The following is a 57,671-nucleotide window of genomic DNA, read 5'->3' as shown; positions in this document are numbered from 1 at the left end:
TAACTGTTAGAATTATAATACAGTTTGTTTGCTTTGTCAAGCACATTTTAGGAAAATGTTAGGATTTTCTACATATCTGAAAATGTTTTATGTGAAATGACTGAAAATTAGAATGGATTTGACGAGCCTTTATCAGCCTTCAAAGCGGACAACATCTGGCTACGAATGTCCTCAATTCCATTAGGTGTATTTGGCAAAAAGAGTGTTTGATTGCCTTGAGTAGCAAAAGTATTGAGCGTATCCAAGTACTGGTTGGTCAAAAGAATGGCCATGATTTGTTCTTCTGTCATGCCAACATTTGCACTCTTGATTTCTTGGATAGACTCTGCCAATCCATCCACAATTGCCTTACGTTGTTGGGCAATACCGACACCGTGCAAGCGATCCTTTTCTGCTTCCGCTTCAGCGGCAGTAACGATTTTAATCTTATCGGCTTCTGCTAATTCTTGGGCAGCAACACGTTTTCGTTGTGCAGCATTGATTTCATTCATAGACTGCTTGACTTCTGCATCTGGCTCCACCTTTGTAATCAAGGTTTTGACGATGATGTAGCCGTAAGTTGACATTTCTTCTGCTACTTGTTTTTGTACTTCGAGGGCGATTTCGTCCTTCTTTTCAAAGAGTTCGTCCAAGGTTAATTTTGGAACAGAAGAGCGAAGCGCGTCTTCAATGTAAGACTTGATTTGAGCTTCTGGATGCATGAGTTTGTAGTAAGCATCCGTCACATTTTCTTCATTTACTCGGTATTGGGTTGCAACGTTCATAGTCACAAATACATTGTCCTGTGTTTTTGTTTCGACAACAATTTCACTTTGAAGGACACGAAGTTGGATACGAGCTGCAATGACATCTACTCCAAATGGAATTTTAAAATTAATCCCTGATGTAGACGTACGTTGGTACTTCCCAAATCGTTCCACAATAGCTACAGTCTGTTGTTTGACAACATAGAGTCCTGATAAAATCAAGAAAATAATCAGCAATAAAATAATAATAGCAAAAACGAATCCAAACATGAGAATCTCCTTTCTTTTTCACACAACTCTGGATTATACCAACATTTTATAGAGAGAATCATTCTCGTGGAGATTGATGTAATTGGGGTCGAAGGCTTCTAGGCGTTGGCTAAAAGCGGGGTAATCTTCCTTGTCACCCAAGGTAATCCCGATGAGAACAGGTCCTGTGCCCTTATTGGCACGTTTGATGTACTCAAAGCGAGTAATGTCATCACTTGGACCAAGAATATCATTTACGAACTCCCGTAGAGCCCCTGGCCGTTGCGGGAAATTCACCACAAAATAGTGTTTGACTCCTGCATAAATGAGTGACCGTTCTTCCATCTCTGGCATACGGTTGATATCATTATTGCCACCGGAGATGACACAGCAAATAGTCTTGCCAGCAATTTGTTCCTTGATGGTGTCAAGAGCTGCAATGGCGGCTGCACCTGCCGGCTCTGCTACAATTCCTTGTTTGGAGTACAAGTCAATGATGGTTTCTGAAATCCATCCTTCATCTACTCCAATCAATTGATCGACATTTTGACGAGCCGCTTCGTAGGTTGATGAGCCCACTTTTTGTACTGCAATACCGTCTGCAAACTTATCAATTTTTTTTAACTTCACTGGATGGCCCTTGTCAAAAGCTGCTTTCATCGATCGAGCACCGTTTGCTTCGACACCGACAATCTTCACTTCTGGCGCTTGCGCTTTCAGATAAGTCGACATTCCTGCAATCAAGCCGCCGCCACCAACCGGAATCAGAACTTGGTCAAAAGCTACTTCCAACCGATCAGCCTGTTTCAAGACCTCATAAGCAACCGTCCCTTGACCTGCCTGGACATTGACATCATCAAAGGGATCGATAAAAGTTTTGCCTTCGGCTTGAGTGTAGTCCATGGCCGCTTGAGCCGACTCATCGAAGGTATCACCAACCAGTTTGATGGTTACATATTTTCCACCAAAGAATTTGACCTGACCGATTTTCTGCTGCGGTGTGGTAATGGGCATGAAGATGGTAGCAGGAATCTGCATCTCATTACAAGTGTAGGCTACACCTTGAGCATGGTTTCCAGCAGAGGCACAAACAACGCCTCGCTCTTTTTCCTCCTGGCTCAACTGATGAATCGCATAGTAGGCACCACGGATTTTGAAAGAACGCACCCGCTGTTCATTTTCGCGCTTCACATAAATATTGGCTGCGTACTTTTCTGACAAATAGGGATCAAACACCAAGGAGGTTTCTACAACCACATCCTTGAGAACTTGATAGGCTTGCTCGATACTTTTTGCTGAAATCATATCTTCCTTCTCTCTATTTTAATATCTAATTATAATCATTTTTCCAAAAAAGTCTATACTTTTTAAAAATATTTTTTTACACAAAACAAGGAGGCATCCGCCTCCCGTCCCGTCTTCTCTTAGTTGTAGATTTTGAAAGCATCGTCGTCATTTTTACCAACAAACGGCATTGCCTTACGGAGTTCTGCTCCAACTTTTTCAATTTCCAAGTCAGCTGCTTCTTTACGGTAAGCTTCCATACGAGGACGACCTGCTTTGTAGTCGTTGACAAAGTCGTTAGCAAATTTACCAGTTTGGATATCCGCAAGAACGGCTTTCATATTTTCCTTAACTTGTTCTGTAATGACACGTGGACCTGATACGTAGTCCCCAAATTCAGCAGTATTTGAGATGGATTGACGCATTTTCTTGAAGCCACCTTCGTAAATCAAGTCAACGATGAGTTTCATTTCGTGAAGAACTTCAAAGTAAGCTAATTCTGGTGCATATCCTGCTTCTGTCAATACTTCAAAACCTGCTTCAATAAGCGCTGTTAAGCCACCACAGAGAACGGCTTGTTCGCCGAAGAGGTCTTCTTCTGTTTCTTCTTTAAATGTTGTCTCAAGAAGACCAACACGAGCAGAACCAACACCTTTACACCAGTCCATGGCGATGTCTTTGGCATTCCCAGTCGCATCTTGATAGACCGCATAGAGGGCTGGCACGCCGAAGCCTTCTTCAAATGTACGACGTACCAAGTGACCAGGACCTTTTGGTGCACACATGAAAACATCTACATCCGCAGGTGCTTTGATAAATTCAAAGTGAATATTGAAACCATGTGCAAAACCAAGTGCTTTGCCAGCGCTTAAGTTTGGAGCAATTTCTTGCGTATACAAGTCTGCTTGGATTTCGTCTGGTGCCAAAATCATGATGACATCTGCTTGTTTTGCAGCTTCTGCTACTTCAAAAGTTTCAAAACCATCTTCTTTTGCTTTGTCAAATGACTTACCGGCACGTACACCGATGATGACATCGTGACCTGTGTCACGCAAGTTTTGTGCGTGAGCATGACCTTGTGAACCATAACCGATAACGGCGATACGTTTGCCATCAAGTGCTGCTACTTTAACATCTGCCTCGTATTGCATTTCTACTGCCATAATTGTTCTCTTTTCTATTATTTATTACTTTTATGTTAATCTCGACTGAAACCTGTTGCTCCAGTACGCGCGATATTTTTAATGCCGTAAGGTTGGATGACACGTAAGAGTGCCTCGATTTTATCACTATCACCTGTCATCTGGATCGTGATAGAGTGCGGTGCTACATCCACTACGCTCGCGCGGAAAGGTTGAATGATAGCCAAAATCTCTGCTCGCTTATGAGCTGGGCTGGAAATCTTGGCCAAGAGCACTTCACGTTCTAAGTGTGGAATATCGGTAATGTCGCGAACGCGGACTACATCAATTTGGCGGTTGAGCTGTTTGATGATTTGTTCCACTTCATCCATGGTCTGCACATCCACGATGACCGTTACGCGGGAAATTCCCTCAACTTCTGTCGGACCGACTGAGATGGACTCGATATTAATCTGACGACGGGAAAGAACTCCGGTAAATCGATTGAGAACTCCTGATGAGTTTCTCAGCTTAGCTGTTAACATTCTACGCATTGAACTTCACCCCCAACATCTCATGATTGGCCTTACCAGCCGGTACCATCGGTAGGACATGCTCTGCATTTGAAATATGAAGTTCAATTAGCATTGGTTTGTTTTCCTTAATCACCTGCAAATCTTCAGCTAAAGTCGCTGGATTGCTAAATTGGTAATGGGCAATCTTGTAGGCTTCTGCCAGGAGTTGGAAATTAGGCTCATCATCAAAAGTTGACTGACTACGTCGCTCGTCATAGAAAGATTCTTGCCATTGACGTACCATGCCAAGAGAATGATTGTTAATTAAGACGACCTTGATCGGAACACCATAACCATTGAGAATAGCTAATTCCTGATTGGTCATCTGGAAGCCACCGTCACCTACAAACAAGACTACTTCGCGCTCAGGATTAGCTAGTTTGGCACCAATTGCTGCCGGAATCCCAAATCCCATCGTTCCCATACCACCTGATGTGACTAATTGGCGAGCATGCTTGAATGGATAAAACTGAGCCGACCACATCTGGTGCTGTCCAACGTCCGTTACCACAATGGCATCTCCATTGGTCAACTGGCCAATCATCTGGATGGCTTCTTGTGGCTTGATGAAGTTTTCATCTGCATCGTAGCCAAATGGTGCACGCACTTTATTGTCCAAGACCTGTGCTGTCCAGTCCGCATAGTCTGTTGCTACTGTGTCTGCTTTTAAAAGAGCTTCCAGCGTTTTCTTGGCATCACCCACAACCGGAATGGCTGTCGCCACTACTTTCCCAATTTCAGCTGGGTCAATATCCACATGGGCAACGGTTGCTTGCTTGGCAAAGGTATCAATATTCCCTGTCAAGCGGTCAGCGCGCCAATATTAATAATATAATCTGCATCTGTCAAAGCCATATTAGAGGCATAGGAACCGTGCATCCCTCCCATACCAAGAGAAAGGCTGTGCTCAATCGGCATAGCTCCCAATCCGAGTAAGGTAGACACGACTGGAATTTGGTAGCACTCTGCAAAGGCAACCAGTTCCTGATTGGCATCTGCATAATTGACACCACCACCAGCTAGAATGACAGGTTTTTTCGCTTGAGAAAGCTGACTCAAAATCTTCTTGACCTGTAATCCATTGGGTTCGACCGTTGGTTGGTAGCTTGGAAGATGGAGAGTCGGATCGTTATAGGCATCCACCAAAGCTTCTTGGACATCCTTAGGCAAGTCAATCACGACCGGGCCCGGACGCCCCGTAGTTGCGATATGAACAGCTTCAGTGACTACTCGTGGAATATCTGCTGTATCGCGAATTTGGTAATTATACTTGGTTACCGGCATGGTTACACCGATAATATCTGCCTCCTGAAAGGCATCCTTACCGATACCACGACGAGCAACTTGTCCTGTAAAGACCAGCAAGGGAACGCTGTCCCCGAGTGCATCTGCAATGCCTGTGATAGCATTTGTAGCACCTGGACCACTTGTCACAAGAGCAACTCCCAACTTCCCAGTTGACTTGGCGTAACCTTCTGCTTCGTGAACAGAACCTTGTTCGTGACGAGAAAGAATATGTCGGATACCCTTAAATCTAAAAATCTCATCATATATCGGTAGAACAGCCCCACCGGGATAGCCAAAAATGGTATCGACACCCAACTTTTTCAAGGTATCTAGCACCAAATAAGAACCCGATCGTGCTTGCTCTAATTGTATCTTTTCCAACAAGAACCCTCCCTTCAGCTACAGTTCTCCAGCACATATTATATATAAGAAAAATGTACATGGCTTTTTTATGTAATTCTTATCATATCACAATAAAAAAAATTGTCAATAAAACTTTCAGAAAATTCAGTTTTGTTTTAACCAAATACTTCTTTTCTTGTCTTAAAGCTTTCTTAAGCCATTTTTTCAAGCTATATTTTTTAGGTTGGTTTCAGAATTCTTCCGTAAAGTAGACTTATTTCTAATTTAGAAGAGGTGAGCACATGTATTATCTTATTATTCCAGCTTTTGAGCCTGATGAAAAATTATTGCATCTATTAGAGGAAGGTTCCGTTCGTCTAGACTGCCATACAGTGATTATTGACGATGGTAGCTCAAAGGACAAAGAAGGCATTTTTCAAAAAGCACGTCAATACGCAACCGTCTTGACTCATGCTAAAAACATGGGGAAGGGCCAAGCACTTAGAACCGGATTCCGCTACGTCCAATCACTAGGAATTTCAACAGTTGTGGTGACTGCAGACGCTGATGGTCAGCATTCTGTAACCGACATTGACCGCGTAGCGCGTGCTGCCATGCATCTACCCAAGCACTTGATTTTGGGCTCTCGCCAGTTTACTAAGGACATTCCCTTGCGCAGTCTCTTTGGCAATAAACTGACCCAATTGCTATTCAAGTTTCAAACTGGCGTAGCCGTCAGTGATACTCAAACAGGCTTACGTGGCTTTCACAATTTTCTTCTTCCTTTTATGCTTGGGATTGAAGGAAATCGCTATGAGTACGAAATGAATATGCTGACGCAAGTTAGCCGTGAATACCAGATTACAGAAATTCCTATCCAAACCATCTACATCGATGATAATGCTAGTTCACATTTTCGCCCTATCAAAGACGGACTGACTATTTACAAAAATCTACTGAAATTTTCTCTAGCTTCTCTGGGTGGATTCATCACAGACTATCTCGTTTACATTTTAGCACTGACGCTGCTGGCAACTTTTCCGACAGGCAGTCGTATCCTCTGGTCAAACACCATCGCTCGACTGTGTAGCGCCAGTCTCAATTACTCGCTCAATAAAAAAATGGTTTTCCAGCATAAAGGCAATGGAACTCAGACTGGATTCGGTTATCTTTTGCTCGCCTTAACCCTGTTCATTGCAGATACTTTCTTGATTTATCTTTTCCACCAAACTCTGGGAATCAATGTCTATGCAGTGAAAATCTTCGTCGGTATTACCCTATTTTTTGCATCTTGGTTTGTCCAAAAAAATATTATCTTTCGCGAAAGGAAACAATTACGCCATGAAATTTTTTAAGAAACAATTTGTCTATGCCCTTCTATTTGGCAGTTTGCTAACCGGAGGATTTGCCTATTCCTTACTGAAAACCTTTGTCGTTGCGGATGCCATTTCTACCGTAAAAACAACAACTAGTTCCAACTCAACAACCGCTTCAACAGCCAACACCAACGCCACAAAAACGGATACCAGCTATTCGGACGACAATATTTCCATCAAGCTCACAACGACCACAAGCAACGATACGACCGTCTACGTCGCAGATATCACTGTCAGTTCTCCCGAATACCTCAAAACTGCCTTGGCCCAAAATACCTACGGCACCAACGTAACAACCACAACATCCGAAACTGCAGCTGCCAACAATGCCATCTTAGCTGTCAACGGCGATTACTACGGAGCTAACTCTACAGGCTATGTCATCAAAAACGGCGTTATTTATCGCAATACCGTTCGTGATGATGCTGAAAACGGCGACCTAGCAATCTATGCCGACGGAACATTTGGTATCGTTTATGAAAATAAAACTACAGCCCAAGAATTACTGGATTCTGGCGTAGTAAACCTGCTCGCCTTTGGTCCAACCTTGGCCAAAGACGGCGAAATTGCGGTAGACACCAACTCCGAAGTCGGTCAAGCCATGACATCGAATCCTCGAACAGCCATCGGTATCATCGATGAAAATCACTACATCATCGTCGTATCAGACGGCCGTACCTCAGAAAGTGCCGGGCTCACTCTATATGAACTTGCCCAAGTCATGAAATCTTACGGCGCTAAAACAGCCTATAACCTAGATGGCGGAGGCTCGTCCACCCTCTACTTCAACGGCCAAGTCATCAACAAACCAACCACAAATGGAAACACCATCAAAGAAAGGGCGGTGAGTGACATTGTCTACATCGGTTACTAACTCAACTACAAAACTATCCCGTCTAGCAAAAACCTTCTTAAGCTATCTGGGCCTGACAGTCTTTTTCTTCATCTTTAGCCGAGTTTACGAAGGCCTCAGCTACGGCGAAGTTTCAAACTTTATGCATTATCTCTTCCTCGTACCAGCAATCGGAGGCGGACTAATCGTCCTCCTTCAACTACTCTTTCCACATCTCTCCCGCCTCAGTTACAACATCTGGAACTCAGCAGTTGCTACTATTAGCGCTGGATTTCTCCTACGCGGCATCATCAATCTGTCTGGACGTTCCACTAGCTTAGACCAATTTTACTGGTATATCGGCGGAGGTTTCCTGCTCCTCTTTCTATTCAGTTTATTGATTCCTACTATTAAAAATAATTCCTAACAATTTTCATGTTGATTCATCGTAAAAGAACAAGTCACAACTGGCTTGTCTTTTATTTGTCTAAATCTTCAGAAATTACAAATTATTTAATCATTTCATCTGTACAATAGAATTTTTATGCTATAATATACAGTAAGAATTTCCAATAATAGGACAGAAGGGAAATCACTATGACGGATAAAGAAACCTTAAAATCACTACGCCACCGTTCCAGCATTTACGACAGCATGGTCAAATCACCAAACCGTGCTATGCTTCGTGCAACGGGTATGACAGATGAAAGCTTTGAAAAGCCAATTGTCGGAGTTATCTCAACTTGGGCAGAAAATACACCTTGTAACATTCACCTTCACGACTTTGGAAAACTAACCAAAGAAGGTGTCAAATCAGCCGGCGCTTGGCCAGTTCAGTACGGCACTATTACTGTAGCAGATGGGATTGCCATGGGGACTCCAGGCATGCGCTTCTCGCTCACATCACGCGACATCATCGCGGACTCTATTGAAGCAGCCATGGGTGGTCACAACGTTGATGCCTTCGTTGCAATCGGTGGCTGTGATAAAAATATGCCCGGTTCCATGATTGCCATCGCCAACATGGACATTCCTGCTATCTTCGCCTATGGTGGAACGATTGCTCCAGGAAATCTTAACGGCAAAAACATTGACCTTGTTTCTGTCTTTGAAGGAATCGGCAAATGGAATAATGGAGATTTGACCGAAGAAGAAGTTCGCCAAATCGAGTGTAATGCCTGTCCTGGTCCTGGTGGCTGTGGCGGTATGTACACTGCAAACACCATGGCAACTGCTATCGAAGTACTGGGGATGAGCCTTCCAGGTTCCTCTTCTCACCCAGCTGAATCAGCTGAAAAGAAAGCCGATATCGAAGAAGCTGGCCGTGCCGTTGTAAAAATGTTAGAATTAGGATTAAAACCGTCTGACATCCTGACCCGCGAAGCATTTGAAGACGCCATCACTGTGACCATGGCGCTCGGTGGTTCAACCAACGCCACTCTCCACCTCCTCGCTATTGCCCACGCTGCCAATGTAGACCTGACTCTTGAGGATTTTAACGACTTCCAAGAACGCGTGCCTCACTTGGCTGACTTGAAACCATCTGGCCAATACGTCTTCCAAGACCTTTACGAAGTCGGTGGCGTTCCTGCCGTCATGAAATACTTGCTGAAAAATGGCTTCTTGCACGGAGACCGTATCACATGTACAGGTAAAACAGTTGCAGAAAACTTAGAAGACTTTGCAGACTTGACACCGGGACAAAAAGTCATCATGCCACTTGAAAATCCAAAACGTGCAGATGGACCGCTCATCATCCTCAAAGGAAATTTGGCGCCAGAAGGAGCCGTTGCCAAGGTATCCGGTGTGAAAGTCCGCAATATTACTGGGCCAGCTAAAGTCTTCGACTCAGAAGAAGACGCTATCGAAGCCGTCCTCTCAGATGAGATTGTTGACGGAGATGTGATCGTTGTTCGCTTTGTCGGACCAAAAGGTGGACCTGGTATGCCAGAAATGCTTTCTCTGTCATCTATGATTGTCGGTAAAGGTCAAGGTGACAAGGTTGCCCTTCTTACAGACGGACGCTTCTCAGGTGGTACTTACGGTTTGGTTGTAGGACACATTGCCCCTGAAGCACAGGATGGCGGACCGATTGCCTACCTCCACACAGGCGATCTGGTAACCGTTGACCAAGATACCAAAGAAATCACTATGCATGTATCTGACGAGGAAATCGCTCGTCGTAAAGAAACCACTACTCTACCCCCACTCTACAGCCGTGGAGTACTCGGAAAATACGCCCACACCGTATCTTCTGCCTCAAAAGGAGCCGTTACAGACTTCTGGAATATGGACCGTAGCGGAAAATAAGATAAAAAAAGAGATTGCAGAAGCAATCTCTTTTTTTATCTTGGACTAACTCCCAAAGTAATTCTTCCTAAACGGCTGATACGTGTCATTTTCCAAACTGGTGACCAAACCACTTCAATATTAGCCGAACGAATCCCGTCAATCTTTGTCAATTTCTCTACTAACTCAACCGGCATGGTTTCAGAACAAGAACAACCTGTATCCGTGAAGGTCATGACCAATCTGCAGTGTTCCATTTTGTCTACTGTGATCTCATAGACCAAGCCCAAGTTATAAATATCCAACTCGATTTCCGGATCAAATACTGTTTCCAACACTTCGATTAGTTCTTTTGATAAGGCTCGCGCACGGTCATTTAACTGAATATCTTCTCTCATTTCATCACTCCTTGAAAATTTGTGTCACTATTTTCTCATATTTGATAGACTTTTTCAAGGAAAATCCAAAATTTTCTAACAATTTAACCATAAAAAATAGAAGCGATTCTCCCGCTTCTATTTTGCTGCCTTTCCTTTTTGACGCTTATGCGCATGAATAACAGCCAAGGCACGTTTCCGTGTTTTGATGTTTGGACTTTTTAACTTACGATATGCACTTGATAAATCTAATCTTTCTGCCATGATTGACCTCCAAAATATTAACTAAGTAACAGTTTACCTCAAAGTGATTAACCAGTCAAGTATTTTGTGAAAAATCATCCATTTTTTAATAAGATACAAAAAAGAGCCATAGCTCTTTTAGATTAAGATTGATTTTTTAAGTAAACAGCATATGCAACCAAGCAAAATACCAAACAGAACAACATGAAGCAAAGCACAGCGACGAAATTGGTCATAAGGCTACCAACTAGCAAAATCAGACTGCCAACAATCGCCAGGACAGGCGAGAAAAGTCCCGTCAATTTCCGCTTCACTTCTCCTTTACGGTAGAGACCAAGAACGGTTGAGTACAAGAAGATGAAACTAGTATTATTAAAGACAATGGTAATTTCGCTGATATCACTTCCCGGCAACAAATTGTATCTCATCACCAGATAATGCACCCCCAGCCAAAGCATGGTGACAAGGCCGACAGAAAGACTAGCCGCTACTGAAATTTGGTATTTCGGATGGATACGTGCAAAGCCTTCTGAACGAATCCAACCACGACTAGCAAAAGCTTGTGGTAAGCGCATTGTCCCCAGCATCATCCCGTTGGAAACTCCCAAGACAGAGATGATGACAATAACCATCAATGCACGGCCAATGGCTGAGCCAAACAAATAACTGACAGCATAGCCCACAGCTGCATTTCCCGTAGACATGATAAATTCTGGACCTAAAATCCGATTTAATCCGTAGAAAAATAAGAGATAGAGCACCAGGATAATCAACGGCCCTGCAATCAGAGCACGTGGTAAATTTTTCTTTGGAGATTTCACTTCAGGAGCGATACTCGCGACTACTGTCCAGCCATCGTAAGCAAAATAAAGTGGCACCAATCCTGACAACCAGCCCCAACCAACATTCCGAGGTGCTACCAAATCAACATCGCCCGGCAAACTTGGCCCCTTCCCAGCCCAAAACAAGCCAAGCAAGGCGATTAATACCAAGGGAATAATTTTCACCATCGTAGACAAGGATTGGAAATACCCCGCTACTACCCTACCAAAGATATTAATCACAGTCAGTACAAAGAGGTAGAACAAGGCCAATAAAATTTGCGCTTCTAGACTCGCTCCCTGCCCCAAGGTATAATTAGCTCCCACCCAAGTAACCACCGCTATCACTGTCGGTAGATACACATAGGCTGTAAACATGCCAAGGGAGGCTGCCAGCCCCGGGTGAATGTAGCGTTCATAGTACGAAAAAATTCCTCCACTAGCTGCTGAGCGCAAGGCCAACTCTGATATAGACAGACTGCCAAATACAATCGACACCGCACCAAGCGCAATGACTAGCATTCCTAACCAAACATTTCCTCCAGCAAAGTTTAGAATATCATCTACTTTAAAATAAATCCCTGAACCAATCACGATTCCCACAATCATCGCAATCGCCGTAACTAAGCCATATGTCGGCTTGGCTTGCATATTCGTTTCCATATGTTCTCCTTGATTATTAGACATTTCATTATAGCCCAAAATCTTCTAACTGACAATTCTCTGTATAGGTATTTTGAAAAAATGTAGCACTACAAATAACCCCCCTCCCATAAATGGAAGAATGTTCATTTTACTGCTAAACTCCTTTTACCACAAAGTAGTGTCCGCTTGGGTTAGCAAAGTTAAAGTTAGGGAATGGTTCTTGATTGACTGGGCTAGCAGTATCCGTTACAGCCGCCACCTTGACTCTCAAAGCCTCAATATCATCCGTTTCAAACAAAACGCTCGGCTTCATATCAATGACTTCTGGCGATACTTGACGAATGAGTTCATTGGCATATACCGTAAATGTCAGCGTACTATCCCGATGAGGTTTCATGTCAAATGTCTCATAACCCATCATTTCAGACTCATTGAAAATGACAAAACCAATACTAGACCAAAATTCCTTTTCAGCAGCCACTCGATCTACATACAACATGATGCCTGTTTCTTTTGTAAACATGCTTGCTCCTTAGAATGTTACATTTTCAGAGACAAAACCAGCAATATCAGTGTTGATTTGCCATGTCATCCCAAATTTATCAACTACAATTCCATAGGCAGGACTCCATGGAGTTTCAGCTAATTCCAAGTCGATACGTTGAGCAGATTCTGCTAATTTGCCATAGATAGCTTTCGCCTCTTCTACATTATCCAATTGAATACAAGCAGTCATATTTGTCCCTTGAATATAGGCATGTTCAGAACCGTTATCAGATAGCTGCAAACGAATACCGTCAATATTCAAATGTGCATTCAAAACAAGATTTTGCTTTTCTTCAGGTGTGTTTGGAATTGCTTGTCCAACAGTAGTACAAGATACGACTTCCGCATCAAAGACATCCTTATAAAAATCGACAGCCTCAAGACCGTTATTGTTTGTTACCAAGTAAAGTTCTAATGCTTTAACCATTTTTTCTCCATCTTTCGTTTGATTTACCTATAATACTCTAAGTAGTGATAATTAGCAAATAAATCGTTCCAAGTATGTCTATTATCTGTCAGGTAGAACTATCCCTCCCAAGCAAGCGGGGAAAGTTCCAAAGAAGAAATAGAAGTAATCTCGATAGAAAGATAGTGATCTTCCGTCTGGAAGCTGATTCCATTTTGGTGTAAATCTTGGACATAGCCTGTATATTTCTTATATTGACCCTCATCCAGGACTTCGACATCAACTAACAATTGCCCTAAATACAACTGTCGAATGAGCATCCATTTCATTTGGGTAGGCATGTCTTCCACTTGTTCCACTCCCTCAGTAGTCATACTAAGTGCTGGTTCTGATGTAAAAAATTCCATCCACTTTTTACTACTCTTATCTAAAAAACTCCTAAAAACTTGATATGGTAAATAACTTCTCATAAACATTATTCTTATCTCCTTCAACTTATCCAACACTATTATAATTTTTCAACTGGCATGAAATGACCGACAACCTTGCCCACAATATGAAAATCATCATCTGCATAGGCAAACATATCCGCATATTCTGGATTGATAGACTCAATTCGATAGCAATCTGATTCACGGTAAACTTTTTTGATGTAGGTTGACCCATTTAAACTAATGGCATAGATCGCTCCGTCATAATCAAATCCACTCTCCTTAAACATAGCTACTTCTCCATTTTTGAATCTGGGTTGCATGGATTCACCATCTACAAAGCAGGCAAAGTCATAGTAATATTCTTGCTCAGCGTAAACAGTTGTTTGAGAGTAGTCGTCAAAGTAACTCGCTCCGTGACCCGCTGACAAAGGAATATTTTCCAAAACAGATATTGCAAATAAAGGAATAATCTTCGCAGATCGCTGCTGCTCCTGCATCTCAAGCAACTCCTCCACGTAAAGTTCGGCTTTAAGACGATTCTCCGCATCCAACTGCAAATAATTGGTCACAATTGTATAGCTAGACTCAAAGTAAGTCACATCAACTTCCAATATCTCTGATAACTTCTTTAAATTAGCTTGATTTGGCTTAGCTCTACCCAATTCCCAGCTTGTGTAAGAAGCGCGATTTAGTCCCAAATACTCTGCAACAGCTTGCTGAGTATAGCCCTTTTCTTTTCTTCTCTGTTTCAATCGTTCACTCGAAAACATCTTATCACCTTTTGTGTTTTATAAAACACATTATATAGCAAATTTCATTTTTTGTCTATAGATATCTCCATATTTTAATTTAAAATTCATCCTAAAAATAGCTACAAAAAATAAGTAGCTAAAAACTACTTACTTTTTTAATTTCTTTTACGGAATACCATTCATCCAACACTTGCTAAACCGAGTAATCCTAAGGCAATAAGAGCCATCGAATTTTGTTCACCTGTTGATGGTAAAACGCGTTTTGTTTCTTGTGTTGGCTCAGATGTTTTTGGTGTGCTTGGAGTGGTTGGTTCCGGCGCTTCAGGTACTTTTACATTGACCACATCTCCTTTAGTTAACACTAAGTCTTTCGCATCAGCAAAGTCTGCTTTAGAAACTGAGATGCTTTCCTCAAGCAATTGATATCCTTCTGGTGCGGCAGTTTCCTTGATTGTGTAATCTTTAGCCTCAACACCAGCGAAGGTTACTTGACCATTCTCATCTGAAGTTACTGTCATAATGACTTCGTCGCCATCGTAGAGATCGAAGGTTGCGCCGGCAAGAGCTTGACCTGACTCGCCAACTTTACGGAATTGAATGCTGTAAAGTGTCAATTCGGGCTTCTCTTCGCTTGGTGCGGTTGTAGGAATTTTTGTTTTTGGTGTATTTCCCCAATAAATAACAGATCCATCTTTCCCCACAGTAACTTCTCTCACTTGACTATCCAGTTGATATGCATCAAGAGTGGAAATTTCACGAACTCGGTAAGTTCCTTCATCTAAGATACCAGTATTGATATAGCCTTGGTCTCCTTGACTGTTGGTTGCTGTGGTATAAGTCGTGCTGATTCCCGTTGGTGAGGTGATTTCAAAGGTAACACCATCCAAACCTTTTTTCATTACACTATCTTGCTTATAAATAATAATCGAATAAACAGGTTTAATCGAAATAGTCGCACCAGATGTGTACTCTGGTGTACGTTTCACCTCATCAAAAGTCGCTGTACGACCATCAACAGTCACTAAGCGCTCTCCATCTTCTGTAGCATAAACCTGGTTGACAATTGTTGTACCTGCCACGTTTTTTTGCAATTGTCGAGTAGTCAATCATGTATTGGTCAGTACCGATATTTCCTAGGTTCAACTCAAATTGAGTATAATCCTCATTGAATGTAAGGTATTTCTCCAGCTCACTACCTGTAATAACCTGCTCAGTACCATCATTGTAGTATCCTCTAGTGTCCGTACGCAATCTCGCCTTAATCAGGCGGAATGTTTCTGGAATAAATTGAAATCCTTCCAAGCTAATCACGTCCGTCAAAACAAAATTTGACAAATCTTTTTGTCCAAGATTGATACGAACATTAAAGTCTTTATGCATGTACTGACCAGAACGTCCCAGTTTTGCAGAAATCCAATTTTCTCTTGTAATCAAACCACCTGCTTTGGTGAAATTCTCTCCCGCACCTGTATAGGTCCCACCATTTGACTTTTCAGGAACACTAATGGTCATAGTCTTTGAGCCACTACTGTAGCCTGGCAAGGGAATAGTGAGGTTGGTAACAACCTCCGTTATCCTAAAGTCAACGTTGAAACTATCCGATACATCTCGTACAGTGTCTGAGTTCAGTTTTGCTCGGTACTCTTCCAAATTTTTCAACTTAACCGTAATCGTTCCACCGTTATTGGCTCCATTGGAAACAACTGAAACGTCCGCAATCGGCACGCCAGTAACCTCATCTGTCGCTACCATGTCCTTCGTCTTAATCTTCAAAGGCGCTGTTATTAAATGATAGGTAAGATAATCTCCATCTACAAGTTTGCCATTATAAGACGACAAATCAAACCCTATATTTAAGGTATAATTTGAATCGTTTCTGAGGGTTAAAGGGCTATTTGTATAAATTTGCCCATTACCATCAACGATCTTGGTGGTAAACTTCGCTTCTGTCAGTTCTGCTGCCAAAGCGTTGGAAGTAATCCCCAAGCCAATCGTCAAAACAGACAAAAAAAGAAATAAAACTGATACTAGTTTTTTCATCTCTTCTCTTTCCTTTTTTAAAATCCAACTCTCATATATATCCAAATATATTATAATATAACCAGTGATAATCTCCTATATTATTTTACGTTTTCCATATTTTTTAATACTTATATCCACTCCTATATCAGTCCGATTGAAAATAGGCAACTTTTATCTGAAATACAGAAAAACACTCCATGGAAAATCCATGAAGTGCTTTGAAACGTTGATATAACAGTATATTAACGTTTTGAGAACTGACTAGCTTTACGAGCTTTCTTAAGACCTGGTTTTGGGTAGCAAAAGTAAAACCTCAATAAAAGCTTATTAAATCAAGCTTTCAAAAGTCAGTTTCATTAAAAATAAGCACTTATAACCTAATCCTACAAACAATGGATTACCATTAGATTACCAAAAATTCGTTTTCGGAGCTTATGTAATTGAGGAAATGAACAGGAAAATCATTGTATAATTAACTTTTTTTATATTAACTTGCTAGTGACTTATATCACTCAAGATTCATACTCATAAAAAGCATAGAGTATTCGAATTTTAAAACTATTTCTCATTCACTGAAATAACAGTTAAGAGGAATATTATATGTCTCACTTAAATAATACTCAGTTGATAATAACAATTGCTTCATCTCAGTACTTAGTTTCGAAATCGACACACCTGGCTGTACAATGGTTATTCTCATATCAGTACTAAAGCCATCTTTTATCATAGATTTGATTGTCCGACAATCATTAATATTTCCTTTTTCAAACCGAGAACTCTGTCTTTTAGAAATCCGTATTGACTCTCTTTTTATCATTCTATCAAGGAAATCTAATAAATTATCTTTCCAAATAATTGATTTCTCTGCTTGACCACACACTTCGTATAAATCTGATACACGAGCACCTGGTTCATCACCATGTGAATATTTACAATGATAAAGATTTATAAGTATTGTACGTTCTACTTCATTAGTACTTATTGTAACAATGTCTGCAATTTCTCCAGAACCATCATCATCAAAAATTATCAATTCATTAGTATCTATCAACTTATTTATAGTTACATATTGAATGGATGTTTTATTCTTAGCAATACCTTGGGACTCTTTTCGTATATTTGTTCCATATTTTTTCAATTCTATCGGAACAAGCATCTCATTTGACAACGATGCCTTACTCCTCGGTTTATCTACAATTTGTAGATTACCCTCTAACATTACCCGAACCCCATCCTTCTGTATGAAAGAAATAGTTGGACTATGATCTTTTAAATATTGTGAAAATAAAATCTTATTATTTGATCTCTTTATAAATAAGTCATCTCCAGAAATTTGCAAAAAACCAAACCCCTTTTTATCTATGTGTTGTTGGAAAATAAATTTTCTTTCACTAATCCAAAGTTCAAAAATCAATAAGCCTTTTTCAAGACGAGGGTTCCTAAAGTCTGATTCAAAAAAATGATACAGCTTATCTTCTTTTTCAATATAGAATGCCCTTGCAGTTGAATTACTAGTTTCAATTATACTGTCAGGTGTTATTTTATAAGGAACCCCATCCGGAAATTCTGTAACAACTTCTGAAGTAAGTGAGTTTTCTAATATCATACTTGTATCAATATTAGTATCTAAAATTTTTGCCCCAATTTTTTGGCACCAATCTACCCAAAAATTAAGACTTTCAACCCATCTCATCCAAACTTTTCCTTTATAAGAACAACCTACACTTATTTTATTTCCATCTCTGTATCCATGTCCAAAAAGATTTGATTTGATTGAACCCAATGAAGTTGCTTCACTTATTCCCTTTCTTACATCAACCCCAGCAAACATCCGAAAACTGACATTTCCTCCAGGTATTTGTTTTAAACCGAGTGTTCCAATCATTAGTCGATTAATACCGTCAAGCACTCTGTAAATCTCATCTCCCTTGATTTGCATAGAATTAGGAAAAATTTGCTCTACCAAATCATTTCCTTTTCTACTATCTGACTCATTAATATGAATCAAACCTCTATACTCATCAAAAAAGATTACAAAAAAATTATATAAATATTCGACAAGATCTTTTTGATAAGACCAGTTAACTGTATTCTCTATTTCTTCAATAAATATTAAAATTCCCTTCTCTTCATTTATCAAGTGAGTAGTATGTTCTGCACTCAGAACATTTTTCCAGGCGTTGATATTTACCTCTTTCATATCCGTTTTATATATTCGAGAACTAATTTTCATCTTTATTTGAGATAAGTCAATATTACTTGCTCTTGTTTTTTCAAATTGGGAAATAAATTCTTCTATCTGAACTTCTTTTTCTATTGCTCTATCTGACTTAATTTGAAGCAGTTTAGTCCAATCCGCATCACGTCTATACAATTCATCGATATCTTCTTTTAAGTCTTCTGATGCTATATTAGTAATCAGTTTAGCACTGCCTAACCTTTCTTTACCAGACCTTGCAAACCTTCCCATAAACTGTAAAGTAATTGGTAATGACTTATATTTGTCGTGAATTGCAGCAACTTTAAGTGAAGGAATATCAATACCTTCACCAAACATGTCCACGCATACAACAATTTGTGATTTTCCTGATTTTAGTAGATCTAACGAATCTCTGTTTTGCGACTTTTTTCTATCAGAATGTATAATCACTGGATTATATATTTTGTAATTCGAATATATTTTATCGAATAACTCATCAGCTCTTTTTTTAGAGTTAGCTCTCGCCAAAAGAATGTGATTTAATCCCTTATCCAAATCACTTTGCAAAAGTTTAACTGCAACATCTGCGATTTTTTCATCCGATTTTGTAATATTATACTCATGGATAGGATGAAAATCAATTGGTTTAAAATAATTGTTTTGCAGAGCAAGAGATAAACTATATTTAAAAATTATTTTTCCATCAATTTTCTTACCATCATTTCGAAATGGGGTCGCTGTAAATTGTAAAATCTTTTTACCTGAGAACTTATCTCTTACTTTTCTCCAATCATTTGCAGCAAGATGGTGAGCTTCATCAAATACAACTAATTCAACGTTCGAATAGATTTTTTCAAACAGATCATTCGGTAACGCTTTAATCAGCGCTGGTGTAGTTATAATGATATTTATATTATCAATTTCATTAAATAAAATATCCTTTTCACTATCTTTCAATGTTGATTTATATAGCAAGCATGTAGGAAAAATTGCCTCTTCAGATACAACAGAAATTTCTGGAAGAATTCCCAGATGTTTAACCTGATCAAAAAGTTGTTCTCTAAGTAAATTACTTGGAACAACAATCAAAGTTGTAGCAATACGCTCTGAGACTATTGTCGAAAAAATTGTTTCAGATTTTCCTGTTCCTGTCGGTAAAACTATTGTAGCCGGTTCATTAGAGACAACCCAATGAGAACGTATAGCAGAAAGTGCACCATATTGAGGAGGGCGCAATCCATTACCTAAAGAACCGTTAGCAACTTTCTCAGAATACGCTTTGCCCCAGCTTTTTACAATCTCTGATTTGGTAATTTTTTGATTATTAAGGTCTATTGAATAGGCTAACTTATTTGAACCAATATTCTTAATTTCTTGTTTGAATTTTTCCATCACAAAGCCTCTGTATCCTACTGTATCCTATCTCTTAGAGGATAGGATAATTTTTCGTTAAAGTATAGTATTGATTTCTGTCATTTTTATTGGCTCCATACCAGTCAACCATACCCAATTCTTGTAATTTTTTCATCGTTTTTACAATAAACTTACGACTTCTTCCTGTCAGTTCAATGGCTTTTGCAGTTGTCATCTTCTCTCCTGAATTGTACATGTAATGGATCAACAATTGCTCATCGGCATTGAGGTCGCCAAAATCAGTAAACTGTTTCTCTAAACTATCTCGAGTTCGTAGGTGTCGACTGACAATATTATTTTCAAGCGTCAGAACAACCTTGTTCCCAGGTTCATAGTATTTTGGCTCATGAAGAAAGGCTGATTCCATCTCTGAGTAAATCCGTTTAACACCTTCATTCATCTCACGGACCCCTCCAAACTCCGTCAGGGTTCTGGCAATCCGAGGATTTCTTGAAAAACGTTCATGCTTGATATTGTCAACGGTGACGATATTTGGCAGTTTACCTGGGCTATGAATCTCCAGTCGATCATCAAACATGAGCACACGAATATGGTCGCCATAGACAGAGTAATCACGGTGAGTAACAGCATTGACAAGGCCTTCAAACCAGGCAAATTCTGGATATTCAGGCAAAATTTGAAATTGCCCATTGTCATCCAGATATTGGAACTCACGCAGCTGGGTACGAATAAAATCACGAGCCTTGATAATCAGGGTTGGTAGAGCATCATCAAAGGTCACTTCCTTAATGACATTAAAGCTACTACCTGTCCCCATGTCCGTGCCATCAAACCGTTGGAAGCGAACACGAGCTTGAGGGAAGAAAGCTGATGGGTATTTACCAAAAAGCAAGATAGCAGCCTTGGTCAATTTACCATTGACCAGAAAACGCCGAGCTTTGAGAATTTCTTCCGTAGAGCGGTCTGAAATATCAAATCGATTCTTGAAATCCTGTACCAGACTATCATCAATGTCTCCTAAGGTTGCGTCAGCCACAACTTCATCCTCAAAGAAACGCTGTCCCTTATCATAGCTGAGTTGAGTTCGTTGTTCATAACTGAGCTTAACGGTCTCATCACCCTGACGCAGGTAAACCTCATCATTAGGCGCAGCAATCACGCGATTTGAGGACAATTCAACTGAGATGTCCAAAATCACATCTGCTTCACCCTTGTGATTAACCACAGGAATTTCTTCAAATGACAAATCCAGAGGTGTCTCACGCATTTCACGGTCAATCTTTTTAAAGTCATCAATGGAATAGGCCTTGCCATCCCTGAAACCAGTGATGAGGTTGCTCTGCTTGTCGTCCTCAATACCGATGACCAGCTGACCACCATCTGCTTTAGCAAAGGCAATCAGGTGTTTAAGCAGTTCAGACGGTTTCTTTCGGGCGGATTTCCTGTCTAAATGTTGGCTTTCTGGAGAGAATTGGTAGTGGGATAGGGTTTGAATTAAATCCCTTTTGTTTTCCAAGTTTAAGCCTCCTTCTCAATATCAAACAGCACATTTTTGGAACAACTGTCGTCTCCAAATAAATGATAAGTCAGCTTTTTATACCACTGATATAATGCCTTTGATATTTTTTAAAATGTCAACTGTAAAGTTTTCTCTTCTTATGTCTAGAAGAAATAATAATGGTTAAATTTCTCCACCAATCCCCTTAAATACCTCTACCAAATCCACAATTTTTTCAAATACCGTCTGCTTTTTAGTACGATATTGGGGATTGAGGGGACTCATCTTAGGAAGTGCTTCATTGAGAGCATTCCCATTTTCACTAGCGTACTCTCGTTTGAGCGACATCTGAATATATCGGCTTGCACTCTCAGCATTCAGCCCCTCTGTCTCAATCAAATTAGCTACTGCTTCTTTTTGTTTTTGACGGGCAAATGTATAAAATTGTTCTAAAATATCTGACTTCTCGGAAAAACTGTCCAAGTCGCTGGCATTGATAAAATCCACAATTAAGCTTTCTTTAGCTCTCTGACCCAGACTAGCACGGATAGTCCGAGTAATTTCTTCAATGAGTTGATCCTTATCAGATACCTTTTGGTTGGTTTCAAAAATCAATTCCAGAATATAGTCCAGATTGATTTCCTGTGATTTCAACAACTCCACTTCAAAGACAACCGCATCCCAGTCGATTTCGGAATCGTTATTCTGCTGATTACGCCGCTCATTGTCATACCAAGACTTGATATCATTGTAAGCGGAGCGATAATCTTGAATCTCACGAACACTTGGGATGTCCAGTTGAGAGAGTACTGCAACTGCTTCGTCATCCAAATGAAAACGTCCTTTGAAATCTGCCAAAGCCTCTATATCTGTAACATCTAACTCTTGCAAAGCCTGCAAACTCATGAAATCATCATAGTTCTGCAAGATATTATCCAAACGCAAGAACTGACCAAACAAGGTCACAAATTCTTTCTTATCACTTTCTTTGATAATAGTCGTTGGATTTGGAAATCTCTCCTGCAATTCTTTTACGACTTCCAAATATCCTTTTTGCTCTTGACCAGCCTCAATGTAGCCATTCATGTAGTCCTCGTAAGAGCGCTCTAACAGAATATCAGCCGTTTCCGTCTTCCCAAACAACTTAATAGCATCTGTCGTTGCCTTTTCCAAATCACGAAAAGTTACAATATTTCCAAATGTCTTAGTCGCATTGTAAATCCGATTCGTTCGAGAAAAAGCCTGAATCAACCCATGATAGCGTAAGTTTTTATCCACAAAAAGTGTATTCAAGGTCGGAGCATCAAAGCCAGTCAAAAACATACCGACGACAATAAGCAAATCCACCTCGCCAGACTTAACTCGCTTAGCTAAATCACGGTAATAGTTTTGAAACTCATTGCCATTGATACTAAAATTAGTCTGAAAAAGGCGATTATAATCGGAAATCGCTCCACTCAAAAATTCCTTACTACTAATATCTGCCAAGTCAGCAGGGCTGAATGTCTCGTCATCAATCTCCCCAATCGCAGCCTGCTCCTCATTTGCTGCATAAGAGAAGATGGTTGCAATCTTCAATGGTTTATCTTTTCCAGCTTGTTGGTCTTGCAACTCTTGGTAGTAAGCCTTGGCCGCCTCGACACTTGACACGGCAAACATAGCGTTAAATCCTTTACCGTTTTGTCTATGTGTCTTTTGATTAAAATGTTCTAAAATATAAGCCGAAATCTCTGTAATCCGTGTTGGATGAAGTAGGGCTTTTTTATTTTCAGCAGCAGATAATTTCCCTAAATCTTGCTCAGTTTCCAACGACTTAAACTGTGGACGAACATCATTGTAATCCACCTTAAATTTCAACACCTTTTGGTCGCGGATAGCATCGGTAATGACGTATGCATGAAGTTCCCGACCAAATACAGAAGCCGTCGTCTCACTGCCTAAAGCATTTTCAACTTTAATCGGCGTCCCCGTAAAACCAAACTGACAATACTTCTTAAACTTTTGTTTTAAGCGCTTTTGAGCCTCGCCAAACTGTGAACGGTGGCATTCGTCAAAGATAAAAACCACTTGCTTGTTGTAAATCTCATGCTCTGCTTCACTAGACATAAAGTTATTGAGCTTTTGAATTGTCGTAACCACAATCTTATTGTCATCTTTTTCTATATTGCGTTTAAGTCCAGCTGTGCTATTTGACCCATTAACTGAGTCAGGTGAAAAACGCTGGTATTCTTTCATAGTCTGGTAGTCCAAGTCTTTCCTATCAACCACAAAGAAAACCTTGTCCACTTTATCCATCTCAGTCGCCAGTCTCGCCGCCTTAAAACTGGTCAAGGTCTTACCAGACCCCGTCGTATGCCAGATATAACCGCCAGTCTCAGGACCACTCTTGAGTTTGCTGTCAATGGCCGAGCGAATCTTCCAAATAATCCGCTCCGTCGCCGCAATCTGATAGGGACGCATGATAAGGAGGGTATCACTGGTATCAAAAACAGAATAATTGATGAGAACGTTTAAAAGTGTCTGCTGACTGAAAAAGGTCGCTGTAAAATCCTTCAAATCCTTGATTGGTTCATTATTTTTTAGTGCCCAATTCATGGTAAAGTCAAAAGAATTTTTCTCCCGCTTAGTGGTATTGGCAAAATAGCGAGTATCCGTCCCATTTGAAATGACAAAAATCTGGAGATACTTGAAGAGTGAATTTTCTTCATTAAAACTCTCCTTGCTGTAACGGTGAACCTGATTAAAAGCCTCACGAATAGCCACCCCACGCTTTTTAAGCTCAATTTGTACTAAGGGTAGCCCATTGACCAAAATGGTCACATCATAACGATTACTTGAAGTCCCAACTTGAGACATTTGGTTAATAACCTGAAGCTTATTTCGACTGATATTTTTCTTATCCCAGAGATAAATATTTTGGATATGCCCATCGTCAAAGATAAAGTCGTAGATGTGGTTATCGTGGAGCTTTCGGGTGCGGTCAATCAAACCATCACTAGGCTTATTGAGGTACTCCTCTAAAAAACGTAGCCATTCTGCCTCAGAAAAAACAACGCCGTTAAGGGCTTCCATCTGGGTCTTTAGGTTATCTAAGAGAGCTTCTGGGGTCGTCAGATTGTTGAGGTACTCGTATCCCTGCTGTCGCAAATCACTAACCAGCTCTCGCTCCAAGTCTGCTTCCGTCTGATAGGTGCTGGGCTGGGTAATTTTAGTATATTTGTCTAAAACGATGAAATTGTTGGTTTCGATAATGGGTGTGGTTTGAAAGGTACTTGTCATAGGTGCTCCTTATTGAATTGGTAGGTATTTTCAAAACTTTCAAACAGATAAATTAGCATCTGTTTCTCTCTAGGATTGAGACTAGAAACTTCTTCTCCCGAATACTGCGAGTGACTTGAAATATCTAAGATTCTTTTTGCATAGCTCAATTTTGTTTCATCGTCTGCTTCACGCGGTAACAAATCTTTCCAATCCATGTACCCTAAAAACGTCGCAGTTTTTTCAAAAAGATTTCTCAAAAAATTAAAATGATATTTTTGAATTCTGTTTTCATTTATTGCTGTTCTCAGTTCATTTCTCAAAAATATGTGATAAGAAAATGGTGAATCATTTCTTTGTGCGTGCAGTTCATAGGTACCATCTTCCAATTTTTCTAGTCTAAACTTATTAGCATTTCCAAATTCATTGTGTAAGACATTATAGAATAATGGGTTATGAGTCGTGATTATAAATTGCAATCCTAATTTTTCTTTGTTGCTCTCCTTTATTAAAGAAGCTAAATTAGAAGCAACTTCTATCAGATGATTATCATCAAGAGATGAAACGGGATCATCAATAAATACATACTCCAACTGATTAAAATCGGATGTGCTTCTTTCATCTAATTCTGGAATTTTCAGTTCACTAATCACTAGTTCTAATAGCGTGTAAAATATAGACCAAATAAAATTGCTTTCTTCTCCTTTGGATAACTTAATGGATTCTATAATCTCCTCATTACCACGCTCAATAGAAAAGGTAACACTTCTATCTGAGGAGTTAAAGTTAGGCATCAACTTATCATTTGTGTATTGTTGAAAATTCTTAATAATATTTCCATCTTGTCCTTGATCTATTAGAATCCAATCCATAAAATAGTTGTTCCAAATTTTCAAGGCAATTATCTCATTATCCCAATAAAACAAGTCTTCTGTAAAAGCATTATAATAGAGAATTTTTTGCCTTGTTAGCTCATCTTCATCAGGTGTAACAAGTTTGGTAAATTCCTTAGATAATCTTGTTTTCCCGGTTCCATTGAAGGCATAAATCAGATGAACTTTCTTTTCTGACTCCTTCAGCTCCTGAGCAATCTCTCTTAAACTTTTTCCCATAAGGCATCACCTCTTTGTTTAAAATTGCAACAACTTATCCCTAAAATACTCATACTGTTTTCGTCTCAATTCAATCTCCTTCGGAAGACCTTGGATAAGATCAGATGTTAAGGTATCGAATTTGTCTAGTATGTTAACGATTTGCTGTTGTTGTTCTAAATCAGGAAGTGGAATCAGAAAATTCTCCATATCCTTAGCATTGATACGGATAACTTTTGTTCCAGTGACCTTTTTTTCTTTCTGACTTTGGAAGGGGACGGATTTAAAGAAGTAATTCAGGTATCTGGCATTTTGCGATGTCTGAACGATATAGGCATCACCTGACACACCAATCTCCTCCGTGCCTTCCCAAACAACCGCCTTACCAACATCCTCAACATTTTCTGATGTTGTCGCCATCACTATGTCATTAGGCTTGGCTTTTTTCAGTTTATCAAAGACTGTCTGACTGGTAAAAGAAATGGTATCTTTAGTTGAAAACCCGTATCTGGTGTAAATCTGTCCATAATGAATAACAGGATACCCCTCATCAATAAAATCTTTCTTCTGCAGACCATTGCCTCGCGTGAAATCACAAATAGCACCCAACGATACACGTATTGGTCCAAACACCCACTGCAAGAGCCTAATTAGGTCTTGTCTGTACTGTACTGTACTGTACTGTACTGTCAGTATACACGCCTTCGGCGGTGAAGGTCAAGAGCTTATCTCTAAAAAATTCGTACTGTTTTTGACGAAGCTCAATCTCTTTGGGTAAACCGATATTGAGGTCATTACAAACTGTATCGAAATTGTCGAGCACTTGGACGATGCGGGATTGGATAGCCAGAGAAGGGAGGGGGATTTCTATTTTGTCCAGAATAGCCTGTGTCAAACTCGGTCTAGTTGGATTAGTCGATAACCTCTCTAAATCAACAGTTGTCAAATAATGGTAAAAATATCTCGGCATCATCTGACTGTCATCAATCTCGGTGTAATAGATTGTATCGACATTCCAAAAAGGTTTATCAAGATAGAACAGATTAGATATTGAGCCTTTTCTAGGAATCAAAACAGTCGGTTTGTCATACGCATAATCAGAGACAAATTCTCCCATCTCACCACCACTACCATAAACTGGCACTTCTCCAGACGGCAAACTTTTCCAATCCCGACCATTTTTCAACCTTGCCACCTCCCCTAGCGTTTTCCACTGGACAGTGTAAACCTTATTGTTCGCCCCCCCCATACTTTCATCATCAAAACTTAGGAGTTTATCTCTAAAATAAGAATATTGCTTCTGTCGGAAGGTCAATTCTGCGGTCAATTCTGCGGTCAATTCTGTAACATAATCAGTGAATTTGTCAAGTATTTTGACGATTTCTTTTTGAATATCTTCATGGGGAATAGCAATATTAAGGTTTTCTAGCTTAGACTTGTTCAGAGCTGGTATACCATCAAAAGTACATAATTCCTCAATTTTTTTAGAATTATTTTTCAAAAAATAATACAAATAGCGTGGTAACAGCTTCTCCGAGTCTTTAACAGTTGCAGAATAATTGAGATTCCCTCTAAAATATTTTCCTTCATTCCACGAAACATAGCCAACTCCTGCTCCCCTAGAAGTAATTCCTATTGGATCATCTTCCGTATTGAAAACATCTACATATCCCAAAGGTTCTTTCCCACTATTGATAACTGGGTAATCTCCAGAATTATTCTGTATAAATGTTTTATTAACCGACTGCCCTGTTTTTACAACACAGACCTTTCCCAACTCTTTCCACTCTACTCCGTCAGGACAAAGCTCTTTTATCATTTCATCAATGTAGGTCATATCAGCTCAACTCCTCGACAATCTTATCAATCTCTGCTCGTAAGCGGTCAATATTTTTCACGGTCTCCGCAATTTCTTTATTAAGAACATCAATATCAATTTTCTCACGCGTATCCTCTTTTTCCACGTAGGTAGATACAGAGAGATTGTAGTCAGCTTCCGCAATTTTTTCTTGGGAAATAAGCTGTGCGAAATGGTCTTCATTCTTCTTATGCTCAACACTTGCCAAGATTTTCTCGATATGCTTCTCTTCCAAGACATTGTTATTGGTTTCTTTTTTGAACTGATGACTAGCATCAATAAAGAGAACATCTGTTGTTGCCTTATTTTTAGCAAGGATAAGGATACATGTTGCAATAGATGTCCCGAAAAAGAGATTATCAGGCAACTGAATAACAGCCTCAACAAAGTTTCCGTCTACCAGATACTGACGAATCTTTTGCTCCGCTCCACCACGATAAAAAATCCCAGGGAAGGTCACAATAGCCGCTCTGCCTTTATTAGACAAATAAGAAAGGCTATGCATGATAAAGGCAAAGTCTGCCTTAGACTTGGGTGCCAGAATTCCCGCTGGTGCAAAACGGTCATCATTAATCAGCGTCGGGTCATCGCTACCAATCCACTTAATAGAATAAGGCGGGTTGGACACAATAGCATCAAAGGGCTTATCATTACCATGCTTAGGATCCAGCAGCGTATTACCACGCTCGATACTAAACTTGTCATAGTTGATATTATGGAGGAACATGTTCATCCGAGCCAAGTTATAGGTGGTCATGTTAATCTCCTGACCGTAAAAACCATCCTCAATGATATGCTCTGTAAATTGTTTTTTGGCTTGAAGGAGGAGGGAACCTGAACCACAGGCAGGGTCATAAATCTTGTTGATTTTATTTTTCTCATCCTTACCCAGCATGACGATACGAGCTAACAGACGTGACACACTCTGTGGTGTAAAAAACTCGCCACCTGACTTCCCTGCATTGGAAGCATAGTTTGAAATCAAGTACTCATAAGCGTCCCCAAAAAGGTCAATATGGTTGTCCTCAAAATTCCCAAAGTCAAGACTAGCAATACCTTCTAGAATAAGGGCTAGGCGTTCATTACGCTCTGGGACGGTACTTCCCAGCTTATTACTTCTGGTGTCCACGTCGTCAAAAAGACCTTTAATATCATTTTCACTGGCATAACCCGTAGCACTCGCCTCAATGGCATCAAAAATGTCCTTGAGTTCCGTATTTAAGTTGTCATTACTACGAGCTGTTTTCACAACATTGGAAAAAAGCTGCGCAGGCATAATAAAGTACCCCTTTGTCTTAATCGCATCATCCTTAACCTCAGGTGTGATTACTTCATCCGGAATCTCCTCATAGTTGAAGTCCTCACCACCCTCGATATAAGTCTTGAAATTTTCACTGATAAAACGGTAAAAAAGGATTCCCAAAATATATTGTTTGAAATCCCAACCATCTACCGCACCACGGACATCATCTGCGATTGCCCAGATTTTGCGGTGCAACTCTTGCCTTTGTGCTTGTTCTGACATCTTCAAATCCTCACAGTCTTTAATATTTCTATTATACCATTTTTCCCTTCTTCTTACACGTTTCCTCAAGGGGTTTGGGGCTTTGCCCCAAGTGTTAAAATCCATCACCTAAAGGAGCCGTCTGCTCACTTTTGGTAGTGGATTTTTTGCGATAGTGTGTATACACTATCTGAGCTCGCAAAGACCTAAAATTATGTTTTAGTATCAATTCTAAATTCCCCGTGCCAGACACGGTGGCTGACATTGTCAGACAATCATTTTTTAGAAGGACATAAGAAAACCGCAGATAAATTCCTGCGATTTCATTTACTTATTTAATGTTTAGTAGACTTCTCTTTTAGGTTAACTGAGAGTCCCTTTTCCAATTCATCCAATAATTGAGTTATCAACTGACCAAGTTCTATAAAATTCTGTTGTGAAATATTTCCAACCTGAGTTGAAAACTTAGCAATCCTATTAATTGATCTGCCAATCTGAATGAATCGCTCTGTCAGTTGCTCATACTCTGGAAAATTAATCGTCCATGATTCAATCTCTTGGTTAAATAATTTCTTTCTGGCAAAAGCGGAAAAGTTTGACTCTTTTTCATTAGCCATTAGTGCTAACAATCTTTTATTCTCATCCTCAGTCAAAAAGACTTGCTTCACGATATTTTTAATTCTATTTTTCATTCATCCACTTTTGATAGTAACCTCGCCTTTTTCGTTTTATGGTATTTAAGGAACGATTTTTCATATTTTTCAATCATTTGAACACTGTAAGTCATAGCTCGTAATGCTTGAAGATCCTGAGATTTCTCTGCTATCCTTGCTAACTGATTGATATTATTTTTAATTCGCCTCAAAGAAAATATCAAGTCTTCAAATGAAGTCTCATCAAATACCAAAACAATAGGGAATTTCTTAAATAACATTTTCCTAGCATAGTTAGAAAAATTCCTTAAACCTGTATAACTGATAAGGTAGTTTAGCGTTTGATTCTGCGATTTTGTGATATAGAATTTTTTCAGAACTGTTCGATAACGCTCAACCACAATAAATTCTCCTTGTGTATTTTTCTGCCTGAGACACATCGTATTCCCTCAAATATTCTACAAGTTCCTGATAACCTTGCAACAGCCCTTCTTCTAAATTTGGGAAGTCATTTTCTCTACTCTGGATAATAATTTCTAATTGATTGACAATTTCTCTAATTGAGAAACTATAATCCAGGGTTTCTTCCTCATACTCTGCTTTTAACCCTTGATACCGTTGTAACTCTTCTTCTGATTTAAAACCAGCGACTAGCATATTCTCCAATTGATAATATATTGTCATTCTACTCTCCTTATCCCTTTTGGTAAAACTTTCTAGCATTTTCATGAGCAATTACCTTAGATTCCAATAATCGCTCATCTTTTAGGCGCTCCATAGAGCTCATTAAATAGGCTAATGGTGACTCTACATCATTAGGAATACGATCTATCATTCCCAAGACTTCATCAGAAGTCATATAGCCTTCGCTTAAAAACTGTCCAATCGCCATTTTTTGCTTATGCGTTAGGGTGTAATTATAGGGGTAAATAAAACGATCGTTATATCTATCCGCAATCACTTGCAAAAGGGAATAATACTCTGGTTTGAGATAAGTTGTTGACTGATCTTCTGTCTCTCTAGAACTATTATCTAGTATATTCTTATTCTCTTTCTGATTCTTGTTCTTAATCTGTTGCGTTACTTGACCGTTACTTTCCGTTACAGGTAACATTTCTGTAACATTACATTCTATTGATAAACTATCTTGCCCACTTACTAGAGCTTTTTGCTTTTGACGATGACGAGCCACTCTTTCTCTTGTTTGTTTACGAATTTTTTCTAGACCATCAATATTCTGATGTTTCTCCCATTTAGGAATTGTGACTGCTCCATCCACAAAAGCAATCATTCCAAATTGTTCAAATGTTTTCAGAGCCAGCTTCACAGTCGTTGACTTTCTCCTAAAGACTGTAGTTAACATCTCTTCTGTATAAAAGACCTTATCTCCTAGAGCTAAGACTCCACTGTAATTCTGTTTACCTGCTAAAACGAGTAGTTTAAACCAGATGACAATTAAAGTATCTCCTTCGGGCATTGACTCAATCAACTGTATTTTTTCATCATCAAAGATATCTGTAGTAATCTTAATCCATTGTACTTCACTCATACGTGTACCTCCTATCTTTCATATTGCTTTAGCCATCTAGTGACAGCTCGTTTATCGTACAGAGTCACCCCATCAATGACCATTGTAGGCATTCCTTCTCGTGTCCATTTTTGAAGGGTTGTCGTTGATACATCAAGCCACCTAGAAAGAGCTGCCATCCGAACCATAGGTTTGTATAGTTCTTTATCTTCTAGCGCTCTTTCAATAGCTGTAAAGACCATTTTATCATAATGTGCCCTTAACTGTTTTTCCAAAACTTTGGGAAGTTGAACAACTAAAGTCGCTTCTTCAGACATATTATTACCTCGTTTCCATTTCTCAATTAAATAAACTCCGAAATTTGTATATTTTATTATACATTTTAAATTATAAATACTTTTTGTATTCTTATCAAGTGGTATTATACTTTTTGTATTAAATGTGGTAGAATATCAATTAGGAGGAATCTATGACTAATAATATAGCTAAACTTATAGAAGAAAGTGGCAAAAAAATAAAAAGTATCAGTGAAGCGCTAGATATATCCTACCCAACACTATCTAGCTATAACCAAGGAATACGAAAACCTAAAAAAGAGAATGCTCAAAAGTTAGCGGATTATTTTGGTGTCTCAGTGGCATACATCCTTGGAATTGACGAAGAAAAGTACGCTCCGTCAAATTTAAAAATCGTCACTGATAGTTTCAAGACATCTGAAATTACTTCTGTAACACCTTTTAAAAGCGATATGGAGAAGCTTAAGAAAGGAATCGAACTAGGAGAGATTCATTTGTCTATGCCCTTAAATGAAGGCTTCTCAGACGATTTTAGGCGCATTTTAGCGCGCTACTTGATCAATCATGAGGAAGAATTCATGAAAACTTTCACTAAACACATGAATAGTTTAAAACGAGAGTCAGAAATTTGGCAAACCTGGATTCAGACTGAAGAATACCGAATTAGACAAGAAGACCGACACAAAAAATAAACGAACAGTTTCTCAATTACATAAGCTCCGAAAACTTAGAAACGGAGAACTGTTATGTCTGTACACAAGTACCAATCTACAAAAGGAGTCACCTATTTTGTTAAAGTTTACCTTGGTCTAAACAACTACGGTAAGAAAAAATATTATACTAAACGAGGATTCAAGACGCGCAAAGCTGCCAAAGCTCATGAAACTGCTGTTAATCATCAGTTGAATAGTGGAACTTTTGTCCATATTACTGCTCAAACAACCTACACTTACCAAGAGCTTTATCAAAGGTGGTATGAAGCTTACAAAGATACTGTTGAAGCAACTACTGCAGTCAAAACTGCCGACCTCTATCGCCTACATATTCTTCCTGTTTTTGGAGAAAAGAAAATTTCAAAAATCAGTCCTTTAGACTGTCAATCCTTCATCACTGACAAAGCCAAGACATTCAAAAACATGAAGCAAATCAAATCTTATACTTCTAAAATATTTGAATTTGCCATTAATATGAATTATATTGAACGAAATCCTATGAGCAAGGTTATTATGCCTAAACTCAAAAAAACTGTCAGTGAGAACTATTGGACAGTTAACGAGTTGCATCATTTTTTGACAATCATTTTAGAAAATGAACCTTATAAACATTATGCACTATTTCGATTACTAGCATACAGTGGGTTACGAAAAGGAGAGCTCTACGCCCTCAAATGGGAAGATTTTGATTCTGAGAATCAACTATTAACAGTCAGCAAAAGTTTAGGAAGAATAGATGGTCATGCCATTGAAAAAGGAACTAAAAATACATTCTCTGTACGCTCTATATATCTTGATGATGAAACCTGTTCTATCCTCAACAAATGGAAACAGGAAACTAGCAGAGAAAAGTGGCAATTATCAGTACAACCTCTTTCTCTCGACAAAGAATTTATGTTTACATACTGCAACCGAGATGGTGAGATAGAACCCTTACACGCTGACTATATCAACAATATTCTAAAACGTATTATACGTAAGCATAATCTTAAAAAGATTAGCCCACATGGGTTTAGACACACTCACGCAACCTTGATGATTGAAATGGGAATTGACCCAGTCAATACTGCTAAACGCTTAGGCCATGCAAGCAGCCAGATGACTTTAGACACTTATAGCCATGCTACAAAAGCTGGTGAAAAACAGTCAATTACAAAATTTGCAGAGTATCTTAATAAGGCTAAATGAACTAGATTTATTGCTCAGCCTCATATTGACCAAAAACCAAGTCTCGAAAGATTACCAAAAGGATTACCAAAGCACTTTTTTCATCAAAAAAGCACCTTGCGAAAACTTCGCAAAGTGCTCTGAAACGTTGATATAACTGAATATTAACGTTTTGAGAATTGTGATGCCTTGCGGGCTTTTTTGAGACCTGGTTTTTTACGTTCAACCATACGTGCGTCACGTGTAAGAAGACCAGCGCGTTTCAATGAGTCGCGGAAATCTGGATCTACTTGAAGAAGTGCACGAGCGATACCATGACGGATCGCACCTGATTGACCACCGTATCCACCACCATTAACGTTAACGATAACATCGTATGCACCTTCAGTTGAAGTAACTGCAAATGGTTGGTTGATAACAAGACGCAAGTCAGCGTGTGGGATGTACTCTTCTACATCTTTTTTGTTAACTGTGATTTTACCAGTACCTGGAACCAAACGAACGCGTGCAACAGCGTTTTTACGACGGCCAGTACCTGCATATTGTGCTTGTGCCATTATTTAATGCTCCTTTCCTCTTAGATAAGTCCTGAGATGTCAAGTACTTCTGGTTGTTGTGCTGCGTGAGTGTGCTCACCGCCAACGAAGACTTTCAATTTCATACCTTGTGCACGTCCAAGAGTGTTGTGTGGAAGCATGCCTTTAACTGATTTTTCGATCAAACGAACAGCATTTTTAGAACGAAGTTCACCTGCTGAGATTTGCTTCAATCCACCTGGGTGGTTTGAGTGAGTGTAGTAGATCTTATCAGTTGCTTTTTTACCAGTTAATTTAACTTTTTCAGCATTGATAACAATCACAAAGTCACCAGTATCAGTGTGTGGTGTGAAGGTTGGTTTGTTTTTTCCGCGAAGTACGCTAGCAACTACTGCAGAAAGACGCCCAAGAGGTACATCTGTTGCGTCAACAACGTACCATTTGCGTTCAACTTGGCCTGGTTTAGCCATGAAAGTTGTTTTGTTCATGATTTCTCCTATACGAATTCGTAATATTTGTTTACAAGGGTGATGGGTGTTCCGTCCCATCGAAGGTATTTGGAAGGTTCCGGGGCCTTTCAAATGGGGTAAACAATACCGTCTACTATCATACCAAAAAATCATGTCTTCCGTCAAGGGATTTAGATCTCTTTTTTTACTTTTCTTTTACAGACGAATCTTCCGTTTTCCCCACCTATATTTCCCAAAATAATTCATCTAAAGTCTTGTCCAAAGCTTTGCAAATAGCTATACACAAATTGATTGTTGGGTTGTAGTCCCCTTTTTCTACAGCAGCAATAGTCTGGCGTGATACACCAACCAAGTCTGCCAAGGCTTGCTGAGAAAGGTCTTTCCCCGCACGCGCTGCTTTTAGTCTGAGATTTTTACTCATCATCGTCTCTCCTCTCTCGCCACAAACGAATGGCCAAGATGATGATATTTTGCAGAGGAAAAAGTCCCAATAAGCAAATCATACCTAGACCACCTTTGGCAAACACATCCGCTGGATAATCTCCTTGCCATATCAAGAAAAGAGCGACGACGACCATACAAGACGATAAGATGAAAAATTGTTTGGGCGAAATACCAACTTCTTTCTTATTAATAGGAAAATAAGCACCACTCCAGAGACTGTAGCCAACTTGTACACTGATGCCCACATACATCAGAAACCAAAAGTAAAATGCCTGTGGAAAACGAATACCTGCTAATTCTGCCAGCATATAAAGACAATAAAGGGCTGCTAGTAGGCTATAAAAAGCGTAGTTGTAGCCACGCCCGCGAAGGATTTGTTGATATTCATCGTATTCATTCTTAGGATAGACCGCAACGCCATCCCCATCCTTTTTCCGACGATAATAGAGCACGCCTGCAATGGCTACCAACATTAGAATCAAAGGTAAGTAAATCATGCTAATCCTCCATTTCTTTTTTATCAAGATACTGGCGGTAGACCAAGGTAAGCCCTAAGACAGTCAACGTTACACCTAAAGCTAAAAACATCCCTGTTCCGCCAAAAGTGAAAAACTCTTTCCAACCCAAACGAGCATTCACACTCTCTACAATACCCAAAACACTCATGCCTAGACCATATAGTAAAATAAATATACCTACCCATTTTCTCAACGGGCCAAATTTCTTAAAACGACTGTCGACCAGCGGATGAGCACCCTTCAAGATAGCGTAGGAAGTCTGGATACACAGACCACCCCAGAAAGCAAGGGAAATCATGAATCCAGAGGTAATACTCGCTCCCAAGTATCTGGTAACAAAGAAGCACAACCATAAAACAAAAATCATAAAACAAAATCCATACTGGTAACTTTTGAGGACAAACCCTCGCTGACGTTCATCAAAAACGACTGACTGTTCTTGTTTCTTCAGATTCATAGTAAAACTCCTTGATCATTTTTATTTACCATTATCTTACTCTTTAAATAGAATTTTGTCAACTATAATTAATATTTTGTTCTATATTTCATTCAAAAAAGAGAAACTTTTCAGCTTCTCTTTCATTATCATCAACGTTTTGTTTTTCCAATAGACTGAATCGCCAAGCCACCTGAACCAATATGACTGGACACAACTGGGCCGATATGGTTGACCAAGACAGTTTCAATCCCCTCTTGTGCAAGAAGGATATTTTTCAATTCCTCAGCACCTTCATCATCTTTTGTATAGGCGACAATGACTGTCGAATCATCTAGATTTTCCATGGTTAATTTGACCATTTCTTTCATGGCTTTTTTACGGCCACGAATTTTTCCTGCTGCGTACAAGCGTCCTTCTGCATCAATAGAAATCATTGGTTTGATATTGATTAAACCACCAACCATTGCCGCAACTTTTGACAATCGACCACCACGCACCAAATGCTGCAAGTCATCAACCATCAAGTAGGTCTGGATACGAGGAGCCAGCTCCGCTATCTTTTCTAAAGTACTGGAAAGGTCTTCTCCTGCTTCACGCGCCTCAACAGCCTTCATCACTAGGTACCCTTCTCCCATAGTGGCAGACTTACTATCAAATACCTCAATTCTTGCTTGAGGATGCTCATCCAAGACCATATCTCGGGCAATCGTTGCACTCTGATAAGTCCCTGACAAACCAGAAGAAAATGCGATATACAGCACATCCTGCCCTGCTGCAACAGCCTGACGAAAGGCCATCTCAAATCGACCAACATTGACCTGACTCGTCGTAGGCATGCCTCCCGCCTCAATTTTTTTCAATAAGGCTTGACCAGTCATTTTCTGGTCACCTACCGTTTCGTAGGTCACGCCATCTAATTGTAAGGTGAGTCCCAAAACAGTGATATCATGGTCTTTCACCCACTGTTCCGGCAAATCTGCTGTCGAATCTGTCATAATCTTAAAGGTCATCTCTCATCTCCTTCATCATTTTTTCTAAAACCTGTAAATTACCGTCTGACCAAGGCGTCAATCTCGGTGTATATAATTCTGTTTTGTCCACAAAGTGGTTGAGCTCTTTTTTAACATTGGAAACTCGTTGCTCCAATTCACGCGCCGATACACGCAAAGCCCCCTGCGAAAAGACTACCCACTGCTCATTTAAGTCGCTGGTCGCAACCGACACAGTCAGCTGGGAAGTATTGAGTTCTGCACTCATCCGTTCGATATAAGTATCCGCGGTTTCATCTTCTTCTGTGAAGATAACTGTTACATTAAACTCATCATATCGTTGGCGCAGGCCTGGGACGTGCTGAGCATCAAATACACAGATAACTTCTATTTTTTCAAACGAAGCGTAGTTAGACAGTTTATTGAGCAAAATCGTTCGCGCCTGGTCTAACTTCCCTTGCTTAAAGGCTTGTTTGGTTGATTGCCAGAAAGCAATCATGTTGTAGCCGTCAACCAGTAAAATCTTTTCGTTCATTTAAAGCTTATTTCTGAATACTTCATACATGAGCACAGCTGCCGCCACAGAGGCATTGAGACTCTGTACATGTCCCTTCATGGGAATGGTAATCATCTCATCGACCTGTTTTTTGATATTGGGTGAAATCCCTTTTCCTTCATTTCCAACAATCAAAGCCAACTTGCCCGCTGTATTCCACTTGTGACTTGGTGTGCCGTTCATATCGGTACCAAAAACCCAGAACCCTTTTTCTTTCAGCACATCTAGAGTCTGGCTGAGATTGGTCACACGCGCAATAGGAACGTGAGCCACCGCACCAGTCGACGTTTTGGACACAACCGGAGTCACCCCAACAGCCCGATGCTTGGGAATGATGATGCCGGCTACTTGCGTGGCATCCGCAGTCCGTAAAATCGAACCAAAATTATGGGGGTCTGTCAAACCATCTAAAATCAAGAGAAGCGGATTTTCTTCCTGGTCAGCCTTGTCCAAGATAAGCGACAAGTCTGCATAAGCAAACTCCGATACACGCAAGACAAAGCCTTGGTGCACCGCCCCCTCTGTCATCTCCGATAAAGATTTCTTTGGTGTCCAAGAAATCGACACTTTCTTTTCGGCAGCAAGGGCTTTTATTTTTTCTACATTTTTTCCGCGCAAATCGTCTTGGATATAGAGTTTATTACCTGTGTTGGCTTCTAAACTCTCCACGACTGCATGTACGCCATATACGATATCATTCTGTTCCATGATTCCATTATAGCATAGAAGACATGGTCTTTTGAGATTTATGATACAATATTTTAATACTGATAGGAGATTTTTTATGCCCATTCTTGATCGTACTGTGAAACTGATCCTTGCAACCGTTCTTTCCATCTATTTAGCCCGATGGTTAGGTCTGACCTATGCCACCTCGGCTGGGATTATTGCCATCTTGAGTGTCCTCGATACGCGCAAGTCTTCGCTAAAAATGGCAAGCAACCGACTTTTTTCAACTCTCTTAGCCCTGGCCATCGCCTGGCTAACCTTTTTCTTACTTGGATTTGACTTCTGGACTTTGGCCATCTACTTGGCAGTCTACGTCCCTCTGGCCTATCATTACGGCTGGGAAGCTGGAATCGCTCCGTCAACGGTCCTCGTGACTCACTTACTTTTAGAAAAGGATATTTCGATTGGATTTTTGGGAAATGAGCTGGCGCTCTTTCTGATTGGGGCTGGTCTAGCACTCATTTGCAATATCTATATGCCCTCTCAAAACAATCAAATCCAAGCCTATCACCAAAAAGTGGAAGACCTACTCAAACAAATCCTCCTCCGTTTTGAATCCTTTCTACAAGACGGCGATGGACGCAATGATGCTCAGCTGATCAATCAGCTTGACCAACTACTGCAAGAAGCCCTTTCCGTTGTCTATCTCGACCGCCACAATCAACTCTTCAACCAGACCAATTACCAAGTGCACTATTTCGAAATGCGTGCAGCTCAAAATAAAATCTTGCGCCGCATGGCTGTAAGTATCAATAAATGCCTGCTAGACGGCCGCGAAAGTATCATTTTAGCCAGTCTATTTGAACGCACTGCCCAGCAATTAAGTCAAGAAAACTCTGCCTATGAACTCTTGACGGATATTGAACTCTTCCACCAAACATTCCGCGAGCGCCCCTTGCCACAAAGTCGACAAGAATTTGAAACACGCGCTACACTCTTTCAACTCCTGCATGATATGGAAGAATTCATCCGCCTGAAAGTCGATTTTTACGAAACCTATCGCCATAATTGGATGTAAAAAAAGGAACCATTTGGTTCCTTTTTTGTATTCTTAAACGATTGATTTGCTTGTTGCATCGTCGAAGAAGTGTGCTTTGTTCAAGTTGAATGCCAATTTCACGTGTTCACCTGGACGGTGGAAATCACGAGCATCAACACGAGATACGAATTCTGTTTCGCCAACTTTACTGTAAAGCATTGTTTCTGCACCAAGTAATTCAGATACGACAACTTCAGCTGTAATCACGCTTTCTGGGTAAGTTTCCAATTCCAAAGCAGATGCTTTGATGTCTTCTGGGCGGATACCAAGTGTGAATGATTTACCATTATAGCCTTTGTCTTCCAATTGTTTGCGACGTCCTTCTGGCAATCTTACTGAGAAGCTTGATCCACTTGACAAGACACCATCTTGCAATGTTACTGGGAAGAAGTTCATAGCTGGACTACCGATAAAGCTGGCTACAAATTTGTTGACTGGTGAGTTGTAAAGTTCTTCAGGTGTACCGATTTGCTCAATACGACCGATTGTACCTGTACCAGCTTCATTTTTTGTTGCTGACATGATAACGATACGGTCAGCCAAGGTCATAGCTTCTGTTTGGTCGTGGGTTACGTAGATAGTTGTTGCGCCGATACGACGGTGGATTTTCGCAATTTCTGTACGCATAGATACACGAAGTTTTGCATCCAAGTTTGACAAAGGTTCATCCATCAAGAACACTTTTGCATCACGGACAATGGCACGTCCCATGGCAACACGTTGACGTTGACCACCTGAAAGGTCAGCTGGTTTACGTTGTAAGAATTCAGTCAATCCAAGAATTTCAGCTGCTTCTTCTACACGTTTTTTGATTTCGTCTTTGCTGTATTTGCGCAATTTAAGACCAAAAGCCATGTTGTCATAGACAGTCATGTGTGGGTAGAGGGCGTAGTTTTGGAAAACCATGGCAATGTCACGATCTTTAGGAGCGACATCGTTCATGAGCACATCATCAATGTATGCTTCCCCTTCTGTAATATCTTCCAAACCGGCAATCATACGAAGAGTAGTTGATTTACCACAACCTGAAGGACCTACGAAAACGATAAATTCTTTGTCTTTGATGTCCAAGTTGAAGTCTTCAACTGAATAGTGCTCGCTATTTGGGTATTTTTTGTAAATGTTTTTTAGATTAAGTTGAACCATGTTCTGACTCCTTTTCTTTCGATGGTTTTATTGTAAATGAAAACGCTTTACAAAGCCATGGCAAGTCGCCCAAATTTTGTAAGCGTTTTTGTGCACCTTGACAAAAGGAAAAAATTCTACTGCTCCAGCTCAAAACACCCTTCCTCCAGCAGCTGTTCGAGCACCCGTGCTTCCCGTTCAAACATGGATGAGTCGTATGGCGTTTGGCCTACCGAGCGATTTTTTGTAATGGCTTGGTGCGGATTGACATAGACCAAATGGTAGCCTTCATCACTTTCATAGGAATCGAGATTTTTCGGGAGTACTTGTCCATCTACCTGACAAATGTAGTAGAAATTATCCTGGACAAAGCACTGGTCTGGATCTTGGATACTGCGTAATTTTCGGTGAACATAGCCGTACTCCTCCACCGTATGTCTCAACACCTGTAGACCAACTTCCTCTAAGGTCTCTCTCAAAAGCGCATCAATCGGATGTTCATTCGCTTCAATCCCCCCACCGGGAAATTTATAGTAATCATATTTGGCGCTATGTACCATGGCTACTTTCCCATCGGTGATAATAATACTTCTGGCAGAATTTCGCACATAGGTATAGGTACAATCTTGATAATCCTTTTGATCCATTGCAAATAATAGTCGCATCGTTTTTCCCTCTCTATAAAAAAGATTGGTTACCCAACCTTTTAAAATAAATCATCTAAAACCAAACTATAGCACAGGGTCAGGTCCGTAAGCTCCTTGAGCTGCAAGCCTGTCAATTCATGCCATTTTTCCAGTCGATATTGGAGCGTATTGCGATGCAGGTACAGCTTTTGAGCCGCCTTGGTCGCTACTGCCGACTCTTCCCATAAAGCCAATATAATCTCTGTCAGCTGATCCTGTTCCAAGATGAGATTCCGCAGGTGGCTAGCCAGTACAGGCAAAAACTCCCCTTTTGTCTGCCCCCATAAAAACAGTTTACTAAAGGTCAAGACCATTGTTTGATTATAGCTCTCCTGCCACTTGGAAAAGAGACTTTGTTCCGCTTGAAAAAGTGAGGGCCAAGCCTTTTGATCCGCTTCCTGCCAAATCTGTCCCAGAAAACAGGTCAAACGAACATCAAAATCAATCTCCAGCGCTTGAATACTCTCTGACAAGATATCGTAAATCGCAAGCCCTTGCTCTTGGTCAAGGACAAAAATCAGATTTCCATTCGGAAGCTGAAATCGGCCAAGCGTATTGGATAAGAGTTCCGCCATCATATCCAGCCAGTCATCCGATGCCTGCTTCCAAGTCCGAACGTGTAGGAACTGAATTTTCTTTACAGATTGGGGAACCGTCCCCTTCTCCCACACTAAATACTCAGCCCAAGGACTCGAGGTTTTAGGATATGTCACTGGGGAAAAAAGAGCCAGCAAAGCCTCTTCTCTCGCAGTCAACTCCTCCTTATCAAACTCCATCCAGTGACCATCTGGCAGAGCGAGATAGGATTTTTTACTATTTTCTTGAGGCCGACTCACTCGCCTTGCGCCTGGAAAAATTGCTGCAATGTCCTCCATCCTCTCGTCCTTTCCTTTCTCAAAACTTCTAGCGTGCTCGATTTTCAACCTGACAAATACACCAGTCAATTAAAACTTCCAATCGCTCAATTTGCTCCGTCATGTGCAGATAGCCCATGACCGCTTCAAAACCCGTTGACATCTTATAGGTAATGACATCCGTATTTTTAGCTTTGGTGTGACTGCTGGCATTCCGCCCGCGTTTATAGATTTCTTCTTCTTTTTCTGTCAATAGCTGGGCGTCCAACATGGCTTGAACCAGCATAGCCTGTGCCTTGGCAGAGACATATTGCGTCGCCAGCCTGTGCAATTGATTGGGCTTGGTTTGCCCTTGAAAAATCAAATGACGGCGGACATAGAGCGAATAAACCGCATCCCCTTCAAAAGCAAGGGCAATCCCGTTGATGAGATTGGCATCAAATTTAGTCACGTGTCCACCTTACACCTTCCTTGGTATCAAGTAGCTTGATGCCTTGGGCAGCCAATTGATCTCGTATAGCATCCGCTCGTGCAAAATCACGGTTGGCACGCGCTTCTTGGCGCTCTGCAATCAAGTTTTCGATATCCGCATCCAGCACTTCTTCAGTAAACACAATCCCGAAAACTTCCAACACAGCCGCAAACTGCTCTTTAATAGCGGCAGTATAGTTGCCCGAATTGATCCATTTTGCCATTTCAAAAACAACTGTAATTCCGTTCGCAGTGTTGAAATCCTCATCCATAGCTGCCTGAAATTTTTCGAGTAAGACTTGAAATTCTGCTTGATTTACTTGGTCTGAAAAGGATTGCTCATAGGCATTTTTCAGATATTTGAGGTTAACTTCAGCATCGTGGATGGCTTTTTCCGTAAAGTTAATCGGCTTGCGGTAATGTTGAGTCGCCAAGAAGAAACGCAAAATCTGTCCATCAATGGTTTTTAGGGCATCATGAACAGTCACGAAGTTGCCCAGAGACTTGGACATTTTTTCATTGTCCACATTAACAAAGCCGTTGTGCATCCAGTAGTTGACAAATTTGTGACCTGTTTTCGCTTCAGATTGGGCGATTTCATTGGTATGATGTGGAAACTCCAAATCCGCACCACCACCATGAATATCAATGGTATCTCCCAAGATTTCTGTCGCCATGACCGAGCACTCAATATGCCAACCAGGACGCCCCTCTCCCCAAGGACTCTTCCAAGAAACTTCACCCGCCTTGGCTGATTTCCAGAGGGCAAAATCCAGAGGATTTTCTTTCCGAGCCGTCTCCTCATCCATCCGTCCACTGGCTCCCATGACCAAATCTTCCAAGCTCTTATTGGCCAACTTGGCATAATCCTGCGACTTCTCCACACGGAAATAGACATCACCCTGACTCTCATAGGCAAAGCCTTTTTCAATCAAATCCGCCACAAAAGCAATGATATCATCTATAAAATCAATCACGCGTGGATTGCGCGTTGCCGGCTTGATGCCCAAGGCTGCTGTGTCTTCCATAAAGGCTGCGATATATTTATCTGAGAAATCCTTGGTGGACATCCCCGCTTCACGCGCACCCTTGATAATCTTGTCATCCACATCCGTAAAGTTTGAAATGTAGGCCACTTCAAAGCCACGGTACTCAAAATAACGTCGGATTGTATCAAATGCCACCGCCGAACGACCATTTCCTACATGGATATAATTGTACACGGTAGGCCCGCAGACATACATCTTGACCTTATTTTCCTCAAGAGGGACAAAATCCCGCAAACTTCGGTTCATGGTATCATAAATCTTTATCATCGTTTTTCCTTTTACTGTAAAATTTCAAGTAGAGGGCCCATGCCCAAATAATCGCCAAAAAACCCGCTAAGATCGCTAAAGCATACTCCTCTTTCATCAGATGGTAAATGGACAAGAAGGCACCCAAAACCACAACAATTCCCATCCCATAGGGACTTTTACTTAAATTTTTCATGCTAATTCTCCTGCGATTTTCAGGGCGATTTCAAAGAAAGTCAACAAGTCCTCTTCCTCGTGTCCATCTCGTTTGTCCCAGCCATTTTCGTGGTCGACATAGTCTGATGTATAAAAGAAATGATAGACCTCCTTCTCACGAAATTGAGCCCAAGCTGCAACCGATGCCCACTCCATATCTACTACCTGGCAGCCCATTTCCTTACGGCGCGCCACCTTAGCAGGCGTTTCACGGTAAAAGGCATCCGTTGTCCAAGCCTTGGTTTGCACATATTCGATGCCGTGCTTGTCCAAAATTTGTGAAAATCTCTCCACATGCGCCTCAGAATAACCAATCTCATCTGAAGCCGGTGCGTAGTGATAGGAAATCCCTTCATCCCGAATAGACGAAGTCGGCAGGATAATCTTATTTGCCTCCAAACTTCCGTCCAAGACACCACAAGTTCCGAAGAGAATAAACTTCTTGAATCCCGTTGCCTGCAGCTCTTCCAGACTGCCAATCAAGGCAGGGCCGCCTAGCAGAGCCTTAAAAACACCTACTTTCAAACCATCTCTTTCATAGATGTACAAAGGCTGTCTGCCGTTGATATTGGACTTGCAGCCTGCGTATCGAGCATAGGGTGTGCTAATAATCTTCTCGAATAATTCCCCTGAAAAAGGCAGAATCATGGTGCCACAGATTTCTAAAATATCTAAATCGTCATCTAAGCAGTCCGTTGGTTCAATGACCGCTGGTCCATTTTCAAATTCTTCTAAAATCATAGGCAAATCTTTCTAGAGATGAGAGGATTCCATGCTAGCATAGCGGGCTTCTTCTAACTTGGATGTGTAATAGCGCTCCTTGCGTTCTTCCTCAATTTGATGATTGACCAGCTCATCCTTCTTACCATGGACACGGACAACTTTAGCCGGAATACCCACTACGGTGACTTGAGATGGCACATCCGCGACCACCACTGCTGATGCACCAACTTTTGCCCCTGCACCAATTTCAATCGGTCCAATCACCTGAGCATGGGCAGAAATCAAAGCTCCTCGGCGGATAGTTGGATGCCGTTTACCGACATCCTTTCCTGTCCCCCCAAGCGTTACGCCGTGATAGAGCATGACTCCAGACTCAACGACTGCCGTCTCTCCAATCACCAAACCTGCACCATGGTCAATAAAGACCCCACTGGCAATCTCAGCACCAGGATGAATTTCAATCTGTGTCCAAAAACGCCAGAACTGGCTGTGCATCCGCGCCAGCAACTTCAACTGATGACGCCATAAAAAATGAGAGAGGCGGTGGGCAGCCAAAGCCTTGACACCCGGATATGTCAAAAGAACCTCCAACGTCGTACGCGCAGCGGGATCATTTTCCTTTACGATAGCGATTGTATCTTTCCACCAACCCATTTTCTTACCTCATTTATAAAGAGAGAAGGCTAAGGTTTGCGCCCTGCCTCTTCTCTGCTTATTTTTCTACTTTGTGAATTTTGAATTCGCCAAAGCCTTTATCTTCTTTTTTATCGTGTGAACGACGTGGACGGTCATGCTTATCATGCTTGTCACCTTTTTCACGTTTTTCTTCTGTAAATCCTTCTGGTTTTGGAAGAAGAGCCTTCATAGATGCGTCAACACGACCTTTTTCATCAATTTTCATGACTTTTACATCTACTTCGTCGCCGATTTCAACCAAATCCTCTACACGGTTGGTGCGAGCCCAAGCCATTTCAGAGATATGTACCAATGCATCTGTCTTATCAAAGAGATTGACAAAGGCACCAAATTTCTCAATACGAACCACTTTCGCCTTGTAGACTTCACCGACTTTTGCTTCACGAACCAAGCCTGCAATGATTTCTTTTGTACGCTCAATCGCTGCACAATCGCTAGAGTAGATAGACACGTTACCTTCGTCATCGATGTCAATCTTGACACCTGTTTCAGCGATAATCTTATCGATGGTTTCGCCACCTTTACCGATGACAACCTTAATCTTGTCCACATCAATCTTGATGGTATCAATCTTAGGTGCAGTCGGTGCCAAATCAGGACGAACTTCTGGAATCGTTGCTTCAATCAAGTCAAGAATTTCAAAGCGAGCTTTCTTAGCTTGTGCAAGAGCCTCTTCCAAGATTTGTGGCGTAATCCCGTCAATCTTGATATCCATTTGTAGAGCTGTGATTCCGTCACGCGTTCCGGCAACCTTAAAGTCCATATCTCCGAAGTGGTCTTCCAAGCCTTGAATATCCGTCAAGACAGTGTAGTTTGTACCATCTGAAATCAAACCCATGGCAATCCCTGCTACCGGAGCCTTGATTGGCACACCACCTGCCATAAGAGCAAGCGTTCCTGCACAGATAGAAGCCTGTGAAGAAGAACCATTTGACTCCAAGACTTCGGCTACAAGACGGATAGCATATGGGAATTCTTCTAAACTTGGCAATACTTGCTCAAGAGCACGTTCTCCAAGAGCACCGTGACCGATTTCACGACGACCTGGTGCACCATAACGACCAGTTGAACCAACTGAGTATTGTGGGAAGTTATAGTGGTGCAAGAACCGTTTTTTGTACTCGTCATCCAATCCATCGATGATTTGTGTTTCACCCATTGGTGCCAAGGTCAAAACTGACAAGGCTTGCGTTTGTCCACGTGTAAAGAGACCTGAACCGTGAACTTTTGGCAAGAAGTCTACTTCTGCATCCAAAGGACGAATCTCATCTACACGGCGTCCGTCAGGACGAACCTTGTCTTCGGTAATCAAACGACGCACTTCTGTGTGTTCCATGATTTCCAAGATTTCTGCAACGTCACGCATGATGCGGTCATGTTCTTCGTGGTCTGCATAGCGCTCTTCGTAAGCAGCGATAACAGCTTCACGAACAGCATTTGTCGTATCTTCACGCGCTAATTTTTCTTCGACTTGAACCGCTTTTTGTAAATCTTCGTTGTAAGCCGCGATGATTTCTGCTTGCAATTCTGGATCGACTTGCAAGAGTTCCACATCCGCTTTTTCTTTACCAACAGCTGCTACAATTTGATTTTGGAAGGCCAAGAGTTCTTGAATGGCTTCGTGACCTTTCAAAAGAGCTTCCAGCATGATGTCTTCTGACAATTCTTTGGCACCAGATTCTACCATGTTGATGGCATCTTTGTTACCTGCCACTGTCAATTCCAAGAGGGAAACCGCTTGTTGGGCTTGGTCTGGGTTGATGATGAATTCACCATTGACATAACCTACTTGTACTCCAGCGATTGGTCCGTTGAAAGGAATATCTGAGATGGCAAGCGCAAGTGATGAACCAAACATAGCTGCCATTGGTGCTGATGCGTCTGCATCGTAAGAAAGCACTGTATTGATGACTTGTACTTCGTTGCGAAAGCCTTCTGCAAACATAGGACGGATTGGACGGTCAATGAGACGAGCTGTCAAGGTTGCATCCGTTGATGGACGGCCTTCACGCTTCATAAAGCCGCCTGGGAACTTCCCAGCAGCGTACATTTTTTCTTCATAATTGACTTGCAAGGGAAAGAAGTCTCCCGTTGCCATTTTCTTAGACATCACAGCTGCTGTAAGAACGGTTGAATCTCCATAACGAACGACAACTGCACCGTTTGCTTGCTTGGCAACTTGGCCTGTTTCTACGACCAATTTTTTACCAGCAAAAACAGTTTCAAAAACTTGTTTTGACATGATTTTTTCTCCAAATGTTAATTTACGGGTTTTTACAAAGTTCAAGAAAGAAACCTTCTTTCCTCAGCTTTGCAACAACCACGTATCTTCACTATTTTATCATATTTTCAGCTCAAAAGGACAAGTCAGAACACATTTTGACAAGAAAATCCATTTCTGCTAAAATACCTACAATATCAAGGAGGCACTTATGGAAAAACTAGCACTTGTAACACCCACTTTAGACTACGCTGAGCAAATCTCCGCCTACAAATCTGCCTTTGCGTCCGAGCATCTCCATGGCGGTAGCAGATTGCAAGAAATGGACTCGCTAACTGATTGGTTAGCCCACTTAGAGCGTGAATCATCCTACGCAACCTGTCGGCCTGACCGCTCGCCATCTTCTACCTTCCTCTGCATCCGTGAATCTGACCAGAAGATGGTCGGCATTGTCAATATCCGACACGATATCGAGCAGGAATTCCTCCTAAATATCGCAGGTCACATCGGCTACTCCATTCACCCTGACGAACGACAAAAGGGCTATGCAACCGAGCAGCTGCGCCTCGCTCTCATCAAAGCAGTAAAATTAGACATCGACAAGGTCCTGATTACAGCCGCAGACTGGAATATTGGCTCACAAAAAACAATCCTCGCCAACGGCGGCGTCTACGAAGACACTCGTATTGACCCTAGCGACGGAGACAAGATGCTGCGTTATTGGATTATAAATAAGTAACATAATTGCGAGTTGGATACCCAGCTCGTTTTTAAATTGTCAAATCATATTTTTGAATAAGTATCTTAGAACGAGCACAACTAACAACAATGAAAAGCAGCATGTTATCGGGATGTTTTTACAGAAAATGTTCGGATTTTTATAAAAAAGTATTGATGAAAAGGGTTTCTTATTGTATAATGTATGTCCAAAACCTTTTTAGAGGAGGACGATATGTCTAAACATTCACTTAAAAAAAGCACCATGCTTTTAACTATGTTTGCCGCAGTGCTAGCTTCTACAAGCCTAGTCGAAGCAGAGGAAACTCCAGCCACAGGCACTGCCCCTGTCGCAAATCTCGTGGAAACTCCAGCCGCAGAGTCCAGCGATTCAACCGCTACTCCGGAAGCTACCACTGAAACAGTAACCATTACAGAATCAACTCCATCTGTAGCCAGCAACGAAGCACCCTTGGCAGAGAGTACCTCCTCTGAAAATGAAACAGTAGCAAGCACTGCTACACCTAGCGAGGCGACAACTGTTGCTACAAACGAAACTACTACAACAACCGCACCTACTACCGCTACAAACACCAGTGAAAAACCAACAACGCCTCAAGAAGGCGATACAGTAGATGTTCGGATCTTGTCTACAACCGACCTCCACACCAACTTGGTCAACTACGATTACTACCAAGATAAGCCATCCCAAACTATCGGTTTGGCTAAAACAGCTGTCCTAATCGACAAAGCAAAAGAAGAAAAACCAAACGTTCTCCTCGTTGACAATGGAGATATCATCCAAGGCACACCACTCGGAACTTACAAATCCATTATTGACCCTGTTGAAGCCGGCGAAACTCACCCAATGTACGCCGCACTTGACAAACTCGGATTCGACGCAGGTACACTTGGAAATCACGAGTTTAACTACGGTTTGGAATATTTGGACAAGGTTATTTCAACTGCAGGTATGCCTATCGTTAATGCCAACGTAGTCGACACAGCTACAGGAAACTTGCGCTACAAACCTTACGAAATCATCACCAAAAGCTACAAGACGACAGATGGTAAGGCAATCAACCTCAACATCGGAGTTACCGGAATCGTTCCACCTCAAATCCTCAACTGGGACAAGGCTCTTCTTGAAGGCAAAATCACGGTCAAAGACTCTGTTGAAGCTGTAAAATCTGTTATTCCTGCGATGCAAAAAGCTGGCGCTGATATCATTCTCGTCCTTTCTCACTCCGGTATCGGTGACGATGTCTACGAAGTCGGCGAAGAAAATGTCGGCTACCAAATCGCAGGCATTGATGGCGTAGACGCAGTTGTTACAGGGCATTCACACGCTGAATTTCCATCAGGAAAAGGAACTGGTTTCTATGAAAAGTACAAAGATGTTGACGGCGTAAACGGATTGATCACCGGCACACCTGTTACAATGGCTGGCAAATATGGTGACCATCTTGGAATCATTGACCTAGGCTTGACGCGCATGAATGGCAAATGGCAAGTCACAAAAAGCCATGCTGAAATCCGTAAAATCGATACAAAATCGGACGAAGCAAAACCAGAAATCATTACCATCGCAAAAGAATCTCACGAAGCAACTATCAAATACGTCCGCGAACAAGTCGGAACAACTACTGCTCCAATCACCAGCTACTTTGCACTTGTCAAAGACGATCCATCTATCCAAATCGTCAATAAAGCTCAAATCTGGTACGCCAAACAAGAGCTCAAAGGAACAGCCGAAGCTAACTTGCCGATTCTATCTGCTGCGGCTCCATTTAAAGCTGGTACGCGCGGTGATGCAACCGCCTATACAGACATTCCTGCTGGACCAATCGCAATCAAAAACGTAGCCGACCTTTACCTCTACGATAATGTAACAGCTATCCTTAAAGTGACAGGTGCGGATTTGAAAGAATGGTTGGAAATGTCTGCTGGACAATTCAACACGATTGACCCAACTAGCAAGGCACCACAAAACATGGTCAACACCAACTATCGCACCTATAACTTCGATGTGATTGATGGTGTAACGTATGAATTTGATATCACACAACCAAACAAATACGATAAAGATGGCAAATTGGTCAATGCTAGCGCAAGTCGCGTACGCAACTTGAAATACCAAGGAAAAGATGTCACAGCCGACCAAGAATTTATCGTTGTGACCAACAACTATCGCGCAAGCGGTCAATTCCCTGGTGTAGCCAACGCAACCGTCAACCGCCTTCTCGGGCTTGAAAACCGCCAAGTCATTATCAATTACATCTTGGCTGAGAAAACTATCAACCCGTCTGCAGACAACAACTGGTACTTATCAGACACTATCGAAGGCTTGGACCTTCGTTTCCAAACTGCAGATAAAGCAAAAGACTTGATTGGCACCCACAAAGACATCCAGTACATCGCAGCATCAGCCGAAGCTGAAGGATTTGGTGACTTTACCTTTACCTACGTAAAACCTGAAGAACCACAAATCGATCCGATGCCAATCGACCCAGCAACTAAACCTGGCAAGCAGGCAGATGCTCAAAATATGACCTACCAACCAGGCAAAACAACTGCTCCATCTGCAGCAATCGACACCGCTGCCAAGAGCACAGCGACAACTACTCTTCCAAATACTGGTGAAAGTAGTGGCACACTTCTCATCCTACTCGGCTTATTCCTCATGAGTGTCCTCACTTTCTTCCACAAGCGCGAAGAATAGTCATAACAAAAAATAAGGGCTGATTAGCCCTTATTTTTATACGCTTCTTATCAAGAAGAATCCAGATCAATCAACCAATTATCTCGAACAGTTGATTTCCACATTAGGGTAAAAGAAAACTGCCGAGATAACCCCAGCAGTATTTCTATTTCACTCAACTGAATGCAGACTAGATCTTTCGAAAATAGAACGATTGCAGCTGAACTCAAGTCATGATTAACGACGGAGTCCGAGTGAGTTGATCAATTCGCGATAACGGTTAACATCGTTTTTACGCAAGTATGCAAGCAAGTTACGACGACGACCGATTTTTTTCATCAAACCACGGTAAGTAGCGTGGTCTTTTTTGTGTTGTTTGATGTGGTCGTTAAGGTGGTTGATTTCCCAAGTAAGGACAGCAACTTGTACCTCTACAGAACCAGTGTCACCTTCGTGACGTGCGTATTGAGCGATAAGTTCATTTTTTTTCTCTTTTGAGATTGCCATGAGTAATTCTCCTTTGTATTTGAGCTTAATCTGAGTGGTAGGTTGGCATATCCCACTACCAAGAACAGCTAGATTGTCCAATGGACGTTACCTATTTTATCAATCTTTTTGACTCTTGTCAAATACCTCTACTTTAAAATAGGGCTTATTTGCTTTCTTGTGGAAGAATAAGGTTGAGAAGGATTCCCACAATGGCGCTGAGGGCTGTCCCTGAAAGCGTCACTGCTCCCAAATCCAGAACCGCACCACCCAGTCCAAGAACCAGCATAGAAGAGGCGATAATCAGATTGCGAACCTGACCAAAATCCACTCGACGTTCAATCAATACTTTCAAACCATTGCTTGCGATAACACCGTAGAGCAGGATAGACATCCCACCAAGCACCGCACTTGGAATCGTTGAGATCAAGGCTGTAAACTTGCCAAGGAATGAGAATGCGATAGCGATGAAAGCTGCGTTTCGGATGACAGAAACAGATGCAATACGTGTCATGCCAATCACGCCCGTATTTTCACCGTAAGTTGTCTCAGCAGGTCCCCCGATAAGCGCTGAGAAGGCAGTTGCTAGACCATCACCAATCAAAGTACGGCTAAGACCTGGATTTTTCAAAAATGGACGCCCACAGATTTGGCTCAAAACAGTATGGTCTCCGATATTTTCAGCAATGGTCACAATTGAAATCGGCAAGATAGCCAACATTTCTGGACCGAAGTAAAGTTTATAGCTATGGAAAACACCTGTTTTAAATGGAAGGTAGAGACGAGGAAGTTCAAACCAAGCTGCATCTTTAATCGGGCTCAAGTCCACCAATCCTAGGCAAAGTGACAAGAGATAGCCACACACAATGGCAATCAAGAAAGGAATGATTTTGATGAAGCCTTTTCCGTTTGTATTGATAAAAGCTGCAATCAAGAAGGTCACAACCGCAACAAGGACATGCTTCCAGTTCCCATCTGCCACAAATCCTGCATTGGTAACAGCTGAATTTGCCAAACCAAGCCCGATGACCATAATCATAGGCCCGATGACGATTGGCGGCAAAATCTTGTCCACCCAGTTATTACCAATAAAGGCTACAATTGTCGCCACCACAACATAAATCAAGCCGACAAATAGAATACCCGTCTGAGCTGCGGAAACATCCCCATTCATCTGCTTCATTGCAAGCGCCATAGCCGTGATATAGGCAAAGGATGATCCCAAGTAAACCGGCACCTTAAACTGTGTTGCCACTTGGTAAATCAAGGTTCCCACACCGGAAGCAAAGAGAGCAACTGAAACAGGCATCCCCAAAATCAAAGGAACCAAAATCGTCGCCCCAAACATAGCGAACACGTGCTGGAAACTCAACAACAATCCTTTTGCAAGCTCAGGCTTCTCATCAACATCCAGTAGCAAATCAACCTTCGATACAGATAAATCAATCGCTGATGGTTCTTCATGCTGAGAGACTTGTAATTTCAAATCCATGTACTTCTCCTATTTGGGTACACAAAAAGACCCAATTTCTATATATATGTATAGTCATAGGCCCTTAATTTTTCCTGTTGTCTTTCTCACCTCACGGGATGAGTTTAAAAACCTACGCTTGTTGTATTCTATCATACTTCTAAAAAATCTGCTAGTATTTTACAAGATTTTTGAACAACTTTTGGTAGAACACTCCTAATCAAGAAGATCCAAGTAGGCTACTTTCATATTTTTGGGAACTTTTATACTAGACATCCCATCCAAAGACCAGTTAAGACCATCTTGGTATTTCAAATTAACGATAATTCTATTTTTAAAGGTAGTCGTAAATAAAAACTCTTTTTCATTCAGCTGGTAACAGCACAATTGCTCAGAATAATAAATCGTCCAATCCCCCAAATGAAGTTCTTGATAATTCATTAGCGACCGCCATTTTCTCGAATGATGCAAATCTCATTCTCTTTTACTATAAAATTGGTCTGCCAACGAGGAAAAATCTGAACACTTTCCTCTTCGGTAAGGTAAACCAAAGCAGCATTGACATCCGTAAAGTCTTTCTCCAAGACCATCAATTTACTACCATCTTCATCCAAAACAGCCGTAAAATCTTTTTCGATACGAACTGTGTAACCATGAAATTCTACTGTTTCAAATTCTTTTTCCATCGTTCTCTCCTAATCTATAGACCTGTGTGCGCTTACTGAAATCTACAGGATCTGTCGCACGCGAAAAGATACTAACAGGTGATTCTAGATTTTTACTGATTAGCCATTGATTCTTTGAAATCTTGACCTGACCTTGCCATCTAGATTGCAAGAAAATTCCTCCATTGATGGTTAAAGACAAAATCATATAGATTTCTTCCCTACTTTCATCCGTAATCAGTACTTCTTCTTTTTGTACATGACGAGCTAATTCCAATCCATCTTGCAATAGTAGTTCTGTTGAACCAAACTGGTATTTCTTAATCACGAACTCTAACCCCATCAATGTTATATGTTCCTATTCGCTGTCCTTTCCTATTATAAAGTTTATAATAGCTTCCTCCGTGAGGACCACCACCACTATTTATCGCTCTATCCTTATATAAAGTCATCCCCCTTGGATCCCCCTTGGTCCAAAAAAAAGGACCTGAAGCTCCACTCGAAGGTGGCTGTCCCCATTTATCAGCAAAACCTCCACCACCATCAAGAATCAGGTTACCATACCCCATAACCTTTTGAACACCAATTGTATTCCGAGCCTCACTCACTCCCAGTACTGAAGCCGATACTTTAATAGAATAAGTTAAAACAATGCCGACACTAACGAACAGGGCTAGAATTTGATTTATTTTTTTCATATTAGCACCTCCTTTAGAAAAAAGATAACATTTCTTAAATGAGTTGTCAATATTTTCTGAATATTTTTGTTTTTTATAAAACAGAATCATCCTACCACTTCGATAAAAACAATCGCTTTCGCACAATTGGGTAAATAGACCTTTATTCTGCATCTGAAGGCTGGGACAATTGTTTCGTCATTTTAACAAAGGGATAGTGCCCCCCATTGGTCTCTTGAAGGTAGCTTTCTTGCTCCGTAAATCCAACTGCTTGATACAAATGCCGTGCTCGACCATTGAAGTCTGCGACAGCCAAGTCCAACTGTCGACAAGCTGGATAATTCGTACGAATGTAGTCCTCAATAGTCTGATAAAAAGCTCTACCTTGGCCTTTCCCTGTATAGAGAGGATTCATTCCCAGACCCAGTTCCGCCCCATGACCTGCGGCATCCCATTCTAAGCAAAAATAGCCCATCAGAGCGCCATTACGAATGACCGCAAAATAACGTCCCTCACGTGCTTCTTGTGACAGGAGCTCCGCCAAATCCTCCTCATCTGCTCGCGCATCATAGAAATCATAGGGTGCTTCGTACTGCCAGGTAGCAATTGCCACAGCCAACTCTTGATCAAGTGGCATAATATAAAAATAATCCATCCTCCGAAAACTTTTGGCTAGGTTTTTAATTCTACGCTGCTGCACATCTGCCTTGTCAGTCTTGTACACATAGTCCGCATAGCCACGCTGATAGGCTGGGATCATTTCTTGAAATATAAATTGTACATCTTCAGGAAACTCCCTCAACAAGTCTCCAACACGATTGTTTTCTAGCATAATTACTCCATTTCTCCCTTTATTATAGCAGAAAATAGGTAGATTGAAATAAATTTTATGTGAATTTTCTGTCTTTTATACAAAAATTAAAAGGAAGCTGAGACAAAACTCATCTCAACCAACCCAAAAGTAGAGAAACCAATTTTGGTGCCTCTACTTTTTTAGTTTTCCGTCATTCTTTTGTTATATTTCTTGAGGTTATTATCCATGAGAACCAGTCCCATGTCAATTCTTACCTTGCGTTTGCCTCTGAGGTTACATCTGGTGTAACCCAAACAAGCCTTTATCTGACCAAAGACTGACTCGACATCCACCTTGCGCTGGGCAAAGATGGTGCGACCTTGGTCAGATAAAAGCGCCTGGCTCTCTTTCTGTTTGAGCATTCGATACCGCTCGTTGATGTACATTCCCTTCTGTGGGGCAACCTCAGGCTCCTCAGCTCGATAGACCTTGATTTCTTGCTCAAACCCTGAAGCTGTCTTGCGGTATTTAGTATGACTAAAGGGATAGACGAACCCGTCTGGATGTTGGTAGACATCTGTTTCCTCATCATAGTTCCAATCAACTGCTTTCTTCTTAAATGACCGCTTCTGTTCACGGTCAAACTGGTTATACTTGATGTAGTGAGAAATACCTACTTCATCAAGTTTGAGAAGATTTTCTTCACTGCCATATCCTGCATCAGCTACGACTGTCTTGAGGTCATGCGGATAAGTTTCTAAGAAAGGCAGTAAGGTTAGCGTATCGGTTAGATTAGGAAAGATATCGTAGTGAAGCACAAACTGGTTTTCAGTGGCGATTACATGAAGATAAAAAAGTAGAAGAAATTACGCATTCACTTGGTTTCTCTACTTCCTCTAATTTCTCAAGAACTTTTAAAAAAATAGTGGGAGTTACTCCTCTTGACTTCAAATAAAACTTTCAGTCCGTATCGCATTAAAGGAAATATTTTAGTACAAATCCACAATGTAATAAAATAAGGGAACTATATACCAGTTTACACCAGCCATAAGATATAGTGTCTCCGATAATGTCAAAAAAGGCGACTTCCAACCGGAAATCGTCTTTTAATACTGTCTAAATTCTTCTGGATGTTCTGCCATGTATTCAGAGCTTCAAAAAGAATTTTCTTATCCATAATTTCCCTCCCTAAAGAGTTTCAAGATGTCTTTGGGTTTGGATTTTCGGTTTACCTGCAAAACGTGTTCTCTTGTATGTGTGCCATCTGTCAAGGCATCTTGTAGCGTTATCTTTTGAAAAGGAGTTAAGGTCGGATTTTTTAACAACTGTTCTACATCATCAGAACTTAGTCTCCTCGTCCTGAATAACCTTATAGAGGTAACGAAACCATAAGTCGCCATCTTTGTGGGAATGCTCGCTAGCACGAACCATGTAATCATACCAAGTTGTCATTAGCTATCTCCTTTCTTGCTCTCTTTGGGGTTGAAGTGTAATGCTATCCACAGTTTTTTATCAAACTCAGATAATTCCTTTTTCTTCTGATTCATATAATCATTAAAATCAGGTAATGGTTTCGTATACTTCTTCTCAAAGTACATATAAAAATCTTCTTTGGTTTCAGAAATATCTACCAAAGCTTCTAGTTCTGCCAAATGCTTAGATAAACTTTTTCTATCTACCTTATCTAAAGTATCATAGATACAATTTTGAGTTAGTTGAGCGTAAAAAGGACGGTGTTCAATGACAAAATCTACTGAAAATTTCTTTTTCCAAAGTTTTGTGTATTTCTCGTAAAAACTATCAGAGATACTGACCTGATAGGGATTAACTTGCTATCTACCCTACGAGAGATAGTACGCTCTAGTTCAAAATGTAGGTCAGCCCGTGTACTAGCAACCATAGATTAACTCCTTGTATTTTGTACGAACGCTAGCGTTGGAGAGCAAGAAATTAAAACGTTGAGTGTCAGAATAATCACGAGTGTTGTATCGAAAAGCAAATTCAACCACATAATCTTGAAGATACTTCTTAGACCATGAGTGGTAGATACCTATCTCCAGAACCAAAGCATTTGCGAATACGCTCTAGCATAAACCACGCTGTCTTTTGTGTAACCCCTATATCTTTAAAAAGTTGAACAGACAAGATGCCTTTTTTATGAGAAGTGACAAGCCAAATCGCCATAAACCATTTACACAGTTCAATCTTAGTGTTATCAAACAGAGTGCCAGTTTTTACGTTGAAGTATTTACCAGTATTTTTGCAACGGTATTTGTTCCCCTTGCATTTGTAAACCTTGGAAGCAGCATCAAAAGGGCTGACAACAACATCACCCCAAATCATATTTTCCAAATGGTCGATACATGATTGTTCATCAGGAAAAGCCGATTGCAAATCGAATAATGACTTAAATTCAAAATCCATAACTGGTACTCCTTTATCTCAAAACCATTATAGCACTAACAAACACATCCGTCATTTGTTTGTGTAACAAACTACTAGATAAAAGGTTGACATTTTTGATATAATAGAACTATCAAAAGTAAAGGAAATGATTGGTATGAACACAGCTCACAGCTCACAGCTCACAGCTCACAGCTCACAGCTCACAGCTCACAGCTCACAGCTCACAGCTCACAGCTCACAGCTCACAGCTCACAGCTCACA

General features: G+C 40.9%; 60 protein-coding genes and 5 pseudogenes. 10 read left to right on the top strand and 55 right to left on the bottom strand.

What is annotated here, in order from left to right:
* Window positions 1-107 precede the first annotated feature (107 nt).
* The 5 genes and pseudogenes from ABID27_RS09135 to ABID27_RS09115 all read right to left on the bottom strand — a co-directional run bounded on the left by ABID27_RS09135 (window position 108) and on the right by ABID27_RS09115 (window position 5,643).
* On the bottom strand, window positions 108-1,016 hold the full coding sequence (locus ABID27_RS09135; protein ID WP_253365701.1) for an SPFH domain-containing protein: 909 nt from the start codon (window positions 1,014-1,016) through the stop codon (window positions 108-110).
* 33 nt (window positions 1,017-1,049) lie between these two features.
* Window positions 1,050-2,300, bottom strand: coding sequence for a threonine ammonia-lyase IlvA (ilvA, locus tag ABID27_RS09130; RefSeq protein WP_253365703.1), 1,251 nt, complete (start codon window positions 2,298-2,300; stop codon window positions 1,050-1,052).
* A 119-nt stretch (window positions 2,301-2,419) separates the two neighbouring features.
* Window positions 2,420-3,442: a ketol-acid reductoisomerase gene (ilvC, locus tag ABID27_RS09125; protein WP_253365705.1), complete on the bottom strand. Its 1,023-nt coding sequence runs from the start codon at window positions 3,440-3,442 to the stop codon at window positions 2,420-2,422.
* 35 nt (window positions 3,443-3,477) lie between these two features.
* Complete coding sequence (ilvN, locus tag ABID27_RS09120; protein WP_253365728.1) at window positions 3,478-3,954, bottom strand: acetolactate synthase small subunit; 477 nt, start codon at window positions 3,952-3,954, stop codon at window positions 3,478-3,480.
* Window positions 3,947-5,643 (bottom strand): annotated as a pseudogene (locus tag ABID27_RS09115) (acetolactate synthase large subunit). Before ABID27_RS09115 ends, ilvN begins: the two are co-directional and overlap by 8 nt.
* Window positions 5,644-5,906: 263 nt before the next feature.
* Here ABID27_RS09115 and ABID27_RS09110 point away from each other — a divergent pair.
* The 4 genes from ABID27_RS09110 (at window position 5,907) to ilvD (ending at window position 10,122) form a co-directional block, all read left to right on the top strand.
* Complete coding sequence (locus tag ABID27_RS09110; protein ID WP_354281693.1) at window positions 5,907-6,959, top strand: GtrA family protein; 1,053 nt, start codon at window positions 5,907-5,909, stop codon at window positions 6,957-6,959.
* The gene (locus ABID27_RS09105; RefSeq protein WP_354281691.1) at window positions 6,946-7,854 is read left to right on the top strand and encodes a phosphodiester glycosidase family protein; all 909 of its coding nucleotides are present in this window, start codon (window positions 6,946-6,948) and stop codon (window positions 7,852-7,854) included. Before ABID27_RS09110 ends, ABID27_RS09105 begins: the two co-directional genes overlap by 14 nt.
* Window positions 7,829-8,239, top strand: a complete 411-nt coding sequence (locus ABID27_RS09100; RefSeq protein WP_354281689.1) for a hypothetical protein — start codon at window positions 7,829-7,831, stop codon at window positions 8,237-8,239. Before ABID27_RS09105 ends, ABID27_RS09100 begins: the two co-directional genes overlap by 26 nt.
* A gap of 170 nt (window positions 8,240-8,409) precedes the next feature.
* Window positions 8,410-10,122, top strand: coding sequence for a dihydroxy-acid dehydratase (gene ilvD / locus ABID27_RS09095; protein WP_354281687.1), 1,713 nt, complete (start codon window positions 8,410-8,412; stop codon window positions 10,120-10,122).
* A gap of 35 nt (window positions 10,123-10,157) precedes the next feature.
* Here ilvD and ABID27_RS09090 read toward each other — a convergent pair whose 3' ends face one another.
* From ABID27_RS09090 to ABID27_RS08990, 21 genes are all read right to left on the bottom strand, one after another.
* A complete protein-coding gene (locus tag ABID27_RS09090) occupies window positions 10,158-10,499 on the bottom strand; it encodes a metal-sulfur cluster assembly factor (RefSeq protein WP_253365737.1) in 342 nt (113 codons plus the stop codon).
* Between the two features lie 117 nt (window positions 10,500-10,616).
* Window positions 10,617-10,742, bottom strand: a complete 126-nt coding sequence (locus tag ABID27_RS09085) for a putative metal homeostasis protein (RefSeq protein WP_253365739.1) — start codon at window positions 10,740-10,742, stop codon at window positions 10,617-10,619.
* A 122-nt stretch (window positions 10,743-10,864) separates the two neighbouring features.
* Window positions 10,865-12,205: an APC family permease gene (locus ABID27_RS09080; protein ID WP_354281686.1), complete on the bottom strand. Its 1,341-nt coding sequence runs from the start codon at window positions 12,203-12,205 to the stop codon at window positions 10,865-10,867.
* 136 nt (window positions 12,206-12,341) lie between these two features.
* Window positions 12,342-12,710, bottom strand: a complete 369-nt coding sequence (locus ABID27_RS09075) for a VOC family protein (protein WP_354281685.1) — start codon at window positions 12,708-12,710, stop codon at window positions 12,342-12,344.
* A 9-nt stretch (window positions 12,711-12,719) separates the two neighbouring features.
* Window positions 12,720-13,160: a VOC family protein gene (locus ABID27_RS09070; protein ID WP_253365745.1), complete on the bottom strand. Its 441-nt coding sequence runs from the start codon at window positions 13,158-13,160 to the stop codon at window positions 12,720-12,722.
* A gap of 98 nt (window positions 13,161-13,258) precedes the next feature.
* On the bottom strand, window positions 13,259-13,609 hold the full coding sequence (locus ABID27_RS09065; protein WP_354281684.1) for a hypothetical protein: 351 nt from the start codon (window positions 13,607-13,609) through the stop codon (window positions 13,259-13,261).
* Between the two features lie 38 nt (window positions 13,610-13,647).
* A complete protein-coding gene (locus ABID27_RS09060) occupies window positions 13,648-14,343 on the bottom strand; it encodes a helix-turn-helix domain-containing protein (RefSeq protein WP_354281682.1) in 696 nt (231 codons plus the stop codon).
* Between the two features lie 161 nt (window positions 14,344-14,504).
* Window positions 14,505-15,404, bottom strand: coding sequence for an MSCRAMM family protein (locus ABID27_RS09055; protein WP_253365749.1), 900 nt, complete (start codon window positions 15,402-15,404; stop codon window positions 14,505-14,507).
* Window positions 15,337-16,365 carry a hypothetical protein gene (locus ABID27_RS09050; protein ID WP_354281680.1) on the bottom strand — a complete coding sequence of 343 codons (1,029 nt, stop codon included), beginning with the start codon at window positions 16,363-16,365 and terminating at the stop codon, window positions 15,337-15,339. Before ABID27_RS09050 ends, ABID27_RS09055 begins: the two co-directional genes overlap by 68 nt.
* A 547-nt stretch (window positions 16,366-16,912) precedes the next feature.
* Window positions 16,913-19,939 carry a DEAD/DEAH box helicase gene (locus ABID27_RS09045; protein WP_354281678.1) on the bottom strand — a complete coding sequence of 1,009 codons (3,027 nt, stop codon included), beginning with the start codon at window positions 19,937-19,939 and terminating at the stop codon, window positions 16,913-16,915.
* 34 nt (window positions 19,940-19,973) lie between these two features.
* Window positions 19,974-21,437: an ATP-binding protein gene (locus tag ABID27_RS09040; RefSeq protein WP_354281676.1), complete on the bottom strand. Its 1,464-nt coding sequence runs from the start codon at window positions 21,435-21,437 to the stop codon at window positions 19,974-19,976.
* Between the two features lie 165 nt (window positions 21,438-21,602).
* Window positions 21,603-24,698 (bottom strand): type I restriction endonuclease subunit R, encoded by a 3,096-nt coding sequence (locus ABID27_RS09035; protein ID WP_354281674.1) that lies wholly within the window; start codon window positions 24,696-24,698, stop codon window positions 21,603-21,605.
* Window positions 24,695-25,789 (bottom strand): AAA family ATPase, encoded by a 1,095-nt coding sequence (locus ABID27_RS09030; RefSeq protein ID WP_354281672.1) that lies wholly within the window; start codon window positions 25,787-25,789, stop codon window positions 24,695-24,697. Before ABID27_RS09030 ends, ABID27_RS09035 begins: the two co-directional genes overlap by 4 nt.
* 18 nt (window positions 25,790-25,807) lie before the next feature.
* A complete protein-coding gene (locus tag ABID27_RS09025) occupies window positions 25,808-26,410 on the bottom strand; it encodes a restriction endonuclease subunit S (protein WP_051026430.1) in 603 nt (200 codons plus the stop codon).
* A gap of 4 nt (window positions 26,411-26,414) precedes the next feature.
* Complete coding sequence (locus tag ABID27_RS09020; RefSeq protein WP_354281670.1) at window positions 26,415-27,605, bottom strand: restriction endonuclease subunit S; 1,191 nt, start codon at window positions 27,603-27,605, stop codon at window positions 26,415-26,417.
* Window position 27,606: 1 nt separating this feature from the next.
* On the bottom strand, window positions 27,607-29,151 hold the full coding sequence (locus tag ABID27_RS09015; RefSeq protein ID WP_354281668.1) for a type I restriction-modification system subunit M: 1,545 nt from the start codon (window positions 29,149-29,151) through the stop codon (window positions 27,607-27,609).
* 314 nt (window positions 29,152-29,465) lie between these two features.
* Entirely contained in the window at window positions 29,466-29,822 is a 357-nt protein-coding gene (locus ABID27_RS09010; RefSeq protein WP_003046531.1) for a hypothetical protein, read from the bottom strand.
* Window positions 29,819-30,184, bottom strand: a complete 366-nt coding sequence (locus ABID27_RS09005; RefSeq protein WP_003046529.1) for a plasmid mobilization protein — start codon at window positions 30,182-30,184, stop codon at window positions 29,819-29,821. The genes ABID27_RS09010 and ABID27_RS09005 overlap by 4 nt, the downstream gene beginning before the upstream one ends.
* The gene (locus tag ABID27_RS09000; protein WP_164228208.1) at window positions 30,177-30,467 is read right to left on the bottom strand and encodes a DUF5962 family protein; all 291 of its coding nucleotides are present in this window, start codon (window positions 30,465-30,467) and stop codon (window positions 30,177-30,179) included. The genes ABID27_RS09005 and ABID27_RS09000 overlap by 8 nt, the downstream gene beginning before the upstream one ends.
* A 10-nt stretch (window positions 30,468-30,477) precedes the next feature.
* A complete protein-coding gene (locus tag ABID27_RS08995) occupies window positions 30,478-31,332 on the bottom strand; it encodes a phage replisome organizer N-terminal domain-containing protein (protein ID WP_354281665.1) in 855 nt (284 codons plus the stop codon).
* An 11-nt stretch (window positions 31,333-31,343) separates the two neighbouring features.
* A complete protein-coding gene (locus tag ABID27_RS08990) occupies window positions 31,344-31,628 on the bottom strand; it encodes a DNA-binding protein (RefSeq protein ID WP_354281663.1) in 285 nt (94 codons plus the stop codon).
* A 152-nt stretch (window positions 31,629-31,780) separates the two neighbouring features.
* Here ABID27_RS08990 and ABID27_RS08985 point away from each other — a divergent pair, with 152 nt between their 5' ends.
* Window positions 31,781-32,299: a helix-turn-helix domain-containing protein gene (locus ABID27_RS08985; protein WP_003046517.1), complete on the top strand. Its 519-nt coding sequence runs from the start codon at window positions 31,781-31,783 to the stop codon at window positions 32,297-32,299.
* Between the two features lie 54 nt (window positions 32,300-32,353).
* Complete coding sequence (locus ABID27_RS08980; RefSeq protein ID WP_354281661.1) at window positions 32,354-33,508, top strand: site-specific integrase; 1,155 nt, start codon at window positions 32,354-32,356, stop codon at window positions 33,506-33,508.
* A 143-nt stretch (window positions 33,509-33,651) separates the two neighbouring features.
* Here the strand turns inward: ABID27_RS08980 and rpsI are convergent, their stop codons facing one another.
* The 8 genes from rpsI to rlmB form a co-directional block, all read right to left on the bottom strand.
* On the bottom strand, window positions 33,652-34,044 hold the full coding sequence (gene rpsI / locus ABID27_RS08975; RefSeq protein ID WP_222347807.1) for a 30S ribosomal protein S9: 393 nt from the start codon (window positions 34,042-34,044) through the stop codon (window positions 33,652-33,654).
* Between the two features lie 20 nt (window positions 34,045-34,064).
* Entirely contained in the window at window positions 34,065-34,511 is a 447-nt protein-coding gene (gene rplM, locus ABID27_RS08970; protein WP_253365790.1) for a 50S ribosomal protein L13, read from the bottom strand.
* Between the two features lie 205 nt (window positions 34,512-34,716).
* Window positions 34,717-34,914 carry a transcriptional regulator SmuR gene (gene smuR, locus ABID27_RS08965; protein ID WP_253365848.1) on the bottom strand — a complete coding sequence of 66 codons (198 nt, stop codon included), beginning with the start codon at window positions 34,912-34,914 and terminating at the stop codon, window positions 34,717-34,719.
* Window positions 34,907-35,434: a hypothetical protein gene (locus ABID27_RS08960; protein ID WP_253365791.1), complete on the bottom strand. Its 528-nt coding sequence runs from the start codon at window positions 35,432-35,434 to the stop codon at window positions 34,907-34,909. The genes smuR and ABID27_RS08960 overlap by 8 nt, the downstream gene beginning before the upstream one ends.
* 1 nt (window position 35,435) lies before the next feature.
* Entirely contained in the window at window positions 35,436-35,912 is a 477-nt protein-coding gene (locus tag ABID27_RS08955) for a hypothetical protein (protein ID WP_354281658.1), read from the bottom strand.
* Window positions 35,913-36,043: 131 nt separating this feature from the next.
* Window positions 36,044-36,904 (bottom strand): DegV family protein, encoded by an 861-nt coding sequence (locus tag ABID27_RS08950; protein ID WP_354281656.1) that lies wholly within the window; start codon window positions 36,902-36,904, stop codon window positions 36,044-36,046.
* A complete protein-coding gene (locus ABID27_RS08945) occupies window positions 36,894-37,418 on the bottom strand; it encodes an NYN domain-containing protein (RefSeq protein ID WP_253365798.1) in 525 nt (174 codons plus the stop codon). The genes ABID27_RS08950 and ABID27_RS08945 overlap by 11 nt, the downstream gene beginning before the upstream one ends.
* The gene (gene rlmB, locus ABID27_RS08940; RefSeq protein WP_253365800.1) at window positions 37,419-38,147 is read right to left on the bottom strand and encodes a 23S rRNA (guanosine(2251)-2'-O)-methyltransferase RlmB; all 729 of its coding nucleotides are present in this window, start codon (window positions 38,145-38,147) and stop codon (window positions 37,419-37,421) included.
* A gap of 76 nt (window positions 38,148-38,223) precedes the next feature.
* On the opposite strand from rlmB, the gene ABID27_RS08935 reads away from it, so the two are divergent.
* Window positions 38,224-39,186, top strand: a complete 963-nt coding sequence (locus ABID27_RS08935; RefSeq protein ID WP_253365802.1) for an aromatic acid exporter family protein — start codon at window positions 38,224-38,226, stop codon at window positions 39,184-39,186.
* Window positions 39,187-39,219: 33 nt separating this feature from the next.
* Here ABID27_RS08935 and ABID27_RS08930 read toward each other — a convergent pair whose 3' ends face one another.
* The 9 genes from ABID27_RS08930 to pnp all read right to left on the bottom strand — a co-directional run bounded on the left by ABID27_RS08930 (window position 39,220) and on the right by pnp (window position 47,515).
* Complete coding sequence (locus ABID27_RS08930) at window positions 39,220-40,353, bottom strand: ABC transporter ATP-binding protein (RefSeq protein ID WP_253365804.1); 1,134 nt, start codon at window positions 40,351-40,353, stop codon at window positions 39,220-39,222.
* Between the two features lie 116 nt (window positions 40,354-40,469).
* The gene (locus ABID27_RS08925) at window positions 40,470-40,997 is read right to left on the bottom strand and encodes an NUDIX hydrolase (protein ID WP_253365806.1); all 528 of its coding nucleotides are present in this window, start codon (window positions 40,995-40,997) and stop codon (window positions 40,470-40,472) included.
* A 41-nt stretch (window positions 40,998-41,038) separates the two neighbouring features.
* Window positions 41,039-41,893, bottom strand: a complete 855-nt coding sequence (locus ABID27_RS08920; protein ID WP_354281653.1) for a helix-turn-helix domain-containing protein — start codon at window positions 41,891-41,893, stop codon at window positions 41,039-41,041.
* 28 nt (window positions 41,894-41,921) lie between these two features.
* Window positions 41,922-42,323 carry a Mini-ribonuclease 3 gene (locus ABID27_RS08915; RefSeq protein WP_253365810.1) on the bottom strand — a complete coding sequence of 134 codons (402 nt, stop codon included), beginning with the start codon at window positions 42,321-42,323 and terminating at the stop codon, window positions 41,922-41,924.
* On the bottom strand, window positions 42,316-43,659 hold the full coding sequence (gene cysS / locus ABID27_RS08910) for a cysteine--tRNA ligase (RefSeq protein ID WP_253365812.1): 1,344 nt from the start codon (window positions 43,657-43,659) through the stop codon (window positions 42,316-42,318). The genes ABID27_RS08915 and cysS overlap by 8 nt, the downstream gene beginning before the upstream one ends.
* Entirely contained in the window at window positions 43,643-43,834 is a 192-nt protein-coding gene (locus ABID27_RS08905; RefSeq protein ID WP_253365813.1) for a hypothetical protein, read from the bottom strand. Before ABID27_RS08905 ends, cysS begins: the two co-directional genes overlap by 17 nt.
* A complete protein-coding gene (locus ABID27_RS08900) occupies window positions 43,831-44,595 on the bottom strand; it encodes a nucleoside phosphorylase (protein ID WP_253365815.1) in 765 nt (254 codons plus the stop codon). The genes ABID27_RS08905 and ABID27_RS08900 overlap by 4 nt, the downstream gene beginning before the upstream one ends.
* A 12-nt stretch (window positions 44,596-44,607) precedes the next feature.
* Complete coding sequence (cysE, locus tag ABID27_RS08895; protein ID WP_253365817.1) at window positions 44,608-45,231, bottom strand: serine O-acetyltransferase; 624 nt, start codon at window positions 45,229-45,231, stop codon at window positions 44,608-44,610.
* A gap of 58 nt (window positions 45,232-45,289) precedes the next feature.
* Entirely contained in the window at window positions 45,290-47,515 is a 2,226-nt protein-coding gene (gene pnp / locus ABID27_RS08890) for a polyribonucleotide nucleotidyltransferase (protein ID WP_354281649.1), read from the bottom strand.
* 190 nt (window positions 47,516-47,705) lie between these two features.
* Here pnp and ABID27_RS08885 point away from each other — a divergent pair, with 190 nt between their 5' ends.
* On the top strand, window positions 47,706-48,233 hold the full coding sequence (locus ABID27_RS08885) for a GNAT family N-acetyltransferase (protein ID WP_354281647.1): 528 nt from the start codon (window positions 47,706-47,708) through the stop codon (window positions 48,231-48,233).
* A gap of 213 nt (window positions 48,234-48,446) precedes the next feature.
* Window positions 48,447-50,933 (top strand): bifunctional 2',3'-cyclic-nucleotide 2'-phosphodiesterase/3'-nucleotidase, encoded by a 2,487-nt coding sequence (locus tag ABID27_RS08880; protein ID WP_253365823.1) that lies wholly within the window; start codon window positions 48,447-48,449, stop codon window positions 50,931-50,933.
* 216 nt (window positions 50,934-51,149) lie between these two features.
* Here the strand turns inward: ABID27_RS08880 and rpsO are convergent, their stop codons facing one another.
* From rpsO to ABID27_RS08840, 8 genes and pseudogenes are all read right to left on the bottom strand, one after another.
* Window positions 51,150-51,419 carry a 30S ribosomal protein S15 gene (gene rpsO / locus ABID27_RS08875; RefSeq protein ID WP_253365825.1) on the bottom strand — a complete coding sequence of 90 codons (270 nt, stop codon included), beginning with the start codon at window positions 51,417-51,419 and terminating at the stop codon, window positions 51,150-51,152.
* Window positions 51,420-51,564: 145 nt separating this feature from the next.
* Entirely contained in the window at window positions 51,565-52,890 is a 1,326-nt protein-coding gene (locus ABID27_RS08870; protein ID WP_253365827.1) for a uracil-xanthine permease family protein, read from the bottom strand.
* A gap of 195 nt (window positions 52,891-53,085) precedes the next feature.
* Window positions 53,086-53,310 (bottom strand): hypothetical protein, encoded by a 225-nt coding sequence (locus ABID27_RS08865; protein WP_253365829.1) that lies wholly within the window; start codon window positions 53,308-53,310, stop codon window positions 53,086-53,088.
* Entirely contained in the window at window positions 53,310-53,555 is a 246-nt protein-coding gene (locus ABID27_RS08860) for a hypothetical protein (RefSeq protein WP_253365831.1), read from the bottom strand. Before ABID27_RS08860 ends, ABID27_RS08865 begins: the two co-directional genes overlap by 1 nt.
* The gene (locus ABID27_RS08855) at window positions 53,539-53,862 is read right to left on the bottom strand and encodes a hypothetical protein (RefSeq protein ID WP_253365833.1); all 324 of its coding nucleotides are present in this window, start codon (window positions 53,860-53,862) and stop codon (window positions 53,539-53,541) included. The genes ABID27_RS08860 and ABID27_RS08855 overlap by 17 nt, the downstream gene beginning before the upstream one ends.
* Window positions 53,855-54,322 carry a hypothetical protein gene (locus ABID27_RS08850; protein ID WP_354281643.1) on the bottom strand — a complete coding sequence of 156 codons (468 nt, stop codon included), beginning with the start codon at window positions 54,320-54,322 and terminating at the stop codon, window positions 53,855-53,857. The genes ABID27_RS08855 and ABID27_RS08850 overlap by 8 nt, the downstream gene beginning before the upstream one ends.
* 52 nt (window positions 54,323-54,374) lie before the next feature.
* Complete coding sequence (locus tag ABID27_RS08845) at window positions 54,375-55,043, bottom strand: GNAT family N-acetyltransferase (RefSeq protein ID WP_253365837.1); 669 nt, start codon at window positions 55,041-55,043, stop codon at window positions 54,375-54,377.
* 161 nt (window positions 55,044-55,204) lie between these two features.
* Window positions 55,205-55,843, bottom strand: a pseudogene (locus tag ABID27_RS08840) (transposase); the annotation flags it as partial.
* Here ABID27_RS08840 and ABID27_RS08835 point away from each other — a divergent pair.
* Window positions 55,843-55,959, top strand: a pseudogene (locus tag ABID27_RS08835) (helix-turn-helix domain-containing protein); the annotation flags it as partial. The pseudogenes ABID27_RS08840 and ABID27_RS08835 sit on opposite strands and share 1 nt — an antisense overlap.
* Window positions 55,960-56,173: 214 nt before the next feature.
* On the opposite strand, the pseudogene ABID27_RS08830 reads toward ABID27_RS08835, so the two are convergent.
* The 4 genes and pseudogenes from ABID27_RS08830 to ABID27_RS08815 all read right to left on the bottom strand — a co-directional run.
* A pseudogene (locus ABID27_RS08830) lies at window positions 56,174-56,456 on the bottom strand (hypothetical protein).
* On the bottom strand, window positions 56,456-56,656 hold the full coding sequence (locus ABID27_RS08825; protein ID WP_354281639.1) for a hypothetical protein: 201 nt from the start codon (window positions 56,654-56,656) through the stop codon (window positions 56,456-56,458). The pseudogene ABID27_RS08830 and the gene ABID27_RS08825 overlap by 1 nt, the downstream one beginning before the upstream one ends.
* 237 nt (window positions 56,657-56,893) lie before the next feature.
* On the bottom strand, window positions 56,894-57,070 hold the full coding sequence (locus ABID27_RS08820; RefSeq protein WP_354281637.1) for a transposase: 177 nt from the start codon (window positions 57,068-57,070) through the stop codon (window positions 56,894-56,896).
* Window position 57,071: 1 nt separating this feature from the next.
* Window positions 57,072-57,428 (bottom strand): annotated as a pseudogene (locus ABID27_RS08815) (transposase); the annotation flags it as partial.
* Between the last annotated feature and the right edge of the window lie 243 nt (window positions 57,429-57,671).

Origin of the sequence: Streptococcus gallinaceus (genome assembly GCF_040545695.1) — a bacterium.
Lineage (GTDB): Bacteria > Bacillota > Bacilli > Lactobacillales > Streptococcaceae > Streptococcus > Streptococcus gallinaceus.
The sequence above is the reverse complement of the archived record's forward strand: the minus strand, read 5'-3'. Positions and strand labels throughout refer to the sequence as shown.

Coding starts and splice junctions, on each gene's coding strand:
- ABID27_RS09105 (WP_354281691.1), top strand. CDS start 6,946: ATGAAATTTTTTAAGAAACAATTTGTCTATGCCCTTCTATTTGGCAGT.
- ABID27_RS09050 (WP_354281680.1), bottom strand. CDS start 16,365: ATGAAAAAACTAGTATCAGTTTTATTTCTTTTTTTGTCTGTTTTGACG.
- ABID27_RS08900 (WP_253365815.1), bottom strand. CDS start 44,595: ATGATTTTAGAAGAATTTGAAAATGGACCAGCGGTCATTGAACCAACG.
- ilvD (WP_354281687.1), top strand. CDS start 8,410: ATGACGGATAAAGAAACCTTAAAATCACTACGCCACCGTTCCAGCATT.
- rlmB (WP_253365800.1), bottom strand. CDS start 38,147: ATGGAACAGAATGATATCGTATATGGCGTACATGCAGTCGTGGAGAGT.
- ABID27_RS08885 (WP_354281647.1), top strand. CDS start 47,706: ATGGAAAAACTAGCACTTGTAACACCCACTTTAGACTACGCTGAGCAA.
- ABID27_RS09015 (WP_354281668.1), bottom strand. CDS start 29,151: ATGTCAGAACAAGCACAAAGGCAAGAGTTGCACCGCAAAATCTGGGCA.
- ABID27_RS08925 (WP_253365806.1), bottom strand. CDS start 40,997: ATGCGACTATTATTTGCAATGGATCAAAAGGATTATCAAGATTGTACC.
- ABID27_RS08880 (WP_253365823.1), top strand. CDS start 48,447: ATGTCTAAACATTCACTTAAAAAAAGCACCATGCTTTTAACTATGTTT.
- ABID27_RS08950 (WP_354281656.1), bottom strand. CDS start 36,904: ATGACCTTTAAGATTATGACAGATTCGACAGCAGATTTGCCGGAACAG.
- ABID27_RS08920 (WP_354281653.1), bottom strand. CDS start 41,893: ATGGAGGACATTGCAGCAATTTTTCCAGGCGCAAGGCGAGTGAGTCGG.
- cysE (WP_253365817.1), bottom strand. CDS start 45,231: ATGGGTTGGTGGAAAGATACAATCGCTATCGTAAAGGAAAATGATCCC.
- ABID27_RS09000 (WP_164228208.1), bottom strand. CDS start 30,467: ATGACAATATATTATCAATTGGAGAATATGCTAGTCGCTGGTTTTAAA.
- ABID27_RS08985 (WP_003046517.1), top strand. CDS start 31,781: ATGACTAATAATATAGCTAAACTTATAGAAGAAAGTGGCAAAAAAATA.
- ilvN (WP_253365728.1), bottom strand. CDS start 3,954: ATGCGTAGAATGTTAACAGCTAAGCTGAGAAACTCATCAGGAGTTCTC.
- ABID27_RS09060 (WP_354281682.1), bottom strand. CDS start 14,343: ATGTTTTCGAGTGAACGATTGAAACAGAGAAGAAAAGAAAAGGGCTAT.
- ABID27_RS08845 (WP_253365837.1), bottom strand. CDS start 55,043: ATGCTAGAAAACAATCGTGTTGGAGACTTGTTGAGGGAGTTTCCTGAA.
- ABID27_RS09135 (WP_253365701.1), bottom strand. CDS start 1,016: ATGTTTGGATTCGTTTTTGCTATTATTATTTTATTGCTGATTATTTTC.
- ABID27_RS09065 (WP_354281684.1), bottom strand. CDS start 13,609: ATGAGAAGTTATTTACCATATCAAGTTTTTAGGAGTTTTTTAGATAAG.
- ABID27_RS08995 (WP_354281665.1), bottom strand. CDS start 31,332: ATGAGTGAAGTACAATGGATTAAGATTACTACAGATATCTTTGATGAT.
- cysS (WP_253365812.1), bottom strand. CDS start 43,659: ATGATAAAGATTTATGATACCATGAACCGAAGTTTGCGGGATTTTGTC.
- ABID27_RS08865 (WP_253365829.1), bottom strand. CDS start 53,310: ATGAATTATCAAGAACTTCATTTGGGGGATTGGACGATTTATTATTCT.
- ABID27_RS09035 (WP_354281674.1), bottom strand. CDS start 24,698: ATGACAAGTACCTTTCAAACCACACCCATTATCGAAACCAACAATTTC.
- ilvA (WP_253365703.1), bottom strand. CDS start 2,300: ATGATTTCAGCAAAAAGTATCGAGCAAGCCTATCAAGTTCTCAAGGAT.
- ABID27_RS09080 (WP_354281686.1), bottom strand. CDS start 12,205: ATGGAAACGAATATGCAAGCCAAGCCGACATATGGCTTAGTTACGGCG.
- ABID27_RS09090 (WP_253365737.1), bottom strand. CDS start 10,499: ATGAGAGAAGATATTCAGTTAAATGACCGTGCGCGAGCCTTATCAAAA.
- ABID27_RS08850 (WP_354281643.1), bottom strand. CDS start 54,322: ATGATTCTGTTTTATAAAAAACAAAAATATTCAGAAAATATTGACAAC.
- ABID27_RS09075 (WP_354281685.1), bottom strand. CDS start 12,710: ATGTTTACAAAAGAAACAGGCATCATGTTGTATGTAGATCGAGTGGCT.
- ABID27_RS09085 (WP_253365739.1), bottom strand. CDS start 10,742: ATGGCAGAAAGATTAGATTTATCAAGTGCATATCGTAAGTTAAAAAGT.
- ABID27_RS08860 (WP_253365831.1), bottom strand. CDS start 53,555: ATGGAAAAAGAATTTGAAACAGTAGAATTTCATGGTTACACAGTTCGT.
- ABID27_RS08990 (WP_354281663.1), bottom strand. CDS start 31,628: ATGTCTGAAGAAGCGACTTTAGTTGTTCAACTTCCCAAAGTTTTGGAA.
- ABID27_RS08945 (WP_253365798.1), bottom strand. CDS start 37,418: ATGAACGAAAAGATTTTACTGGTTGACGGCTACAACATGATTGCTTTC.
- ABID27_RS09010 (WP_003046531.1), bottom strand. CDS start 29,822: ATGAAAAATAGAATTAAAAATATCGTGAAGCAAGTCTTTTTGACTGAG.
- rplM (WP_253365790.1), bottom strand. CDS start 34,511: ATGAACAAAACAACTTTCATGGCTAAACCAGGCCAAGTTGAACGCAAA.
- ABID27_RS09030 (WP_354281672.1), bottom strand. CDS start 25,789: ATGGGAAAAAGTTTAAGAGAGATTGCTCAGGAGCTGAAGGAGTCAGAA.
- ABID27_RS08870 (WP_253365827.1), bottom strand. CDS start 52,890: ATGGATTTGAAATTACAAGTCTCTCAGCATGAAGAACCATCAGCGATT.
- ilvC (WP_253365705.1), bottom strand. CDS start 3,442: ATGGCAGTAGAAATGCAATACGAGGCAGATGTTAAAGTAGCAGCACTT.
- ABID27_RS08930 (WP_253365804.1), bottom strand. CDS start 40,353: ATGGTTCAACTTAATCTAAAAAACATTTACAAAAAATACCCAAATAGC.
- ABID27_RS08980 (WP_354281661.1), top strand. CDS start 32,354: ATGTCTGTACACAAGTACCAATCTACAAAAGGAGTCACCTATTTTGTT.
- ABID27_RS08905 (WP_253365813.1), bottom strand. CDS start 43,834: ATGAAAAATTTAAGTAAAAGTCCCTATGGGATGGGAATTGTTGTGGTT.
- ABID27_RS08960 (WP_253365791.1), bottom strand. CDS start 35,434: ATGATTTACTTACCTTTGATTCTAATGTTGGTAGCCATTGCAGGCGTG.
- ABID27_RS08935 (WP_253365802.1), top strand. CDS start 38,224: ATGCCCATTCTTGATCGTACTGTGAAACTGATCCTTGCAACCGTTCTT.
- pnp (WP_354281649.1), bottom strand. CDS start 47,515: ATGTCAAAACAAGTTTTTGAAACTGTTTTTGCTGGTAAAAAATTGGTC.
- smuR (WP_253365848.1), bottom strand. CDS start 34,914: ATGAGTAAAAATCTCAGACTAAAAGCAGCGCGTGCGGGGAAAGACCTT.
- rpsI (WP_222347807.1), bottom strand. CDS start 34,044: ATGGCACAAGCACAATATGCAGGTACTGGCCGTCGTAAAAACGCTGTT.
- ABID27_RS09110 (WP_354281693.1), top strand. CDS start 5,907: ATGTATTATCTTATTATTCCAGCTTTTGAGCCTGATGAAAAATTATTG.
- ABID27_RS08955 (WP_354281658.1), bottom strand. CDS start 35,912: ATGAATCTGAAGAAACAAGAACAGTCAGTCGTTTTTGATGAACGTCAG.
- ABID27_RS09020 (WP_354281670.1), bottom strand. CDS start 27,605: ATGACCTACATTGATGAAATGATAAAAGAGCTTTGTCCTGACGGAGTA.
- rpsO (WP_253365825.1), bottom strand. CDS start 51,419: ATGGCAATCTCAAAAGAGAAAAAAAATGAACTTATCGCTCAATACGCA.
- ABID27_RS09045 (WP_354281678.1), bottom strand. CDS start 19,939: ATGGAAAAATTCAAACAAGAAATTAAGAATATTGGTTCAAATAAGTTA.
- ABID27_RS09070 (WP_253365745.1), bottom strand. CDS start 13,160: ATGGTTAAAGCATTAGAACTTTACTTGGTAACAAACAATAACGGTCTT.